Origin of the sequence: Flavobacterium gelidilacus DSM 15343 (assembly GCF_000422685.1) — a bacterium.
GTDB lineage: Bacteria > Bacteroidota > Bacteroidia > Flavobacteriales > Flavobacteriaceae > Flavobacterium > Flavobacterium gelidilacus.
Genome location: NZ_AUGN01000001.1, coordinates 115,343 through 173,013 on the forward strand (window position 1 = coordinate 115,343; position 57,671 = coordinate 173,013).

The 57,671-nt window shown below is 31.9% G+C and carries 52 protein-coding genes (2 of these 52 running past the window's edge); 24 read left to right on the plus strand and 28 right to left on the minus strand.

Features of this window, described 5'->3' with window-relative positions; genetic code table 11:
- Positions 1–404 carry the beginning of an efflux RND transporter periplasmic adaptor subunit gene (locus tag G507_RS0100495; RefSeq protein WP_035665316.1) on the minus strand. 679 nt of this gene lie to the left of the window's left edge, so 404 of the gene's 1,083 nt are visible here — the first part of the coding sequence; the start codon lies at positions 402–404; its stop codon lies off the left edge, out of view.
- A gap of 277 nt (positions 405–681) precedes the next feature.
- Between G507_RS0100495 and G507_RS16155 the strand changes: the two genes are divergently transcribed.
- Entirely contained in the window at positions 682–1,251 is a 570-nt protein-coding gene (locus G507_RS16155) for a phosphatase PAP2 family protein (RefSeq protein WP_157496448.1), read from the plus strand.
- A gap of 572 nt (positions 1,252–1,823) precedes the next feature.
- Here G507_RS16155 and G507_RS0100505 read toward each other — a convergent pair.
- Positions 1,824–3,095 carry a DUF445 domain-containing protein gene (locus G507_RS0100505; protein ID WP_084518908.1) on the minus strand — a complete coding sequence of 424 codons (1,272 nt, stop codon included), beginning with the start codon at positions 3,093–3,095 and terminating at the stop codon, positions 1,824–1,826.
- Positions 3,096–3,377: 282 nt separating this feature from the next.
- Positions 3,378–4,721, minus strand: coding sequence for a DEAD/DEAH box helicase (locus G507_RS0100510; protein ID WP_026715643.1), 1,344 nt, complete (start codon positions 4,719–4,721; stop codon positions 3,378–3,380).
- Positions 4,722–5,077: 356 nt separating this feature from the next.
- Here G507_RS0100510 and G507_RS16160 point away from each other — a divergent pair, with 356 nt between their 5' ends.
- Positions 5,078–5,575, plus strand: a complete 498-nt coding sequence (locus G507_RS16160) for a hypothetical protein (RefSeq protein WP_035665320.1) — start codon at positions 5,078–5,080, stop codon at positions 5,573–5,575.
- Between the two features lie 294 nt (positions 5,576–5,869).
- Here G507_RS16160 and G507_RS0100525 read toward each other — a convergent pair whose 3' ends face one another.
- The 14 genes from G507_RS0100525 to G507_RS0100595 all read right to left on the minus strand — a co-directional run bounded on the left by G507_RS0100525 (position 5,870) and on the right by G507_RS0100595 (position 20,316).
- Complete coding sequence (locus G507_RS0100525) at positions 5,870–6,736, minus strand: DUF808 domain-containing protein (RefSeq protein WP_026715644.1); 867 nt, start codon at positions 6,734–6,736, stop codon at positions 5,870–5,872.
- A 38-nt stretch (positions 6,737–6,774) separates the two neighbouring features.
- Complete coding sequence (locus G507_RS0100530) at positions 6,775–7,080, minus strand: GIY-YIG nuclease family protein (protein WP_026715645.1); 306 nt, start codon at positions 7,078–7,080, stop codon at positions 6,775–6,777.
- Between the two features lie 942 nt (positions 7,081–8,022).
- Positions 8,023–8,739, minus strand: a complete 717-nt coding sequence (locus tag G507_RS0100540; RefSeq protein WP_026715647.1) for a DUF4339 domain-containing protein — start codon at positions 8,737–8,739, stop codon at positions 8,023–8,025.
- Between the two features lie 87 nt (positions 8,740–8,826).
- Positions 8,827–9,507, minus strand: coding sequence for a DUF4339 domain-containing protein (locus tag G507_RS0100545; protein WP_026715648.1), 681 nt, complete (start codon positions 9,505–9,507; stop codon positions 8,827–8,829).
- A gap of 134 nt (positions 9,508–9,641) precedes the next feature.
- The gene (locus G507_RS0100550; RefSeq protein ID WP_026715649.1) at positions 9,642–10,130 is read right to left on the minus strand and encodes a hypothetical protein; all 489 of its coding nucleotides are present in this window, start codon (positions 10,128–10,130) and stop codon (positions 9,642–9,644) included.
- Between the two features lie 13 nt (positions 10,131–10,143).
- Positions 10,144–11,262, minus strand: coding sequence for a PD-(D/E)XK nuclease family protein (locus G507_RS0100555; RefSeq protein ID WP_026715650.1), 1,119 nt, complete (start codon positions 11,260–11,262; stop codon positions 10,144–10,146).
- A gap of 8 nt (positions 11,263–11,270) precedes the next feature.
- Positions 11,271–12,536: a DUF6161 domain-containing protein gene (locus G507_RS17155; RefSeq protein ID WP_051191437.1), complete on the minus strand. Its 1,266-nt coding sequence runs from the start codon at positions 12,534–12,536 to the stop codon at positions 11,271–11,273.
- 29 nt (positions 12,537–12,565) lie between these two features.
- A complete protein-coding gene (locus G507_RS17160; RefSeq protein ID WP_026715651.1) occupies positions 12,566–13,048 on the minus strand; it encodes a hypothetical protein in 483 nt (160 codons plus the stop codon).
- 53 nt (positions 13,049–13,101) lie between these two features.
- Positions 13,102–13,359 carry a hypothetical protein gene (locus tag G507_RS0100570; protein ID WP_026715652.1) on the minus strand — a complete coding sequence of 86 codons (258 nt, stop codon included), beginning with the start codon at positions 13,357–13,359 and terminating at the stop codon, positions 13,102–13,104.
- Between the two features lie 11 nt (positions 13,360–13,370).
- Entirely contained in the window at positions 13,371–15,830 is a 2,460-nt protein-coding gene (gene hsdR / locus G507_RS0100575) for an EcoAI/FtnUII family type I restriction enzme subunit R (protein ID WP_026715653.1), read from the minus strand.
- 99 nt (positions 15,831–15,929) lie between these two features.
- The gene (gene tnpA / locus G507_RS0100580) at positions 15,930–16,382 is read right to left on the minus strand and encodes an IS200/IS605 family transposase (RefSeq protein ID WP_026715654.1); all 453 of its coding nucleotides are present in this window, start codon (positions 16,380–16,382) and stop codon (positions 15,930–15,932) included.
- Positions 16,383–16,384: 2 nt separating this feature from the next.
- Positions 16,385–17,668: a restriction endonuclease subunit S gene (locus G507_RS17165; RefSeq protein WP_026715655.1), complete on the minus strand. Its 1,284-nt coding sequence runs from the start codon at positions 17,666–17,668 to the stop codon at positions 16,385–16,387.
- On the minus strand, positions 17,665–19,119 hold the full coding sequence (locus G507_RS0100590; protein ID WP_026715656.1) for a class I SAM-dependent DNA methyltransferase: 1,455 nt from the start codon (positions 19,117–19,119) through the stop codon (positions 17,665–17,667). The genes G507_RS17165 and G507_RS0100590 overlap by 4 nt, the downstream gene beginning before the upstream one ends.
- A 447-nt stretch (positions 19,120–19,566) precedes the next feature.
- Positions 19,567–20,316 (minus strand): hypothetical protein, encoded by a 750-nt coding sequence (locus G507_RS0100595; RefSeq protein ID WP_026715657.1) that lies wholly within the window; start codon positions 20,314–20,316, stop codon positions 19,567–19,569.
- A gap of 302 nt (positions 20,317–20,618) precedes the next feature.
- On the opposite strand from G507_RS0100595, the gene G507_RS17455 reads away from it, so the two are divergent.
- On the plus strand, positions 20,619–20,807 hold the full coding sequence (locus G507_RS17455) for a hypothetical protein (RefSeq protein ID WP_342662420.1): 189 nt from the start codon (positions 20,619–20,621) through the stop codon (positions 20,805–20,807).
- 200 nt (positions 20,808–21,007) lie between these two features.
- Positions 21,008–22,258 carry an NAD(P)/FAD-dependent oxidoreductase gene (locus G507_RS0100600; RefSeq protein ID WP_026715658.1) on the plus strand — a complete coding sequence of 417 codons (1,251 nt, stop codon included), beginning with the start codon at positions 21,008–21,010 and terminating at the stop codon, positions 22,256–22,258.
- Between the two features lie 611 nt (positions 22,259–22,869).
- Here G507_RS0100600 and mnmE read toward each other — a convergent pair.
- On the minus strand, positions 22,870–24,288 hold the full coding sequence (mnmE, locus tag G507_RS0100605; RefSeq protein WP_026715659.1) for a tRNA uridine-5-carboxymethylaminomethyl(34) synthesis GTPase MnmE: 1,419 nt from the start codon (positions 24,286–24,288) through the stop codon (positions 22,870–22,872).
- A gap of 441 nt (positions 24,289–24,729) precedes the next feature.
- Here mnmE and G507_RS0100610 point away from each other — a divergent pair, with 441 nt between their 5' ends.
- A complete protein-coding gene (locus G507_RS0100610) occupies positions 24,730–25,566 on the plus strand; it encodes a universal stress protein (RefSeq protein ID WP_026715660.1) in 837 nt (278 codons plus the stop codon).
- Positions 25,567–25,630: 64 nt separating this feature from the next.
- Here the strand turns inward: G507_RS0100610 and dnaN are convergent, their stop codons facing one another.
- The 5 genes from dnaN to G507_RS0100635 all read right to left on the minus strand — a co-directional run bounded on the left by dnaN (position 25,631) and on the right by G507_RS0100635 (position 30,552).
- Entirely contained in the window at positions 25,631–26,749 is a 1,119-nt protein-coding gene (gene dnaN, locus G507_RS0100615) for a DNA polymerase III subunit beta (protein WP_026715661.1), read from the minus strand.
- 128 nt (positions 26,750–26,877) lie between these two features.
- Positions 26,878–28,560 (minus strand): gliding motility-associated ABC transporter substrate-binding protein GldG, encoded by a 1,683-nt coding sequence (gene gldG / locus G507_RS0100620; RefSeq protein ID WP_026715662.1) that lies wholly within the window; start codon positions 28,558–28,560, stop codon positions 26,878–26,880.
- Positions 28,560–29,285 (minus strand): gliding motility-associated ABC transporter permease subunit GldF, encoded by a 726-nt coding sequence (gene gldF / locus G507_RS0100625; protein WP_026715663.1) that lies wholly within the window; start codon positions 29,283–29,285, stop codon positions 28,560–28,562. The genes gldG and gldF overlap by 1 nt, the downstream gene beginning before the upstream one ends.
- Before the next feature lie 108 nt (positions 29,286–29,393).
- The gene (locus G507_RS0100630; protein WP_026715664.1) at positions 29,394–29,690 is read right to left on the minus strand and encodes a putative quinol monooxygenase; all 297 of its coding nucleotides are present in this window, start codon (positions 29,688–29,690) and stop codon (positions 29,394–29,396) included.
- Between the two features lie 37 nt (positions 29,691–29,727).
- A complete protein-coding gene (locus G507_RS0100635) occupies positions 29,728–30,552 on the minus strand; it encodes an SAM hydrolase/SAM-dependent halogenase family protein (protein ID WP_026715665.1) in 825 nt (274 codons plus the stop codon).
- A gap of 106 nt (positions 30,553–30,658) precedes the next feature.
- On the opposite strand from G507_RS0100635, the gene G507_RS0100640 reads away from it, so the two are divergent.
- The 5 genes from G507_RS0100640 to G507_RS0100660 all read left to right on the plus strand — a co-directional run bounded on the left by G507_RS0100640 (position 30,659) and on the right by G507_RS0100660 (position 35,907).
- Positions 30,659–31,609, plus strand: a complete 951-nt coding sequence (locus G507_RS0100640) for a PhoH family protein (RefSeq protein WP_026715666.1) — start codon at positions 30,659–30,661, stop codon at positions 31,607–31,609.
- A gap of 200 nt (positions 31,610–31,809) precedes the next feature.
- Positions 31,810–33,243 carry an alpha-amylase gene (locus G507_RS0100645; protein ID WP_051191438.1) on the plus strand — a complete coding sequence of 478 codons (1,434 nt, stop codon included), beginning with the start codon at positions 31,810–31,812 and terminating at the stop codon, positions 33,241–33,243.
- A gap of 91 nt (positions 33,244–33,334) precedes the next feature.
- Complete coding sequence (locus tag G507_RS0100650) at positions 33,335–34,147, plus strand: SDR family NAD(P)-dependent oxidoreductase (RefSeq protein ID WP_026715668.1); 813 nt, start codon at positions 33,335–33,337, stop codon at positions 34,145–34,147.
- Positions 34,148–34,329: 182 nt separating this feature from the next.
- Positions 34,330–34,842: a hypothetical protein gene (locus G507_RS16180; RefSeq protein WP_035665328.1), complete on the plus strand. Its 513-nt coding sequence runs from the start codon at positions 34,330–34,332 to the stop codon at positions 34,840–34,842.
- Between the two features lie 117 nt (positions 34,843–34,959).
- The gene (locus tag G507_RS0100660) at positions 34,960–35,907 is read left to right on the plus strand and encodes a phosphoribosylaminoimidazolesuccinocarboxamide synthase (RefSeq protein WP_026715669.1); all 948 of its coding nucleotides are present in this window, start codon (positions 34,960–34,962) and stop codon (positions 35,905–35,907) included.
- A gap of 67 nt (positions 35,908–35,974) precedes the next feature.
- On the opposite strand, the gene G507_RS0100665 is transcribed toward G507_RS0100660, so the two are convergent.
- Both G507_RS0100665 and G507_RS0100670 read right to left on the minus strand, forming a co-directional pair.
- Positions 35,975–36,577, minus strand: a complete 603-nt coding sequence (locus G507_RS0100665) for a DUF2238 domain-containing protein (protein WP_026715670.1) — start codon at positions 36,575–36,577, stop codon at positions 35,975–35,977.
- Between the two features lie 118 nt (positions 36,578–36,695).
- Complete coding sequence (locus G507_RS0100670; RefSeq protein ID WP_026715671.1) at positions 36,696–37,784, minus strand: M42 family metallopeptidase; 1,089 nt, start codon at positions 37,782–37,784, stop codon at positions 36,696–36,698.
- 105 nt (positions 37,785–37,889) lie between these two features.
- Here G507_RS0100670 and G507_RS16185 point away from each other — a divergent pair, with 105 nt between their 5' ends.
- Positions 37,890–38,561 carry a DUF4294 domain-containing protein gene (locus tag G507_RS16185; protein ID WP_035665332.1) on the plus strand — a complete coding sequence of 224 codons (672 nt, stop codon included), beginning with the start codon at positions 37,890–37,892 and terminating at the stop codon, positions 38,559–38,561.
- Here G507_RS16185 and G507_RS0100680 read toward each other — a convergent pair.
- Positions 38,551–39,411, minus strand: a complete 861-nt coding sequence (locus G507_RS0100680; RefSeq protein WP_026715672.1) for an alpha/beta fold hydrolase — start codon at positions 39,409–39,411, stop codon at positions 38,551–38,553. The genes G507_RS16185 and G507_RS0100680 overlap by 11 nt on opposite strands.
- A 158-nt stretch (positions 39,412–39,569) precedes the next feature.
- Between G507_RS0100680 and G507_RS0100685 the strand changes: the two genes are divergently transcribed.
- From G507_RS0100685 to lon, 5 genes are all read left to right on the plus strand, one after another.
- Positions 39,570–40,388 (plus strand): M48 family metallopeptidase, encoded by an 819-nt coding sequence (locus tag G507_RS0100685; protein ID WP_026715673.1) that lies wholly within the window; start codon positions 39,570–39,572, stop codon positions 40,386–40,388.
- Between the two features lie 60 nt (positions 40,389–40,448).
- Positions 40,449–41,834 (plus strand): MFS transporter, encoded by a 1,386-nt coding sequence (locus G507_RS0100690; RefSeq protein WP_026715674.1) that lies wholly within the window; start codon positions 40,449–40,451, stop codon positions 41,832–41,834.
- A 32-nt stretch (positions 41,835–41,866) separates the two neighbouring features.
- Entirely contained in the window at positions 41,867–42,622 is a 756-nt protein-coding gene (locus tag G507_RS0100695) for a hypothetical protein (protein ID WP_026715675.1), read from the plus strand.
- 10 nt (positions 42,623–42,632) lie between these two features.
- On the plus strand, positions 42,633–43,541 hold the full coding sequence (locus G507_RS0100700) for a DUF6252 domain-containing protein (protein WP_026715676.1): 909 nt from the start codon (positions 42,633–42,635) through the stop codon (positions 43,539–43,541).
- A gap of 196 nt (positions 43,542–43,737) precedes the next feature.
- Positions 43,738–46,191, plus strand: a complete 2,454-nt coding sequence (lon, locus tag G507_RS0100705) for an endopeptidase La (protein WP_026715677.1) — start codon at positions 43,738–43,740, stop codon at positions 46,189–46,191.
- A 61-nt stretch (positions 46,192–46,252) separates the two neighbouring features.
- Here lon and G507_RS0100710 read toward each other — a convergent pair whose 3' ends face one another.
- Positions 46,253–46,633, minus strand: coding sequence for a RidA family protein (locus G507_RS0100710; protein WP_026715678.1), 381 nt, complete (start codon positions 46,631–46,633; stop codon positions 46,253–46,255).
- A 53-nt stretch (positions 46,634–46,686) separates the two neighbouring features.
- Complete coding sequence (locus G507_RS16190) at positions 46,687–49,335, minus strand: putative LPS assembly protein LptD (protein ID WP_157496449.1); 2,649 nt, start codon at positions 49,333–49,335, stop codon at positions 46,687–46,689.
- Between the two features lie 116 nt (positions 49,336–49,451).
- On the opposite strand from G507_RS16190, the gene G507_RS0100720 reads away from it, so the two are divergent.
- From G507_RS0100720 to G507_RS0100755, 8 genes are all read left to right on the plus strand, one after another.
- Complete coding sequence (locus G507_RS0100720; RefSeq protein ID WP_026715679.1) at positions 49,452–50,588, plus strand: N-acetylmuramoyl-L-alanine amidase family protein; 1,137 nt, start codon at positions 49,452–49,454, stop codon at positions 50,586–50,588.
- A 52-nt stretch (positions 50,589–50,640) separates the two neighbouring features.
- Positions 50,641–51,594 (plus strand): MlaD family protein, encoded by a 954-nt coding sequence (locus G507_RS0100725; RefSeq protein ID WP_026715680.1) that lies wholly within the window; start codon positions 50,641–50,643, stop codon positions 51,592–51,594.
- A 12-nt stretch (positions 51,595–51,606) separates the two neighbouring features.
- On the plus strand, positions 51,607–52,911 hold the full coding sequence (locus tag G507_RS0100730) for a 4Fe-4S dicluster domain-containing protein (protein ID WP_026715681.1): 1,305 nt from the start codon (positions 51,607–51,609) through the stop codon (positions 52,909–52,911).
- 73 nt (positions 52,912–52,984) lie between these two features.
- Complete coding sequence (locus G507_RS0100735; RefSeq protein WP_026715682.1) at positions 52,985–53,431, plus strand: LNS2 domain-containing protein; 447 nt, start codon at positions 52,985–52,987, stop codon at positions 53,429–53,431.
- 77 nt (positions 53,432–53,508) lie between these two features.
- Positions 53,509–54,300, plus strand: a complete 792-nt coding sequence (locus G507_RS0100740) for a (Fe-S)-binding protein (RefSeq protein WP_026715683.1) — start codon at positions 53,509–53,511, stop codon at positions 54,298–54,300.
- A 2-nt stretch (positions 54,301–54,302) separates the two neighbouring features.
- Positions 54,303–54,923, plus strand: coding sequence for a hypothetical protein (locus tag G507_RS0100745; protein WP_026715684.1), 621 nt, complete (start codon positions 54,303–54,305; stop codon positions 54,921–54,923).
- A 1-nt stretch (position 54,924) separates the two neighbouring features.
- The gene (locus G507_RS0100750; protein ID WP_026715685.1) at positions 54,925–55,407 is read left to right on the plus strand and encodes a hypothetical protein; all 483 of its coding nucleotides are present in this window, start codon (positions 54,925–54,927) and stop codon (positions 55,405–55,407) included.
- Between the two features lie 62 nt (positions 55,408–55,469).
- Positions 55,470–57,671, plus strand: the 5' portion of a protein-coding gene (locus G507_RS0100755; protein WP_026715686.1) for a serine hydrolase domain-containing protein. Its footprint extends 726 nt past the window's final position; the window shows 2,202 of its 2,928 coding nt (coding positions 1–2,202); the start codon lies at positions 55,470–55,472; its stop codon lies beyond the right edge, outside the window.

The window sequence follows — 57,671 nt, forward strand, 5'->3', positions numbered from 1 at the left end:
TCCCAAAGATTCTTTTGTCTAAAATAGTTGATGGAATCATTCTTATATTTCAATTGAGCGGCATTAATTTCATCTTTAATGCTTTGAAGTACCGTAATTCCACCACTGTAATTATCATTCGCTAAATCTAAGGCAAGCTTAGCATTTTTAGCATTCAATTCGGGAGCTGTATTAATCACCTGAAACAAGGCCTGATTTTTTGTCACAGTATCACCTTCTTCTACAAAACTATGCTCAAGTATACCCGAAATAACGGCATATACTTCATACAAACTATCGGGTTGAATTATAACAGAGCTATAAATAGATTCCGTCATGTTGAGGCGTTGAGGTGTAATGGGTTTTTCTTTTTGACAAGCCATTATAAACAGACTCAATATAAGAAATAGAAATAACTTTCGCATTATGGTGTACTTTAAATAATAGTATAAAGATAATAGTTTTAAATATCTCTTTAGCTGATAATTATCATGTCATTTTTTAGCAAAATGTGATTAATCTAGTATAGAAAAAACTAAAGGAATATGTTTCCAAACTGTAGGATCATAATTCTGACTTCTCATCTTTAGCACAATAAATTTGATAATATTATATTTTTTATAAAGAATTCATTAAGATTGAATGGACTTTATTAAAAAAGCTCCTTAATAAAACAATATTTTTTAGAGAAATAAGTTATTAATGGATAAAATCTATAAAAAAATTTCTAATTTAACAATGATTAAACCCTTACTAGCCGTTTTACTATTCCTTTTTTATGGACTTAATACGCAAGCACAAAATAATACTATAGAAACTAGTGGTGATGTATTATTATACGCTCTTCCTTTAACCACTTTAGCTACCACAATAGTTCTAAAAGACGGAAAAGGAGCAGGGCAGTTCTCAAAAGGCTTTCTTTTAAATATTATAACAACCGAAGCTTTAAAATTAGTAATTAGTAAAGAAAGACCCAATGGTTTTGATAACAAATCATTTCCTTCCGGTCATACATCAGTTACTTTCCAAAGTGCCGCTTTTATTCAAAAACGATATGGATGGAAATTTGGAGCTCCCGCTTATCTATTAGCAGCTTACACTGGCTATTCAAGAGTTCAATCTGACAATCATTATTTTATTGATGTCCTTGCTGGTGCAGCTCTTGGTATAGGAAGTTCTTATATCTTCACAACAAAATATACTCAAGGCATTCAAGTAAGCGTAGTAAAAGATAATTTTGGTACTTCATTAGTTCTTAAATTAGATTTTTAAAGGAATGAGACTTAGGGAAAGGGAGAAAAGGGGACTAGGGGAAAGGAGGTTTGGAGATTAGAGTATAGTACATAACGCAAAATGTCTATGTAAATCTATCTCAAGCAAAGCGCCTCAAATCCAACAAAGAAAAAACCTATGTGACCTATGTGGTTAAAAAACTACCCACAAACTTGTCAGAGCCACAGATTTTATTTAGAAGTGACTAAGGAGTGAAGTCGAGATGTTTATAACCGCAAAGAGCGCAAAGTTTTACGCAAAGCTTGCAATGAAAAAAACTTATATGCCTTATATGGTTTAAAAAAAAACTAACCACAAACTTGTCATTCTGTAAGAATCCCACACAAGCAACTCCACAAACAACTAAAATTATAAAGATTTCTAAAATTTCTCTAATCTGTGTTCCTAAAAAAATAGATATTCTTTAACCGCAAAGAGCGCAAAGAAACTAATCTATGTAAGCCTATCCTAAAAGCAAAGCGTCTAAACACAAAGAAAGAAAAAAACTATGTGCACTATGTGGTTAAAAAACTACCCACAATCAAAATCAAACCAACAACCGACAACAAAAACTACAATAACTTAAGCAAAGCAATAACGATCCCCACCAAACCACCAACAACAGCACCATTCAAACGAATGTATTGCAAATCACCACCTACTTTTTCTTCAATTTGCTCCACCAGTTCCTTGTTATTTAATTTCATCATACTGCTTCGGACCATATTGCCAATTTCACTGTGAAACTTCACCAGTAAATCTGAAACCGTTTCTCTAATCCAAACGTTGATTTTATCTTGTGTTGTTTTATCCTCTTTTAAATCATACAATATGTGATTTAATTTAGTAATCAGAAACTGCATCATTGGTGTTTCCGTATTTTGTAGTTGAGCTGTAAGCGTTTCTTTGCTTTTAAGTAAAAGTGCATGCACCACTTTTTCCTCTTCCACATGCTGCATCAAGCGTTCTTTTAGATTTTTAATTATAGCGACAGACTTTTCATCCCCAACTGACAACTCATGGGCAAATTCAAGCAACCAATCGTCAAACTTCGCACGGATGGGGTGAGAAGCATCTGACTTAGCTTCAGCCATAAGTTCTTGCGCTTTTTCAAGTAAATCATCAGCAATGAGATCCAAATCAATACCACCCGTTTTCTCAGCTAAAAATAAGACCGTTTTCTTTAACAAACCTTTTTTAGCATATTCTTCAGCAGCCACTTCAAGTTTAGAAAGCAACAGTTCTTTAGTGTCCGGATTAGTCAGTGCCGAAGCACTTTCCTCAAGTATAAGTTCCCATAATTTATGATGATCCCCATCCTTAATGGCCTTTTCTAACCAAGTACCCAGTGGAGTTGCCAAATCTATAGTAGCGATTTGTTCTCGTAGTATTTTTTGTAAAGCTTCCGCAAACTTCGGATTATCCAAATCATTGGCAAATTGCAAGCCTATTTTCTGAATCAAACCAATAGCGTTCTGTTGGTTTTTAGGTTCCTGTAAGAAATCGAGAATAGTTTTCGCTAAGTCAACCTCATTTAATTTTTCAGCAATAATTTCAGGGGAAAGCCATTTATTAGTAACTAAATCAACAATCCCTTCCGTTAGTTTAGCTCTGTTTTTAGCAATAATATTAGTATGCTTACGAATAAAAGGAATAGGAATTTCATGAAACAAAGCACTAACCGCAAACCAATCCGCGAAACCACCAATGGTAGCTGCCTCAAAACCTGCCACAACAATCCTCCAACCCGTATGCGTAAGAACATCCATACGCAACAGTCCTTCACAAAGGACCAAGCCTAAAAAAGCAATTAATAAAGATATGGAGCCGAGGTTGTTTTTCATGTTTTAGTATTCAGTGTTCAGTGTTCAGTATTCAGTGTTCAGAACGTAGTAAAATAGTATCAAAGAATTTAAACTATGCAATCTATCTAAAGCAAAACAAACTTATATGCCTTATATGGTTTAAAAAGTAGCCACAACATTTCCACAACAACAGTTCTCGATACAATCCCGATTGGCATCGGGACCACTCGAACTGACGGTTGAGATTAAGTATCGTTCCTATAAAACCAAATCATTATTCCACAAACTCAGCACTGAACACTGAACACTGAGCACTGATTACTACTTTTTCTTCATCTTCTGTCTCTTAACAGGCTTTTCAACAGGTTCGTTCTTATGTTGTAGTATATAATTAGCCAACAACTTATCAATCAACTCATCCTTTGTTAAATGATGAAAAACAGTTTTGACTTTAGTTTTCAATTCCTCATCCACCTCATGGTTGGGTTTCGTTTTAAAGATTTGTTTCGCCCATAAAAGCGTATTGTTTTCTTCGATACTAGTCGTACTCGGTTTTTTGAACTCCTTGAACTTAAGACCCAATTCTTTTTCAAAATTCGCAATTTCCTTAACCTCTTCTTCTTGAAGTACTGTTAAAGACAATCCTTTTGCACCAGCTCTTGCCGTTCTACCACTACGGTGAACGTAAGCTTCATAAGCATCAGGTAAATGATAATTCACCACATATGAAATTTCCTTTACGTCAATTCCTCTAGCCGCTAAATCGGTTGCTACTAAAATATTGATATGACCTTCACGAAATTGACCCATAATTCTATCTCGAATTCCTTGCGTTAAACTTCCGTGTAAAGCACCAGAAGAGAAACGATTAATCGCTAAGTTCTTAGCCAATTTATTAACCGCTGCTTTAGTCTTGCAAAAGATAATTCCACGTTCGCCTTCTTTGGTATTTAAGAAATGCATTAATACATCCAGTTTTTCAATCGGGTCTACCACAATATATTCGTGATCGATACCTTGATTTCCAACCGTTTGCATATTAGCACTTACCTGAACTACGTTTTTATGCAAGTAATTCTGAATCAACTGCTTTATCGTTCCCGGCATAGTCGCGGAGAACAAAAGTGTTTTATGTTCTTTGGGTAATTCAGCCACAATTTCATCCAGACTTTCTTTTAGAATAGAAACCATTTCATCGGCTTCATCTAATACTAAAAATCTAGTATCCTTAAGCGAAATGGCTTTTTTCTGAATCAAATCAATCAAACGCCCTGGAGTAGCTACTACAATATGAGTAGGAGCAGACAAGCGTTCTATTTGAGGCTTAATCGGAATTCCACCACAAGTAGCTGCTATAGAAACTTCAGGAAGATATTTGGCAAAACTCTCTAAGTTCGTAAAAATCTGATGTCCCAATTCCCTTGTCGGAACTAAAATAACTGCTTGAACTAAAGGTGAAGATGTATCGATTAATTGCAAAAGCGGCAATCCAAAAGCAGCTGTTTTACCAGTACCTGTTTTGGCAAGTCCCACTAAATCGGTTTTATTAGCTAATAATAACGGAATTACTTTTTCCTGAATTTCTGTAGGGTCAATAATTTTTAGTTCCGTAATTGCTTTTAGTATTGGGGCTGCTATTCCTAAATCAGAGAATTTATTTGACATTTTATTTTTTTAAGTATTTTTACACTAATCAGCCTGACGGCTTTAGCTTTTGCAAAGGTACACCGATTTTTTTTACCTCAATTGCTTTTTTTGGAACACTGATTGCAGCAATTAGAGAAATCTGTATGTTCTTTGAATAGAGAATTAGAACGAGGATGACAAGGATTTAGCAGATTTTCACGGATTTTTATGAGCGATCGAGTTATTTAGAAACAAAGGCCGTAAACAAAGCACATCGCCAAATTTTTCCACCTGACTCAGGAAGGAAGTCACAAGAAACTTCACAATCTATTTCTTAAATAGTAATAAAAACTTTTCATTTAAATTCATAAATTAGCCTTACCAAAATCACTAAAATGAGTCGAAAAGAGAAATTAGAAAACTTACCCATTTATATAAAAGCGGAATTAATATTTCAATTGGTTAATAGCTTAATGGATTTAATTCCAGAAGACGATGCCTATTTAAATGAAACTAAATACAAGATGCGAGATGATGCAGCTATTATTTGTACCAAAATTGCTGGGGCAGAAGGTGGAAATATGTATTGTATTCGAATGCAAAACGCATCTATAATTCGCGATTATGCTATGCATTTACAAACTCAAGTTGGGAGTTTACAATTTCATGATTCTTTTAAGGAAACTGAATATGTTACTTTAATTAGAAAAGAAATAGACATTTTTAGAGCACTTTTTATTGAATGGGTTGCCAGTTTTGATAAGAGTAATTACCATTGGGATGAATGGGAATTATTTAATCCACCTGGAGCTATTCCCCCAGATCCAAATGATTATCAAGACCCCATTAATTGGGATGATTTTATGGAAGGTTTTAATCCTGATGATGATTAAAATGTATTTTAACTTTAGAGATTTTTAACCGCAAAGAGCGCAAAGACTTACGCAAAGTTCGCAAAGAAGTTAATCTATGTAACCCTATGCAAAGCAAAGCGCCCTAACCCAATCAAAGAAAAAACCTATGTACCTATGTGTTTTAAAAAAACTACCCACAAACTTGTCATACTATAAGGATCCAAAACAAGCAAATAAAATTATAAAGATTTCTTTAATTCCTCAAATCCGTGACCATCTGTTAAATCCGTTTCATCCGCGTTCAAACCCACAAACAAAACAACCAACAACTCCCTACTTCTTAACCTTCCTCCAAACCAGTGCAAACCCTTTCACAACCAAAAAAACGAGAATTCCCCCTACAGCACCAGCCAAAAATTCCCCTACAATAGCAGGCAATCCTTCCAAAGCATGATGTACAAATTCAATGTTATGCACAAAGATACCACCAGATACCAAGACTAGGGCAACAGTACCTACAAAAGCAAGTCCTTTTATGATTAACGGAAGTGTTTGTATCAACAGTTTTCCTATTGATTGAGAAGCCTTACTTTTTCTTTTGGTCATCACAAGACCTAAATCATCCATACGCACTATAGCGGCAACCACTCCATAAACTCCTACAGTAGCAAGAAAGGCAATTATAGAAACCACAATTATTTGTGTCGTGATTGTTTTTTCCAAAACCGTACCTAAAGCGATAATAACAATCTCTACCGACAAGATAAAATCGGTAACTATAGCGGCTTTTATTTTGGCTTTTTCTTGCACGACTAATTCCTCTGGGGTTAAATTAGTGCCTTCAATGACACTAATTGCTTTCGGATGAGGTACAACATATTCGTATATTTTTTCAGCAGCTTCATAAGCCAAATAAACAGCCCCTAAAATAAGTACTACCGTAATCAACCAAGGCACAAAATAACTCAAGACAAAAGCAAGTGGCAAAATAATAAGTTTATTAAGAAAAGAACCCTTAGTAATTGCCCACAAAACCGGAATCTCCCGAGAAGAAACAAAACCCGATGCCTTTTCAGCATTAACCGCTAAATCATCACCCAATATTCCAGCCGTTTTTTTAGTAGCTATTTTACTCATCACAACCACATCATCCATCAATGCTGCAATATCATCTAACAATGCAAATATTCCTGAAGCCATTTTATATATAATTTTTTATTGAATTTAATACTTTTTTTTTATGGTATATAGTTATTCTTAATATCCTCATACAAATCCCTCCAATCAGGATTCATACTATTAATTAATTTTTCTTTCGCAGCTCTATTACCTGCTTTCAATTGTTTTTCCCTAGCAATGGCATCACCAATCATAGGAAATTGTTCAAAGTAAACCAACTTATCTAAATTATACCGAGCCGAAAACGAACCTTTATACTTTTTCTCTTTGTGTTGCATAATCCGTTGTGGCAAATTAGAAGTAACACCAATGTATAACACGGTGTTATTCTTATTCGTAATTATATAAACAAATCCTGTTTTCATACCACCTAATCATTACGTCTTTTTTACCCCGTCATAGCGAGGAACGAAGCTATCTTTTCACGTAACCGTAAACATCATAAATTATCTTTCCAACCCACCGTTCACTTCATCAATACCCCGTCATAGCGAGGAACGAAGCTACCTTTTCAACTAACCGTAAACCATCATAAGAACTCCTTACACGTTTACGTAAAACTTCATAAGAACTTCTTTTCACGTAACCGTAAACCATCATAAAACCTCCTTTCACATTTACGTAGAGCTTCAAAAGAACTTCTTTCGCATTTTTCTTAACCGTCAACGGCTTGCTTCGTTCCTCGCAAAGACTGTTTTTTTATGATGTATAGTTTTTTTTATACTTCTTACGTAAACGTAAACATCATAAATTATCTTCCCAACTAACCGTTCACACCATCAACACCAGTCATAGCGAGGTACGAAGCTATCTTTTCAACTAACCGTAAAGTTGATAATCATGCTTTTCAACCCGCCGTTCACACCATCAACACCCCGTCATAGCGAGGTACGAAGCTATCTTTTCAACTAACCGTAAAGTTGATAATCATGCTTTTCAACCCACCGTTCACACCATCAACCCCAGTCATAGCGAGGCACGAAGCTATCTTTTCAACTAACCGTAAAGTTGATAATCATGCTTCCCAACCCACCGGTCACACCATCAACACCGGTCATAGCGAGGTACGAAGCTACCTTTTCACGTAACCGTAAACCATCAAAAAAACTCCTTTCACGTTTACGTAAAGCTTCAAAAGAACTTCTTTCACATCTTTCTTAACCGTCAACAGCTTGCTTCGTTCCTCGCAAAGACTAGATTCCCAAGATATATAATTACCCTTTATTCTTCTTAAAATTCTCAGCCTGTTCAAAAACCTCTATAAAAAAAGTAAAACAGCCAACAGAAAAATCAGTTTGAACTATTTTCTAACTACCTACTCCCCAATGAGGATTGATTCTTGCCATTTCTTTCTCTAGCTTTTCTATTTCATTTTCCCAAATTGAAATATTTTGTTTAGCATCTTGAATTTGACCTGCGCGTTCGCCTGAAGTTCTAAGAAATTTAAATTCTGTAACATTAACCAATTGTTGGTTAGCCTTGTCGAGTTCTTCATTAGCAATATTTAATTCGGTTACAATTTCTTGAATTCTTTTATCTATAGCAACTTGTTTTTCTCTTGCAATTCTTTCTTCTTCTAAGCGTTCCTTTTCAGCTAATAATTCTTTTTGCTTGGCAATTTCTTCATTCTGAATATTTAGCTGTTTATTGTAAATGCCAGTTTCAATATTATCTTTTTTAGTCTTTTCAATATTATAATTATGTATAAGTTTTATTATCAAAGAAATCAATAATACAAGTGAAACAATTATGATAATAAACGTTTTTTTAGGCAATCCAAATATCTTGTTTTCTTTCTCCTCTAAAATATTTAAATTAATTGGTGGAGGAGTTAATTTACTTTTAATTGGCGGTGGAGTAGATGTGAATATTATTTTTAATTCTTCTATTTCTTCCGCATTTTGCCACTCTTCTAATCCTTCAAACCATACTTTTGTGGTTCTTGTAATTTTATGTAATTTTAATTCTTCAATATCAAATGGACCTTTATTTTCTGTGCCATCATTTAAAAAATACTTTTTCATTTTAATTGTTTTAACCTATTTTTATTCATTTAGTAATTAATTCAATATGGTTTATCTACAAGTTAGCAAAGAACTATAAATAGTGTTCTATTTTACGCTAGCATTAACAACTTCCCAACCTAAACTAGCTACATTATTATAATTTTCTACTTTTAATTTAAATTCCGAAGTTGTATTAGGTGGATAAAACTCATAGAGCATATATTCTGCGGTATTTAACAATGTTTTGGTTTTACTATAATAAAAAACTTTCACAGTTACATCTTTATAAGTTGTCATAGTTGCACTATTAGAAATAGTACCATTAATTTTAATATTATCTCCATAGAAATTTTCTTTATAAGTACCCGAAGCATTAAGATAATTTAAAGGAGATTGAGCTTCAATTTCTTCTATAGTCATTACACTTTCTTCATAGCTATATTCAGAGGATGAATTACTAGAATTTAAAGCTTTAAAGATCAAACCACCTCCAAGGTAAATAACTAAAACAATAGCTATTATTTTCAAAGCCTTCATAAAATAATTTTTCTTTTTTGGTTCACTTACTTTAGTTTCAGAAAAACTTTGAGGTGCTTCTTTCTTGGTTAGTGGAGGAGGAGTAACCAATAATATTGATTTTAATTCTTCAATTTCTGAAGCATCTTTCCAATCCTCTAATCCTTCATACCAAACAGGAGTGTCTTTTGTGATTTTTTTTTCTTTTAATTCTTCAATGTCAAAAGGCCCTATGTTTTCTGAACCATTGTGTAAAAAATACTTTTTCATTATTTATTTATAATTCTATTGATTAAACTTTATTTTTTATTCTTCTTAAAATTCACAGCCTGTTAAAAAATCTCAACACAAACCGAATCCACAATCTTGTCATCCCAACGTAGGACAGAACCCACAACAAAACCTCACCTCTTTTCTAAAACCCCAATCAACTCTATCAACTCTGCATTTGGCATATTAACAGCTGAATGTATAAACTCCTTCACATTAGCAACAATAATTAAATTACCTTTTTGTTCCTCTTCAAAACCTATTGAAGTGAATTCATAAGTAAGTTCTTCATATTTCATTTGTTTTTGATTGCCTTTAAAATAATGATAATCTACATAATAACTCACAGATGATTCTCCAATTTCAATAACCTCTTTGCCATAGGTATTCCAAAGGAATAAACGAATGAAATAAAAACCAACCAAAGAAAAAAGACCCAAACCAATAATAAACCCAAAATGAAAAGCATTCCCATCCATAAAATTCAAAACTATTCCCATAATAGGTAAAGCCACACAAATAAAAGCCAAAAACAAGATAAAGCCACGACCAATAAGCGGTGACTTCTTGACATACAATTCAAGTATGTTGTTTTTTATAGTATATCTTTTTGTTGCTTTCAAATCGAGTTAATAATTAAAGTATTTTCAAATAATCAGGAATATTCTTGTTTTCATATCCTAATCCAATAAGCTTTGATAAAATCTTTTTTCTTTTAGGTTCTAATTCTTCAATTTTTAGGGTAATGTAACTTTCTAAATTTTCAAAATCTTCATCTGACATAACTTCATATTGAATATAACCAATATGAGCAGAATAAGTATTGCCTTGTCCGCTTATTATAAATCTTTCACTATAAACATCTGTTTCATTTATTAAAACTCTTTTTAATTCTTCATAAAAAACTCTAGCATTGCCATCTATCTCAATTACAATTTTAAGTCTTTTTTCTTTTAATAAAACATCTGGAAATAAAGTATAAAAAACGCGAATGTCATTTTGTTCATCCCAAATTTGTTTATAGTTTAACGTATTACCATAAGTTACCCAATTATATTTTGTAGCAATGTTATAAATTGCAGCTAATACAAAACGAGCAGCTTCTTCTTTATACTTTATAGCTTTTTCTATTTTTTCATTATGGTCTAAATAAAACTTAATATTTTCATTCATTACATTCAAATTTGTTATATATTTTATGTTTATAATAAAGTCTTCAAGATGTATTTTTTCTCTGATGCTTAATAAATCTTCACTTATTAGAGATTCAATCTTTATAATCCACTCCAAGTGTGTAATTACTATAAAATTGTTATTATTGTGTGGAATGTTGGATAGAGCTAAAACAATTCCGACTTTATTTTCAGTTTCATGTGAATTAAAAGTATGCCAATAATTATTTAAATCGTTATGTAACCAATGATGAATTTTATTTTCTATAATTATTACAGATTTATTTTCTACCGATTCAATTACTATATCAATTCTACCTTTTTTATCTAATGTTGCATATTCAGTATAAACGGAATAATCTGCTATATTAATTTTTTTTGAAGATTTATCTTCAATCAATTCTAATAATGCAGTAATAAACCAATCAGAAGCAATTGGATGATTTAAATAGTATTCATATATTTTACTATTTATATTTTCTTTAGTTTGAATATTAACTATATCTAGATAGGTAGTTTCAGATTCAATATTCTTTGGGAAAGGTGAGTTGAAAAAATCAAATAGTTCTTGTGTTTCAGCCATATTTATAATTATTTACCACCAGCAAATTTTTCAATAATACTTGTTGGCATTGTTGGGGATGAATCCTCTTTTAAAAGTCCTGTATCGGCTCTACTGAATAAAGATTGTAATATTAATTGACGTTCTTCTGGCTCTATGGTTGTGTCTTTTTTTAATGCTAAATAGAAGTGTGTTAACTGCTCTCGTTCTTCTGCATCTCTAGATAAGTGAAATGAACTAAATGTCATTTTAGATAATATTTTGATAGTAAAAGCCAATAATGAAACAATTGTAATTAATATTATTGACCATTTAATTCCTTTTATATTATCATTAAAAGTTGTTTCGAAATAAGTTGTTCCTAACAACATTAATAAGGTAAATAATAAAACGGCAGCTATTACAGATGTTCTAATTAGCCAATTCAAGTATTTATTTCCTTCTTTTTTAAGTTCAATGGCTCTATCTTTCCAATATTTTGCTGGAGCTTCTAATCTTAATTTTTCTCTGTATAAATCTTCGTTCTCCTTAATTGAATCTGAAGAACTTGTAAAAAAAGTATCGAAACCACTTTGAACACCACTAAACCAATCTTCAAAATTTTTGTCTTTTTCTGCTTTTAACTTGTCTACAGTTTCAAAATGATTGGTTAAATTATCTTTAGCATCAGAAAGATTGCTATTTAATTGTTGTTCTGCTTCTACAATATATTCGTTATACTTTGTTTTTAGTTGTGATAAACTTAATTTTTCGCTATTTCTTCTTTTAGGTATTTCTGATTCCGCTTGGTTTTTAAATTCATAAGCCAATAATAAACCCGTAAAATAGTCGTGATCATTTCTATAATTTAAGTTGGCATCTGTTATATAATCTAAAGCCCCATTAAAATAAGTACTTTTTTTATTATAAACTGAAATTAAAAAGTCTGTTTCTGGAGAATCATAAATGAATATAAAATCATTTCTATTTCCTTTTTCATTATTTAAATCTCTTTGCAATTGTCTGAATTTATTTTCAAATCTATTTTGCAAATTTAACTCTGTATAACTAGCTAAGGAAACCAAAGAAGATTTTAAAACTTCAAAGTGCATTTTTGAAGCAAGAAAATAAGGAGGTATTTTCTCTATCTTATTCCAACCAATTACTTGGTCATATATAAATTTATAAATAGATTGAATTCCTTTTAATTCTATTTTTGAGTTTGAATATTCAAATCTAATAGTAACTGCTATACTATTTAATTGTTCTTTAAAATGTGACGACTCAACTAATTTTCTAAAAGCTTTTATATCCATATTGTTTTATCTTTTAAACCAACACCCTACTAAAAAACATTTTCTAAAACCTCCAAAGCAACCTCCAAAGCCCCATCACAATTACTAAAATGAATCTCATTTTGAAATAATGGCCATTTTCCCGATTTCTCTCTAATTAAGTAGACTAATTCTCCTTCAACTGCTTCTACAAATTTTCTATTTTCGTTTTTTTCTTCATCAAAAACTAATGCAAAAACGGTTAAAGTTCTAAATAAATTTTCTTTATTATTCAACCATTTATAACCTTTATAACCATTTCTAGCGTTGCCATTTCTAACAAAGTGATTGTAAGCAACTGTTCCTCTTTGAAATCGTTTTAAAATTGATGTACTGGCTTCTCCAACATATAGAAACTCTTTCTTTTCATTTGTAATGACATAGAGTTTTCTTCTTTCCTTCTGTAGTGCTAATCCTTCTTTAGGCATAATGCTAACAGAAGTAGTAGAATCATCTTTGTCAGTTATTGTTAAGCTATATTTTTCAATTTCCATATTTATTATATTTTATCAAGTATTTTTTCATTTTAGGTTTAATCACCCATTTATTATTTATAAGGCTGAGCACTGCTCCACAATAATTTAATCTCTGGTTCTTCTTCAATTACTTTGAAGCTAATATTGTTTTTATGAGCGATATCTTTTTCATGAAAATAGTATGTTCTTAAAAAAGAATTACTTTCATGAGATACTTTAACTTCTAAAGTATCATCTTTTCCAACCTTAGCAATATCTACCCTGTAATTAACAGAGGTTGATTTTCTAGTTGATGGTCTAATTTTTCTTGTTCTTACGATTATTCCCATAGTTTTGATAATTAACTTGCCGATGTTTTATATAAATATTGTTGAAACCCAATAAAAGCATCCCTAATACTCTTTATCTCACCAAGTTCTTTCTTAGCGTCCGCAATCGCTTTGTATTTTAAAACCAATAAAGGGGTAAGTTTTACATCATCCAATTCATCAACACCCTCTTTCACGTATTGTTCCAATACAAAGTTTAAAAACTCTTGTTGTTTCGGATTGTAATCTCCTAACTGAACTTTTGCTCTAGTAGCTCGCTCTAATCTTGGTAGTAAATCCTTGCTGTAAGCTATGTAGTTTAGCACATCAAACAAGTCACTATCTTCTCCATGAACTAGAAGTCGTAATTCTTCCAATTGTTCATTGGTATAGCCTTTTTCGTTTAACTCTACGAGTAATTTTTTTCGAGTGCTTGGCAAACTCCACAGTTTACGTAACTCTTCTTCATCAGTAAAGAAACTCGGTAAATCACCAAACAATTGTTGTACAAATTCTTCTGATGAAATAGGTGTGCCACTCGGACTCCAAAACGAAGTTTTAACCGTTGAATCTATTTCTCTTTCTTTATTGTCGGATAGCTTAACGCGTATTATTTTGCTTTCAGGAATATCACAAACACATGGATAATTATTGCAAACCTCGCAATCTTCCACTTCCTCTTTTTCGCAAACGCATGGTTTTACTTGACACACTTTACAAACTCTAGATTTCCCTCCTTCAGGTGGTGTTTCTGGCTCTAAAGGTTCTCCATCCCAAGCTGGGTCTTTAAAATGCTGATGGGCTTGCACAAAATCAAATAGGGTAAAGTAATCTTTACCATCAAAAAGCCTTGTACCTCGACCTACAATCTGTTTAAATTCAACCATAGAATCCACAGGTCGCAATAAAACGATGTTTCTAATTTCGGGTGCATCTACTCCTGTGCTTAATTTTTGGGAAGTCGTTAATACGGTCGGAATACTCTTTTCATTATCCTGAAAATCGCGTAAATGTTGTTCGCCCATTTTTCCATCATCAGCGGTTACACGATGACAGTAATTAACACTCTTGCTGGTCGAAAACTGATTAATTAAATCTCGAATCAAGGCAGCATGTTTTTGAGTAGAACAGAAAACCAAAGTCTTTTGATTTTGATTAATCAGTTCTAAGAATTTCTTAACTCTGTATTCTTCAACTTGTTGAATGATAATTTTTCTACCATAATCACGATAAGTAAACGTATCACCAACTTCGGCTTCACCATCTATAATAACATCATCAGCCGTTACAGTATATTCATCATAATTGGTTTGGATTTCTTTTACTTTAAAAGGAGTAAGGAATCCATCATTAATACCATCTTTTAAAGCATAAGTATATATTGGGTCACCAAAATATTTATAAGTATCTCCATTAACATCCCGTTTTGGAGTTGCCGTTAAACCCAATTGAACAGCAGGAGCAAAGTAGTCCATAATGGCTCTCCAGGAACCTTCGTCATTGGCACCACCTCGGTGACATTCATCAATAATAATCAAATCAAAGAAATCAGGTGGATATTGTCCAAAGTTAAAATCAGAACTACCATAAACTTCCTTAGGTTCAGCCGCTTCTAAATAATCCATTTCTTCTTCCACTTCTTCTTCCTTTTGTTTGCTGGTCATAAAGGTTTGAAATATGGTAAAGAAGATACCTCCATTAGTAGGCACATGCCCTTTCTTTTTAATCTCTTTCGGACTAATGCGAACTTTTATATTTTCATCAATAACATCAAAAGCACCAAACGAATTAAAAGCTTGGTCGGCAAGTATATTTCTATCGGCTAAAAATAATATTCTTGGACTTCTAGTAGCATCACGCTTTAAATTCCATTTGGCATGAAATAGTTTCCAAGCAATCTGAAAAGCGATGGCTGTTTTTCCTGTTCCTGTAGCTAAGGTTAGCAACATACGGTCTTTCTTTTCAGCTATCCCTTCTAATACTTTGGCAATGGCATTTTGCTGATAATATCGCGGTTGCCATGTTCCACCACGGTCTTCAAAAGGAATTTCGAACAAGCGTTCTTTCCAATTGGCGATTTCTAATTTGTAAGTTTCTTTTGGAGTAGGATAGGTCATTTCCCAAAGCTCGTCTGGAGTTGGATATTTTGGGACTTCACCTTCTGCAACTTCGTCCATGTCTATCTCATAGATTTGCAAACCATTGGTTGCATAACTATAGCGAATGTTCAATCGCTCAGCATAATCTTTGGCTTGACCAACACCATCAGTATAATATAAATCTCTTTTCTTAGCTTCTACAATACCAATTCTTCTGTTTTTATATTCTAAAACATAGTCTGCAAAAAGTGGTGTGGCTCTTCTGCCTTGCCCAATTAAGCGACCTTTGGTTATGGGAAACTCCAAACGCAAACGACTGCCTTCAACAATACCCCAACCTGCGGCTTGCAAAGCAGGTGTAATTAAATCGTGTTTGGTTTGTGCTTCGTTCATAATTAGTGGTTTAATCCCGAAGGGATGTTATTTGATAAGGTAGGACGTAGTCCTGCCGAATGTGAGATAAGTGTGTTAAGCCCTGAAAGGGCGAAATAATTAATCCCAAACATACTGTTCGTCATATTCAACTTCATATTTTTTTAAAAATGCTCTATACTCTTTCTTAAAGTCCTTTTTACTGTGATGCTCCTGTTGGTTCTTAATATAATTTACCACAACATCTACTTCACTTGGATTTACAGAAAATGCTCCATAACCATCTTGCCAAAAGAAATTTTCCAATCTCTTATCTTTCGTTTTCATCCATTTACTAGAATGAGCTTTTACTTTTTGTACCAAGGTCATCAAAGCCATTTTTTTAGACAACATACATAGTATATGAACATGGTCTGTATAGCCACCAACTATCAATACTGCACAATCTAACTCTTTACAGACACCTCCCAAATAGGCATGCAACTCCTGTTCGTAGGGCGGATAAATTAATTCTTCCCTATGTTTGGTGCTAAAGACTATGTGTACGTAGTTTTTTACTAATGACTGCCCCATAGTTATGTCACCCTTTCAGGGTTTTTATTCGTTTGTGTTTCATCGGAAGGACTACGTCCATCCTTACTATACTGCGTCCATTCAGGACTTGTCAACGCTCCTGCAAATGCTTTTTGGAGTATCGATTTTTTTAGGTCTTCTAAATTGTTTAGTTTTTGTTTGTAATGTGATTCAATCTGTTTTGTTTGAATAGATATCTCCTCTATTTTATCGACGATAATTTGTTGTTCTTGTTCTGACTCTGGGAAAGGTATCATTAATGAAGATAACGAGACTTGATTTAAACTTTTAATACCTACACCATTTCCACTGTCAACGAGTTCTTTTATTGTTTTGGCAGTTTTAAGAAAGTGACATAAAAATGTGGGAAGTATAGTGTTTGAATTCAATCGAATTCTGATTGTAAAACCTGAGTGAGATACAATACTACTTACTTCATCTGCTAAAAGTGTTCTTCCAATTAATTTAGGATTTCCATTTGACCGAACAGTTAATATATCGCCTTTCTTTAATTGATACAATTCACTCATTTCTCCATCAAGAATGACATTTTCTAATTCATGAATAGGAACCCAAAAGTTGTTCTTAAAATTCTTTACTCCGACAATTTCTATGGATTGACCTTTGCTGCTATTAGTAAAGTTCATACCATTCTTAAATGTAGCGATTTCTCCAAGTCTTTTTAAATCCCAGTCCTTTTTGTCGAATAATTTTTGCAGGGTGTTTTCAAACAACTCTTTAGCGTTAGCTATGTTTTTTTCAATATTGGCTTTGGCTTGGTCAATGGCTTCAAAGCCTTGGTCTAAAATAGCTACTATTTGTTGTTGTTCTTGTAGTGGTGGGATAGGGATTTGAAAACTTTTGATTTGCTCAGTACTTAAATTTGGTTGTGCAGCACCAGCTGAAATTGCTAGATTTTCTTCAACTTTAGTAGAAAGAAAATAAAATAAATATGTTTTATTTAAATTTTTATATGGTTCAAATTTACCTACTCGCTGATTTAGAAGCAAAACTTCATCTGATTTGTGAAACCCAATTTTTCCTGTAGTTGCTCCAGACATTGCAATAAGTAAATCACCCTTTTTAATTTCATATTTAGTTAAATCTCTATCATAATCGTTTCTATCGATATAAACAATCTTTCTTAAATCAATAGTTTCATTTTGAATATTTGTAATCCTAACAACTGGTGTTCCTGTGTATTTAAAACTATTACTTTTGAATGCAAATCCGTTTTGAAATCCACACACATTTTCCAAATCTTTAATTTCCCAACCTTCTCTCATATCAGCTCTTTAATAGAATTCAAAATAGATTTGGTTTCTTTGTCTAAATACACCATTTCGTCTAGTATTTCTTCTGGGCTTCTTAGGGCAGCTTCTTCGGGTGTGTTTGGGTTTTTTACGCTTAGGTCAAAAGTAGATTCGTCAATATCGGCTACTTTTAAATTCCAAGATTGTTCGGTTTCGGGCTTTGTTTTTTGTTGGCTTACAAAAGCTTCCATATCCTTATCGTTTAAAGGATTGGTTTTTCCCATGTTGCGTCCTGGATTCAATTGGTAGTACCAAATGTTTTTAGTAGGTTCACCTTTTTGAAAAAACAAGACTACCGTTTTAACTCCTGCACCTGTAAATGTTCCTCCTGGCAAATCTAAAATAGTGTGCAAATTAGAACCTTCTAGCAATAACTTACGCAAAGCTACCGAAGCATTGTCGGTATTGCTTAAAACGGTGTTTTTAATAACAATAGCGGCACGACCACCTGTTTTTAAACTCTTTATAAAATGTTGCATAAACAAGAAAGCCGTTTCTCCTGTTTTAATGTCAAAGTTTTGTTGCACTTCTGGTCGTTCTTTTCCTCCAAACGGTGGATTAGCCAAAATTACATGATAACGGTTTTTTTCTTGTATATCGCGTATGTTTTCGCCTAGTGTATTGGTGTGTATAATGTTGGGTGCTTCAATACCATGCAAAATCATGTTCATAATCCCAATCACATAAGCCAAGTTTTTTTTCTCTTTTCCGTAAAGGGTTTCTTCTTGTAGTGTTTTTAGGTTATCGGTGGTTTTTTCCATGCGTTGGTACAAATAATCGTAGGCTTCCACCAAGAAACCACACGAACCTGCTGCACCATCGTATATTTTTTCACCTATTTGTGGGTCAACCACATTAATCATAGCACGAATTAATGGGCGAGGAGTATAGTATTGTCCACCATTACGACCTGCATTACCCATGTTTTTAATCTTGGTTTCATACAAGTGGCTCAATTCATGTTTATCCGTAGAAGCACGAAAAGGAAGACTGTCGGCATATTCCAAAATCTCACGTAGGTTGTAGCCCGATTGAATTTTGTTTTTCAACTCCGAGAAGATTTCCCCAATTTTATATTCAATCGTATTGGCAGAATCTGCTTCTTGCTTAAACTTAGCCAAATAAGGAAACAGTTTTCCATCTACAAACTGCACCAAATCAGGTCCAGTCATAGCACTATGATGGTCTAGTTTTCCTTCGGCATCTTTAGGCATAGCCCAATTAGGCCAACGGTATTCTTCTTCTAATATAAAAGTGTATTCCTCTCCTTTTAATTCGGCTTGGTCTGCTTTGTCCTGTTCCAACTCGTCTAAGTAACGCAAGAACATCACCCAAGAGGTTTGCCCTATATAATCTAATTCACTATCTGCACCCGAATCTTTGTAAAGCAGGTCATCTATATTTTTGAATGTTTGTTCGAACATGTATGCTGTTATATTATTTTAATTTTCTTTCTTCAAACGTACCATAATTTATTCAATTAGGCAATAGGTGTTTTCACTGTTTTTATAGTATTTCCTACAAATATAAAAACCGTAAAACAATTAATTTTACGGTTTCCCACAATTCCACAAAAAAAACCGTCATTGCGAACGAAGTGAAGCAACCTCCCCAACTCACCGTAACCCCAAAAAAAACTTTGTGCAACTCCGAGAACCCTTTGCGAAACTCTGTGTAATAACCCCAGAGCAAAGCGACCTAAAAAATCCGTCCCAATCCGCGTAGGACGAAGTCAATCCGTGTCATCCGCGTTCCAAAAAAAACCGTTATTGCGAACAAAGCAAAGCAACCTCTCCAACCCACCGTAAACCCCCAAAAAAAAAGCCCCCCTCACAAAAAGCAAAAGGAGCCAAAAATAAAGATTAAACAACCTAAACCACCTCAATAATCTGCAACACATTAAATTCCTCATTCTTCAAAGAATACTGCAAACCATTAATTTCCTGAAAAAAACTAATCAACACCAAAAAAAACTGCACCCCCAAACCAGAAGGAACACTCGATGGGGATAAAGTCAAAGTAACAGGTGTAAAAGAAAGTGGCAAATTCTCAATAGTACTATAAGCAATCACAGAATCACCACTAGCAAAATCTATATCCACAATAGCACTCTGAAAACTCACATGTGTAGCACCTTGCGGATACATTAACTGCTCTTCCGTACTAAAATCTACAATCTTAAAACTACCACTTCCAAGATCTAAATCATAGGGTGCAAAAAGCACACTATCCAAAGAAGCATTAATATTAAAATCAAAACCCTTCAACAACTGCTTGCCCTCTGGTGTAGTAATACCAACACTCACCAAACGCTTACCACGATTAGAAGTAGAGTCTAAATTCTTAATGCGACTCATTACTTGCAACAAGCGACTGTTTAGCTTACTGTCCTTTGCCTTAAAAGCCATAGAGCCAACAGCCAATTTCAATATCTTTCCAGCACTTCCAGAGTGGCTAAACTCACTCATGTTCTCACGCGTACGAACATAATTTGGGTCGTTCAAAATACGTTCACGAGAAACACCACCTTTTTTACGTACAAAACTTTTACCGTTTTTTTGATAAAACGTTAAGTCCTCAACAGTACCCTCAATCTTAATAAGACCATTACTTCTAGCCATAATAAATTAATTTAAATGAAACATTTGGTTTGAAACTCAAAACAAATTAAAGCTATAAAATAATACGTTGCACAAAGGCACTTCCAAAAACGACCACTTTTGCCGATTATGCCAAAAAAGACGCTTTTTGCCGATTAACTATGTAAAATCTTACACATCCATATACTAATTAACAGATGTTCAACGTTATGCGAAAATACAACCCCTTTACTTAACGTTTACTATGCCTTTACTACGCCTTTACTTAATCTTTACTATAACCCTACAGAAAGCAATAAATACTAACCTCTAATTTTATGAATATGACACGCATTTGCATCTACCCAAAAGACATACAACAAATAACAGGTAAATCAGAAAGACATGCCCGTTATATCATAAATGCAATTAAAAAGGAAAACAACAAACAAAAACACCAAGCAGTTACCATCCAAGAATTCTGCCTCTACATGGGCTTACAAGTAGAACAAATAAACGCACTAATAAGATAAAAACCAGTCATTGCGAACGAAGTGAAGCAACCTTTTCAACAAACCGCAAACGTCATAAGAACTTCTTCTAAATCTTTCTTAACCGTCAACAGCTTACTTTTCCAACCCACCGCAAACCCTAAAAACAAACCCCAACAACTTGCGAAACACCTAACAGACCCTTATATTTGCATTAGTATAAAACAGCAAGTGCAATACCTATGAAAAAAGAAGACTATAAAATACATATCATTGGAGCAGGTGTTAGTGGATTAGTAGCGGCAAAAGTCCTAGAAGACAACGGGTACGCTCCTGTTATCATAGAAGCAACCGAAAGAGTAGGTGGTCGAGTAAAAACCGATACTGTAGAAGGCTACCAATTGGATCATGGATTTCAAGTACTGTTAACAGCTTATCCTGCAGCCCAAAAGTATTTAGATTTAGAAGCTTTGGAACTGCAGTCTTTTTTACCTGGAGCTGCTATCTTTACGAAAGGCCAACAAAAAATACTTGGCGATCCCCTTCGTGCTATATCTTTATTACTTCCCACCTTGTTTTCGGGCATAGGTACCCTTTCAGATAAGGTTAAAATACTGCGATTAAATGCCTTGTTAAAGAAAACCACCTTGACAGAGATTTTTGCTAAGCCCGAAACAACAACCTATAACTACCTGTTGGACTTCGGTTTTTCAAAAGAGATGATTGCTACATTTTTTAAACCCTTTTTTAGTGGTATTTTTTTAGAACCAGCCTTAGAAACGTCTAGTCGAATGTTTGAGTTTGTCTATAAAATGTTTGGGGAAGGTTCAGCAGCTCTACCAAAGGGAGGGATAGAAGCCATTCCAGTTCAGTTAAAAGACACACTAAAACAAACTACCTTCCTCTTTAATACTAAAGTAAAAACTGTTGAAGAAAACAAAATAATACTTACCGATGGCACAGTACTAGAAAGCCATTACACCATAATTGCAACAGAGGCAAGTGGTTTAATAAGCAGGTTAAACAACCAACAAACCCAATGGAAATCTTGTGAAACCCTTTACTTTGAAACCAACACTAAAGCCATTAGTAAACCACTTATAGGTTTAATTGCCGATAAAGATGCCCTTGTGAATAATATCTTTTATCACACCAGTCTTAAAACCAAAACTTCTGGAAGTAAAGAATTACTATCTGTCACTGTAGTCAAAGACCATGAATTAAGTCCAGAAGCGTTACAAACTCAAGTTACAAAAGAACTCAAGCAATTGTGTGGTATAGATGCCTTGCGATTTATAAAGCACTACAGCATTCCACAAGCTTTACCAAAGATGGACAACTTGCGTTATGAAATGAGTCCCTCTGCCACTAAATTAACAGCAGGTATTTTCTTAGCAGGAGATACCCAATTAAACGGGTCGCTAAATGCGGCTATGATTTCGGGAGAACGAGCAGGTTTGGGAGTGGTGGAAGCTATTGTTGGTGTGGTTTAAAACTTTGCGAATTTGCGGTTAAAGAACATATATTTTTTTAGGAACACAGATTACTTCGTCAGTTCGCACTTTCAGGCTCGGGTGGAGTAATTTGAGAAATCTTTATAATTTAATTTGTGGTTAATTTTTAAACCATATATGGCATATAAGTTTTTTTTGTTTGGGTTGAGGTGCTTTGGATAGGTTACAAAGATTAGTTTCTTTGCGAACTTTGCGTAAATCTTTCTGCTCTTTGCGGTTAAAGTACAGCTAGTTTTTTTAGGAACACAGATTTGAGTAATTGGAGAAATCTTTATAATTTAATTTGTGGTTAATTTTTAAACTATATAAGGCATATAAGTTTTTTTCATTGCGAACTTTGCGTAAAACTTTGCGCTCTTTGCGGTTATAAACATCTCGACTTCACTCTTCTTAGTTACTTTGCTTCTTAATTACTTCTAAATAAAATCTGTGAATCTGTGGCTATAAAAATTTGGGAGTAGTTTTTAAAACCACATAAGTTACATAGTTTTTTCCTTTACTGTGAAGAGGCGCTTTGCTTAACACAGAATACATAGTTTGACTTCTTCAAATCTATTTTAGACTACTCACTTCTCACTTCTCACTACTCACTATTTCCCAATACAGAAATTAGCAAAAATATTGCCAAGTAGTTCATCATTAGATACTTGTCCTGTTATTTCTCCAAAATGGAACAAGGCTTGACGGATATCAATTGCCATTAAATCAGATGACAAGTTTTGGTCTAAGCCGAATCGAACTTTAGTAATTTCTTCTAGTGCTTTTAATAGCGAATCATAATGACGTGTGTTCGTGACAATCGTTTCATTATTTCTTAAAGCACCAGTGTTTACAAAAGAGAGTAGGGTAGACTTTAGTTCTTCGATGCCTGTTTTTTGTTTTGCGGAAAGGGTTATCAGTTTTCGGTTTTCTGATGTCTGTTGGTTATCGGTCAATTGTGAAATATAGTGGTTTGTTTTTTCTGTATCTAAAACATCAACTTTATTTAAAACAATAACCAATGGTTTTATAGGGAACTTGTTCTTAATCTTTTCAATTTCAATCTTAACTTTAGGTAAACTGTCAGCCGACAACTGAGAACTGTCCACCAAAAGTAAAACTACTTGTGCTTGTTCAATCTTCTCAAAGGTCTTCTGAATTCCGATGCTTTCTATTACATCTTTGGTTTCTCTAATTCCGGCAGTGTCTATAAATCGGAAGCCAATTCCCTCTATAACTAATTCGTCTTCAATGGTATCACGTGTTGTTCCAGCAATGTCAGAAACTATCGCACGTTCTTCGTTTAGTAAGGCATTTAATAAGGTTGACTTTCCTACGTTTGGTTCCCCAACAATCGCCACTGGAATTCCGTTTTTGATAACGTTTCCAACAGCAAAGGAATCTATTAATCTTTTTAGAACGAATTCAATTCGGTTTAGTAATTCGGCAAATTGCGTTCTATCGGCAAATTCGACATCTTCTTCCGCAAAATCCAATTCTAATTCGATTAAAGAAGCGAAGTTTAGTAATTCCTCACGCAGTTTGGCTATTTCGTTAGAAAATCCACCACGCATTTGTTGCATAGCAATTTGGTGCGAAGCTTCATTGTCAGAAGAAATTAAATCAGCGACTGCTTCTGCTTGTGATAAATCGAGTTTACCGTTTAAAAAAGCCCTTAAGGTGAATTCACCTGCTTGAGCCATTTTAGCTCCTTTACGAAGCAATAATTGTATGATTTGTTGTTGTATGAAAGTAGAACCATGGCAAGACAGTTCCACAACATCTTCACCCGTATAAGAATGAGGGTTTTTGAAGATGGAAAGTAAGACTTGGTCATAGATTTTTCCGTTATCTATTATATGGCCAAGGTGTATGGTATGTGTTTTTTGTTTTGCAATATCTTTTCCAGAAACCGATTCAAATACACTTGATGCAATTGAGATAGCTTCATTTCCAGAAAGACGAATTATGGCAATAGCTCCAGCTCCTGAGGGTGTAGCTAGGGCTACTATAGTTTCTTGGTTTATCATTTATTGGGGTTTACCTTTTGATTTGTGCAAAGATACTAAGTTTAAGTGAGTTCGTAAATTATTTTCTATTGATTAGTCGCTTTACTTCGGATAGATTAAAGAGTTTAGTTCACTTGTAGCTCCTTTTTATCTTATCCCTTAACGAACTTTGCGTAAAATTTGCGAATTTGCGGTTAAAGTACATCTATTTTTTTAGGAACACAGATTACTTCGTCTGTTCGCATTTTCAGGCTCGGGTGAATAAATTGTAGAAATTTTTAATATCTATCTGCCTATGTGGTTAAAGAAAGGAACGCTGATGGTCACTGATTTTTTGTTTGTGGGTATAGTTTTGATGTACTATTTATTAATTTACTGAAAACATGATAGTTATCATGTGGCGTAAAAGAATTATTTTGTAATTTTATGGTGGATAATCTTCTAACATTTAACATTACTATTATGAAACGAATTCTTTTCCCAACTGATTTTTCTGATGTGGCTACAAATGCATTTGTTTATGCTTTAGAATTGGCAAAAATTATAGATGCTGAAATTATAGTTTTACACACTTTTCAAATGCCAATAATAGATTATCAATATTTTCCCCAAAATTATAGTCAATTATTTGATTCTTTTGAATTGGCAACCTTTGAAATGTTCAAAGATGAAATTCCAAAATTAAGAACCCTAGCAGAAAAACGTAATTTAGAGCACATTAATCTATACCATAAATTAATGGATGGTGCTTTAACAAGCAACATAAAAGATTGTATTGTGGAAGAAAAAATAGATTTTGTTGTTATGGGTACTGCTGGAGCAAGCGGATGGAAAGAATTTTTTATTGGAACCAACACTGGTGATGCTTTAACCTCTGTCAGTGTTCCTTTGTTGAGTGTTCCTTTAGAGGCTAAATATAAAAACATAAATAATATATGTTTTACTACTCGCTACAGAGATAAAGATATCAAAGCACTACAAAGTGTGTTGCAAATTGCAAAATTAATGAAAGCAGAAGTAAAATGTTTATATGTTCAGTCTTTAACTTCAGATGTTAACGAGGAAAAAATTGAAACTTGGAAGAAACTATTTGCTGATGAACAAGTTACTTTTTTTGTAGAATCAAGTGAATATATTGAAGAGACTATTATTGAATTTTTAGATTTTCATGAGATTGATATTTTAGCCATGGCTAATTACAAGCGCTCTTTCTTTGTGGAATTATTTACAACTCATTTAACCGAAAAATTATCCTATAAAACCGAGATTCCGATTTTAGTAATTCAAGAACAAGCCTAAAAAGAAAAAACCGTCTTGTTTCTACAAACAAGACGGTTTACTATATACTAGTGTTAAGGGAATTCTAGCTATTTAACATAACAGGCATTACTAACATAGTAACTGTTTCTCCTTCATCTAATCCATCAATTGGTGTCAAGATTCCAGCTCTGTTTGGCATAGACATTTCTAATTGAATTTCGTCTGATGTCAAGTTAGTCAACATTTCGGTTAAGAAACGTGAGTTAAATCCAATTTGAATATCATCACCTTGGTAATCACAAGTTAAACGTTCGTCGGCTTTGTTTGAGTAATCTATATCTTCAGCAGAAATGTTTAATTCTGTTCCTGCAATCTTTAGACGAATTTGGTGTGTTGTCTTGTTTGCGAAAATTGCCACACGACGAACAGAATTTAAAAACTGAACTCTGTTTATAATAAGTTTATTTGGATTTTCCTTTGGAATTACGGCATCGTAATTAGGATATTTACCGTCAATTAAACGACAAGTCAATATGTAATTTTCTAAGGTAAATGTTGCGTTAGAATCGTTGTATTCAATTTTAACTTCAACATCTGTTGCTCCTAAAATTCCTTTTAAAATGTTTAAAGGTTTTTTGGGCATGATAAAATCGGCTACTTCAGTTGCTACAACATCTGTACGAGCATATTTTACTAATTTGTGAGCATCTGTTGCTACAAATATTAAGCTTTGCGGTGAAAACTGAAAAAAGACTCCACTCATTACGGGTCTTAAATCATCATTTCCAGCAGCAAAAATAGTTTTGTTGATAGCTGTTGATAAAACATCTGCAGGTACTAAAGTAGAAGAAGGATCTTCTAATGCTACTGATTTAGGAAATTCATCTCCTGGAGCAAATGCTAAAGCATATTTTCCTGAATTTGAACTAATTTCAACGGTATTGTTATCTTCAACGGTAAAAGTCAAAGGTTGTTCAGGGAACGTTTTTAAGGTTTCTAAAAGTAATTTTGCGGGTAAAGCTACACTTCCAGTACTCGAAGAATCAATTTCTAAAGAGGCTGTCATGGTAGTTTCTAAATCGGATGCAGAAACTTTAAGAGAATTATTGTCTAATTCAAATAAAAAATTATCTAAAATAGGTAAGGTGTTACTGTTGTTAATAACACTACCTAATACTTGTAGTTGCTTTAATAAATAAGAGCTCGATACGATAAACTTCATCTTCTGGGTTTTAAAAATCCTTATTAATTTTAAGGATTACAAATATAATTTTAAATTTTGAAAATACAATCATTATTTCTTGTAGATTTTCGTATAGTCAGATTTTAGATTTTCGGAGAAATACAATTCTATTTCACGTATTTTCTTTTCCTTAAATAAGTAAACAAAAAGCCAAACAATCCAAGAAGAGCTAATGGTAATCCTATTGTAATGATTTGGGCAAAAGTGTAATTCTCATATACTTTTTCTTTGTCTAACAAAGGTAAATCTACATCTTTACTTCTTATGTTAATTAAGCCGTTATCGTCTAATAAATAGTTGACACAATTCATTAAAAATTCTTTGTTTCCATAAAGTTGGTTGGTAAATTTATCAAAACCAAGTTCCATTGGATAACCGTCTTTATCTATCTGATTCTTAATAACATCGCCATCTGAAATAAATATCATTTTTGATTCTTTATCAATGTCTTTAAATTTTGAATCTTTAATTGGAAGCACTCTGTTTTTATAAACGGATTTGAATTTTCCTTCTAATAAAATAGCCATTGGCAGTAATCCACCATTTGGATAATCTGTAGGTTTTGTTTCTTCTGTGACTAAATCTAACGCAATTGGCAAAGGTGTTCCAACTGGTTTAGAATACGCTGAGCTGGTCAAAAGGACGGTTTTCTTAATGTCATTTTTAAGAATTTCAATCGGATTGGCAAATTCAAACTTAATACCTTCCATATTCTTTACAATGGGATGGTTTGAAGCTGGATAAACAAACGGAGAAAAACGCCAAGAAAACTCCTGGTATTGGGTTTGACTTCCTTCTTGCCCAGTAGCCAATTTTATTGGTGTAGCTTGTTCGTCTTTGACTAATTGACCATTAACGCGAAGTCCATATTGAAACAATTGGTCGGTTAAATTCAAATCTAATGGATATGCTAATATTTGGGGTTGTGTAAATAAACTATCCATGTCAGCCTTGACAGCATCAACTAACCAAAGCGTTTTTCCACCATTTACAATAAATTGATCAATAACTTGTTTTTCTTCATCAGAGAAAGCTATTGTTGGCTTTGCTATGATTGCCATGTCGTATTTTTGCAAAGCTTCAATAGTCTCAATAGGCTTGTTTGCAAGAGAATCTAAGGTAAAAGTCCCAATATAATAACTTTCACGAACAGTTTTTAAGAAATCGGCTATATAAAGATCATCTAATTCACCATTTCCTTTTAAAACGGCAATTTTCTTTTGTTTTTGTTTGGTGATTTTATTCAGTGCATCTGCAAAAGCAAATTCCATATGTTGTACAGAACTGATTACTTTTTCTTCTGTAGTGGCACCCATTAAGTTCTTAAGCAAACCTACTTTTGTACTTTTATCACCATAAGTGGCTACTGCCCAAGGAAAAACTACTTCTTGTGATTGTTTTCCTTTATCTTCAACAGTAATACTCAAGGGCATTAAACCTCTTTCGTAAAAGTTTTTCATTACTTCCACACGTTCTTCTTCTTTTTCGATTGGATTAACGAATTGAAAAATAATGTTTGAATTGTAAGCCGTAAATTCTTCTAAAAGTTGTCTGGTTTCGTTTTGTAAGCGTTTGAATTCAGGAGGAAACTTTCCTTCTAAAAACACATCAATATATAAAGGGGAATCTACTGATTCTATAATACCTAAAGTCGTTTCTGATAAAGTGTATCGTTTGTCTTTGGTTAAATCAAATCGTTTGAAAAAGTAATTTCCAAAAATATTGATTGCCAACAAAATGGCAGCTGTGATTCCTAATTGTTTAAGGCTATTTTTTTTATTTGCTTCCATTACCCTTTTAAAGATTTAAGTTGATAAACAGTTGCTGCTAAAAATAAGATAGTGACACTTATAAAATACAAAACATCTCTAGTATCAATAACACCACGACTCATACTTTTAAAATGATAATCCATTCCAAATGAAGCAAAAAGACCACTAAATTCTCCCATAAAACTTGCAATTCCATCAAATCCAAAATAGAAAAAGAAACATAAGAAAACCGAAATGATAAAAGCTACAATTTGATTTTCCGAAAGAGTAGAAGTAAAAACTCCAATAGCAGTATATCCAGCAATTAGAAATAAAAGGCCAAAATAAGAACCCATTGTGCTTCCCATATCAATATTCCCTTCTGGATTTCCAAAATAGGAAATCATGACTACGTAAATTAAGGTTGGAATGATAGCAATGATGATTAGTACTAAAGCACCAAAGAATTTTCCGTTTACAATTTCCCATATAGAAAGAGGTTTTGTAAATAACAATTCAATAGTTCCTTGTTTTTTTTCATCTGAAAAACTTCGCATGGTTACAGCTGGAATCAAGAAAATTAAAATCCAAGGAGCTAATTTAAAAAACGGACTCATATCAGCAAATCCCGAATTCGGAATATTAAAATCTCCTTCAAAAACCCATAAAAATAATCCGTTGAGTACTAAAAAAATGGCAATTACCAAATAGCCAATCGGTGAACCAAAAAAGGATTTTATTTCTCTTAAAAGTAATGCTTTCATATTTTATTATTAATTCTTTTTAGTTTCAAACTGTTTCTTATGGTTTCAGATTGTTTTGCAAAAGTATTATTTAACTTGAAACTCTTAAACAAAATGAAACAAAAAAAACTAATTTAATGAAACTAATTTGTCTACACTCCAAGCTTCAGGTTTATCACTAAACAAAGCTTTAGTAAATTTCCAAACACCACCAAAGAGTTCAGACTTTCTATAGTTTTCTAGATCTGATTCGTTTTCCCAATAACTATAGGTAAAGAAAATGCGTGGATCATTTTTATCTTGATATAATTCTAATAAACGGTTTCCTTCGAAATTTCGTATATGGTTTTTAACTTCTTCAAAATTTTCTAGGAAAGTTTCGATTTTATCTTCTTGAAAACGCATTTTTACAATTCTTACAAACATAATTTATGGTTATAGGTTTTGGGTAATAGGTTATTGGTTAATTAAATTTCACAGTTACTGAATCTCTGAACCTTAGTCCAATTAAAGAGGTAGCTGTTCCTAACGAATCTGGAGTTCCATTGTAAATGGCGATTTCTAAATAACCAGCTTCGTTAAATATGGCCAAATAATCACCTTCATACTTTTTTAAGGATTTATTTGGGCTAACTATAAAATCGGAATAATTTTTATGAACCCGATTAAGGGTTTTATTTTTGAATTTAATTTCAAAACTTCTGTTTTTAGCGACTTCATCAAATGCTTTTTTAGTAATGTTTGTCACGCAATTCCCAAAATGATCAATATATATAATAGTCCCTTTTATTTCTTCAAAGGTATCAGAAATAGTCAGTTTTTGGGTATAAAATTCGCTTAAAGCTTCAATCTCTTTTCCAATAACGCTAATATTTCCTCCTTTTGCTAAATGACAGGCAACCGTTGCAAAAACATTCATATCAGAAGTATCTTCTAATCTGTCATGTATAGTAATTACGGCTATTTTTTGGGCTTTTTTCTTTTGGATTAAAGCATTTAATATACCATTATCTGCTGCAATAAAAAATTGATCTTCCCACTGCAATACTATATGTTTTACGTTTTCAATTCGTTCGGCATTTACGCAAACGATATGCACTGTGTTTTTTGGGAAGTTTTTATAGGAAGCTTCAATTATGTAGCTGGTTTCAAATATATTAAAGTAATTTATTTGATGGGATAAGTCAACTATTTTAGCTTCTAAAAATTGAGATAATATTTTCCCTTTCAGAGCACCAACATAATGGTCTTTGTATCCAAAATCAGATGTAAGGGTAATTATTGACATAAATTTGTTTATAACTTAAAATAAAAGAGGCATTATTTTTCTTAAATTTGAATGCAAAGCTAATGTATTTTTTAGCGTACCAAAAATAATTTAAAAAAGAAAGCCCTTGAACGAACGAATCATTGAATTAATCGACATTGCTCCAAAAGAATTTTGGGGAACACAAGATGCCAATCTTGAAGCTATCAAAAAATATTATCCAAAACTTAAAATAGTTGCTAGAGGAACTATTTTAAAAGCCTACGGTGAAGAAGAGGTTTTAAACGAGTTTGAGGTGCGTTTTAGGCGATTAATGCAACATTTCACCCGATACAACAGAATAGATGATAACGTTATTTTGCGTGTCTTAGAGAGTGACGCACAGGAAACTCAAGTCATGGATAACAAAGATAAAATTCTGGTGCATGGAATTGGTGGAAAATTGATAAAAGCCATGACACCAAATCAGCAAAAATTAGTTGATTTAGTGTATAAAAACGATATGGTTTTTGCCATTGGTCCAGCTGGAACAGGTAAAACCTACACTGGTGTTGCTATGGCAGTAAAAGCGTTGAAGGAAAAACAAGTCAAACGTATTATCTTAACCAGACCAGCTGTGGAAGCCGGAGAGAACTTAGGTTTCTTGCCTGGTGATATGAAAGAAAAATTAGATCCATACATGCAACCTTTGTATGATGCATTGCGCGACATGTTGCCTCCACAAACTTTAGAAGATTATATTTTAAAAGGAATCATTCAAATTGCCCCTTTGGCTTTTATGCGTGGACGTACATTAGATCATGCTTTTGTAATCTTAGATGAAGCACAAAACACAACCCATAACCAAATGAAGATGTTTTTAACCCGTATGGGTAAAAATGCAAAATTCATGATAACAGGTGATCCAGGTCAGGTCGATTTACCTAGAAGAACAACTTCTGGATTAAAAGAAGCTATACTTGTCTTAAAAGATGTTGAAGGTATTGGAATTATTTATTTAGATGATAAAGATATTGTTAGGCATAGATTAGTTGGAAAAGTTATTGAAGCTTATAAAAGTATTGAGAATCGTGATTAGATGAGAGATGCAAGATGAGAGATATTTAGACTTAACTTTAAAACCATTTATGAAAATAGATGGTTTTTTTTACGGCTTAACCGTATATATGACAAACTTATGAACACGAAAACGTTTTCGTTATTGTTTTCATAATTAATCGATTATTTTTTTGATGATTTTGTATTAATTTAGGATAATTAATAATAAAATAATAAATCATGAAACAAAAAATTCAATTAGGCTTTTTGACATTAGGTATTGTTTTCTCTTTAACTTCTTGTGAAAAAAATGATGAAACTTTAAATACACCTAGTTCATCTTCTAAAGATTTTAAGGTTATAAATGTTACTAAACATGACGGAAAACCATTTAGCACAGGAACATCGAGTAATGTTGAAAAATTTGTAGCTGGCCCAGGTGGTGGAGTTATGATGCAAGCGTTCTATTGGGATGTACCAGCAGGTGGAACTTGGTGGAATGTAGTAAAAGGTAAAGTTACGGCTTGGGGAAATGCTGGAATTGAATCTATTTGGTTGCCTCCTGCTTCAAAAGCTCAAAATGGTCCTTTTTCAATGGGGTACGATCCAACGGATTATTATGATTTTGGAAATTTTAACCAAAACGGAACTACTGAAACTAGATTTGGTTCAAAAACGGAGTTGACAAGTTTAATTACGGCTGCTCATGGACAATCCATGAAAGTCTATGCTGATATTGTTCTTAATCATAATAGTGGTGGTCAGTCTGAAGCTAATCCATTTACAGGAACCAATACTTACACAAAATTTAATGTTGCTTCTGGGAAGTTTAATCGGACTTATAATGATTTTTATAAAAATGGCTATGGTAATAATGATGAAGGGGCATTTGGAGGTTTCCCAGATTTATGTCACGCAAATCCTTATGTCCAAGATTGGTTGTGGGGTAGGTCAGATGCTGTTGGGAAATATTATAAAAATACCATGAAATTTGATGGTTGGCGTTTTGACTATGTAAAAGGATTTGGTCCATGGGTTGTGAATCAATGGAATGCTAATGTAGGAGGATTTTCTGTTGGTGAATATTGGGATTCAAATGTAAATACCTTAGAATGGTGGGCAAATAATGCGAATAGTTCTGTTTTTGATTTTGCTTGTTATTATAAAATGAATGATGCTTTTGACGGCAATAATTTAGCTTTACTTAATGATGATATGATGTGGAAAAGAAATCCATACAAAGCAGTAACCTTCGTCACTAATCATGATACGGATGAAATTTATAATAAAAACTTGGCTTATGCTTACATTTTAACTCATGAGGGTTATCCAACTCTTTTCTATAAGGATTATGAAGAATGGTTGGATAAAAACAAATTGAATAACCTAATTTGGATTCATAACAACAAAGCTACGGGAACAACATCTATTCTATATTCAGATAATGATGAATACATAGCAAGAAGAAATGGGTATAATGGAAATCCAGGATTAGTAGTTTATTTAAATAATTCTGACACCTGGCAAGAACGATGGATTCAAACCAATTGGAGTAATGCTCAAATTAAAGATTTTACTGGAAGTTCAACTTGGCTTCCTACAACTCAAGGGGATAAATGGGTAAAAATCCAATGTGCACCCAAAAGCTATTCAGTTTGGTCCATAAATATGTAAAATTCAAAGAGTCATTACTACATTGAAATGGCTCTTCTGTTTTTAAACCATAATTTATTGTATTTTGCGGCTCATTTAAAATCATAAAATATTGAAAACTGTTCTTATAACAGGAGCTTGTGGTGGTTTAGGTAATAAAATGTCAATGTATTTTGCGGAAAAAGGGTGGCAAGTAATTGCAACTGTGCATCATTTTGACTTGGTTGAAGGCTTAACTATTCATCCAAATATAAAGTTTTATGCTTTAGACGTTACATCAACTGAAAGCATTGAAACAGCCAAAAAAGAAATCCTTAAAGATTATAAAACTATTGATGTTATTATTAACAACGCAGGAAAAGGATACAGGAGTTTTGTAGAGCTTTCAACGGATTCTGAAATAGATTCTATTGTAAATGTTAATTGGTTAGGAGTTGTAAAAACTTGTAGGGCTTTTATTCCAGTATTTAGAGCACAAAATTTTGGACAATTTATTAATATTACCTCTGTAGCAGGTTTAGTAAATTTACCTTTAGGAAATTTTTATCATTCTACAAAACAAGCCATTGAAAGCTTTTCTGAATGTATGTCTTATGAATTAATTGATTTTAACATTAGTGTTTGTACGGTTCAATTTGGAAATGCGCCTACTAATTTCCAAAAAAATGTCATAAAATCTAAACCAACCAATAATGTACATTATAATGCTATGATGCTTAAAATCGATACTATATTGGCTAAAAAAACATGCAAGAATAATGATTTGATTGACACAATTGTAGAGAAAATATATAGAATATCCGAAAACCCGAAAAAAAGTTTTAGAAGATATGCCATTGGTTTTGATGCTAATTTTATGAAATATTTCAGAAGAATTTTATGTTATAGAGCTTTTAACTTCGTAATTAAGAAAAAGATTTTATAACAACAGAATAAATTTAAACAGCTCTATAGTCTAAAGCCAATTAGTAATTTGATTGGCTTTTTGTTTGGTATTCAGTTATATAAACCATTTTATCCTTTAATTCTATAAATCTTACCGAAAATCTTGTAAATCATTCTTGCTTGACCGGACTACATTTGTCTCATTAACTAAAAGAAGAAAGTATGAAAAATTTATTTATGATTATCGGTTTATTAGGGTTCAGTGCAATGTTTGCACAACAAAGTGAAATTGACATTACACCAGATAATTCTTGGCTTAAAGCAGGATTAACTGCAGGAATTCCAGTGGGAGATGCAAGCGATGTATCGTCATTTAATTTAGGATTAGATGTTAGAGGTCAATATTTATTCAATCCTAATTTTGCTATTGGTGTAGCTTCTGGTTACAGTCATTTCTTTGCAAAAGATAATTTAGAAGATTTTGGAATTGTGCCAGTTGCAGGATACTTACGTTATTATTTTACACCAAGTGGAATTTTTATTGGTTCTGATTTAGGGTATGGATTTTTAACTAATGTAGAAAATAATGAAGGTGGTTTATATGTAAACCCACAATTAGGGTACCACAACAGAGATTGGAACATTTACGCTTTTTACCAAAATACATTTGCAGAAAACGATGTTGATTTGCAAACTGTTGGTTTAGGTGTTACGTACAATATTCGTTTTAAATAAGCGATTTTTGTTTAATTAAGTTTGAAAGGAGAAAGTAATTTCTCCTTTTTTTATTTTGATATTGTTTGGCATTGGTAAACAAATTACATTTGCATAACAAACAACATACTACTTTAAATGAATACAATTACTACTACCAATTTCAATTTTCCAAATCAAAAATCGGTTTATCACGGAAAAGTTAGAGAAGTTTATAACATCAATGATGACTTATTGGTTATGGTTGCTACAGATAGACTTTCAGCTTTTGATGTCGTTATGCCCAAAGGAATTCCATATAAAGGTCAAATTTTAAACCAAATTGCTACACGATTTATGGAGTTAACTTCAGATATTGTCCCGAATTGGTTAATTGCAACTCCTGACCCTAGCGTTGCAGTTGGACATTTATGTGAACCTTTTAAAGTTGAAATGGTTATTCGTGGCTATTTAGCCGGACATTCAGCAAGAGAATATGCTTTAGGAAAAAGAATGCTTTGTGGAGTAGCTTTAACGGAAGGATTAAAAGAAAATGATAAATTTCCGATACCAATAATTACACCTTCAACAAAAGCAGCTAATGGAGAACACGATGAAGATATTTCGCGTGAAGATATTTTAGCCAATGGAATTGTTAACGAAGAGGATTATCTAGTTTTAGAAGAATACACAAGAGCTTTATACCAAAGAGGTACTGAAATTGCTGCTTCTCGCGGATTAATTTTAGTGGATACCAAATACGAATTCGGAAAAACAAAAGACGGTCAAATCGTATTAATTGACGAAATTCACACTCCAGATTCATCGCGTTATTTTTATGCTGAAGGCTATCAAGACAGACAAGATAGAGGTGAAGCTCAAAAGCAATTATCTAAAGAATTTGTACGTCAATGGTTAATTGCAAATGGTTTTCAAGGAAAAGACGGACAACAAATTCCGGATATGTCTGATGAATACATTGCAACCGTTTCAGATAGATACATTGAATTATATGAAAATATTCTTGGAGAAAAATTCGTAAAAGCTGATATTTCTAATATTAATGATAGAATAGAAGAAAATGTATTAGCTTATTTGAAGAAATAGTAACTATTATATTTGAACCATTAAGAAATTAAGTTTCATTTAGTTTTTCTAAATTTTTCTAAATTTCTTAATGGTTTAACTTTTTCAAAAACTTATCTTGAGATTTACTCATAAACACCAAAGCACAAATAGCACCAATCGTAGCATAAAGCATATCAGATTGTGTGTCCCAAATGTAACCTTGTGTTCCTAAAAAAGCATCACCACCTTCACCAGTCATAAGAGAAACAGCCCATTCAATCCATTCATAAGCAGCGCTAATTGCTAGACAAATGCTGACAATTATAAAATTGAAAAAGCTTTTGTTGGCAATCACATTTTTTCTGATAAACAATTCACGAATAATTAAAGCTGGAACAAAACCTTGAGCAAAGTGTCCTACTTTATCATAATTGTTTCTACTTTGTTCAAATACTTCTTTAATCCAATCAAATAAAGGAACTTCAGCATAAGTATAATGTCCTCCAATAAAGAGAATGATACAATGAATTAGGATAAAAAAGTAAGTGAAATCAGTAAATCGAAACTTCTTAAAAGTAAAAGCTAAAATCAATAATCCTATAATTGCAGGAATTATTTCCAAAAAGCAAGTAAATCCTTCATTTGGGTTTATGATGGTCCAAATTAGTGTTCCAAAAAACACAGTCAACATTATGTAGATGTTTTTCATAAAGTGTTAAAAAAGTAAAGTAGTTAAAAGGTTAAAAGGGATTGTCGAAAAACTAGTTTCAAAAATCCCTTTAATCTTTTGTCTGAAAATCCATTATCTGAATATCCGTAAATCTTAATTATTTAAAATAAGAAAACGTTTCATTATTTTCGATTTTCAATAATGATTCATAAATCAATTTAATTACGTTTTCAACATCATCTCTGTGAACCATTTCCACAGTTGTATGCATATAACGTAAAGGTAAAGATATTAATGCAGAAGCCACACCACCATTGCTATAAGCAAAAGCATCCGTATCTGTTCCAGTTGCTCTAGAAGAAGCATTTCTTTGGAAAGGAATTTTATTTTCTGTAGCAGTATCAACAATCATTTCACGTAAAACGTTTTGAGTGGCTGGTGCATAAGCAATAACCGGACCTTTACCCATTTTTAAATCACCTTCGATTTTTTTGTCAATCATTGGAGTAGAAGTATCGTGACAAACATCTGTAACAATAGCAACATTTGGTTTGATGCTTTGTGTTATCATTTCAGCACCACGAAGACCGATTTCTTCTTGTACTGAGTTTACAATATACAATCCAAAAGGTAATGTTTTTTTGTTTTCTTTCAATAAACGAGCTACTTCAGCAATCATAAATCCACCCATTCTATTATCAATAGCACGACAAATGAATTTGTTTTCGTTCAAAATTTCAAATACATCAGGATAAGTTATCACACAACCTACATGAACGCCCATTTTTTCAACTTCTTCCTTAGTTTCACAACCACAATCGATAAAAATATTATCAATTCTTGCTGGTTCTTCTTTCGATTTATTTCTTGTGTGAATTGCTGGCCAACCAAAAACACCTTTTACGATTCCTTTTTTAGTATGAATATGAACTCGTTTTGAAGGAGCAATCATGTGATCACTTCCACCATTTCTAATTACATAAATAAATCCGTCATCAGTAATATAGTTTACGTACCAAGCAATTTCGTCAGAATGTCCTTCAATTACTACTTTATATTTTGCATCTGGATTAATAATTCCAACAGCTGTACCATAAGTATCTGTAGTAAAAGTATCCACATATGGTTTTAAATAATCCATCCAAATTTTCTGTCCTTCCGATTCATAACCAGTTGGAGATGCATTGTTTAAATATTTTTCTAAAAAGGTAAGCGAAGCTTTGTTTAATATTGATTTTGTACTCATAAAGTTTTAATTTTTTGCTAAATTAAGAATTAGTAAGTAGACTTACACATTAATTCTATATTTTTGGTCTATTATTTGATTCATAAAAAACAAATAATTATTTGCATGAAAAAATTAACCTACTTATTATACCTTTTCATTCCTTTTTTGTCTTTTGCGCAAGATAAAGATTCGATAGTGACTACAACAGATACAATTCGGTATACCATAGAATTAGAAGAAGTTATTTTAACGAATAATGGAGCTTACACTTTGAGTGAAGAACAGAAGCGAATGGCAATTTTAAAACGTAGGGTTTATAAAACATATCCTTATGCTAAGGTGGCTTCTGAAAAATTAGTGGCTATGAATAGTGTCATGGAAAAATTAAAAACCGAAAAAGAAAAAAAGAAATATTTTAAAATTGTTGAAAAATTCTTGACAGAAGAATTTGAAGCCAAACTAAAAAAACTTTCTAGAAAAGACGGACAAATTTTAGTAAAACTAATTAATAGACAAACAGGAAGTACAACCTTTGATTTGATTAAAGATTTAAAAAGTGGCTGGAAGGCTTTTTGGTCTAACAGTACCGCAAGATTGTTTGATATAAATCTAAAAACAGCATATCAACCTTACACCGTATTGGAAGATTTTAATATTGAAAGTATTTTATTGACTGCTTTTGAAAACCATCTTTTACCAAGACAAGAAGCAAAAGAGCCAATAGATTTAGCTAAACTTATTAGTGTTTGGAAAGAAAAAACAGCTGAAATGAAAGCAGAGCAAACTAATCAATAAACTGATTGATTTGATTAATTACTTCATCACTTCCTAAAATTTTTCTGTGTCCCAGTTCTTTGGTTAAAAATAAAATACTGTTTTTAGAATGTTTATGAATATTTTCTGCACAATAAGCACCAACTTCTACATCATCTTTGTCGTGAATTATTAAATGAGGAATATCAAAATTTTGAATTACAGTATTAGAATCATAATCTGACATTTTATCATTTAATTTCTTTTCAAAATAAGCCGTTAATTTTGGAGCTAAAGTAGATTTTAATTGTAATTGTTTAACAAAATCCTCTACAATATCAGAAATTTTATCACCACTACCAATAGTCACAATTTTTTTGGTTTTAAATCCTTTTTTCAACGCATTTATTATAGCCATTCCACCTAGCGAGTGTCCAATGGCATAATCAAAAGGGCCTAACTTTTTTTCTAGAGTCAAAATGCATTCAATAAACTCGAGCATCATGGATTTGTTGCCATTAGATTTACCATGACCAGGAGCATCAAAACTAATTACTTCATATCCCTTTGCAACCATAGCATCAGCAATCTTGTATAATTGAGTTCCTCTTCCAGACCAACCGTGAACTAATAATATTTTTTTCTCTCCTTTTCCATAATGATAAACGACAACTGTTTTATTTAGGCTTTCAATAAATATATTTTGTTGAGTACTTTCATCAAGCATTGGTTTTTCTCTTTTCGGAACTTTATATTTTATTGGAGTTGTGAATAATTTGGCTGCAAATCTTAAAGTTAATGCAGTTGAAATGCTTTGAAGTAGTTTACCCGTTTTAATTATAAAGGAAGGAATCTCAATTCCTTGTTTATTTTTAGAAGGCTTTTTTGACATTTATTGTAGGTTTTAAATGCAAATTTACTATTAATTTATCAGATAAAAGTTAGATTAACGTTGTTTTAAAACTCTTTATCTATTTTTTTTTAAATTTACTTTAAGCATTATTTTTGTTAGTATTTATTTGTATTTTTATACCATTAAATTAAAACATTATGAATAATAGAATTAAGATTAGTTTGGGATTATTATTATTAGTAGTAATTTCATGTGCTAAAAATCCATTTACAAATAAGAGCACAATGGCATTTGTACCTAACAGTCAGATTTTTCCAATGGCTTTTCAACAATATGATCAGTTTTTGACTGAAAATAAAGTAGTAAAAGGAACAACTGATGCTAAGCGTATTGAAACAATTGGTATGAAAATTAAAACGGCTGCTGAACGTTATTTAACAGCAAATGGAAATGCAGGATATTTAAAAGATTACCAATGGGAATATAATTTAGTTGATGATCCAACTGTAAATGCTTGGTGTATGCCAGGAGGAAAAATAGTTTTTTACACAGGAATTTTACCAATTTGTAAAGATGATGCTGGAATTGCAGCTGTAATGGGGCATGAAGTTGCTCACGCTTTAGCAAATCATGGTCAACAAAGAATGAGTGCTGGTTTACTGCAACAAGTAGGTCAAGTTGGAGCAGCAATTGCAGTTGGAAATAAAAGTGCTGAAACTCAAGCATTAGTAATGCAAGCCTATGGAGTTGGTACACAAGTAGGAGGGATGCTACCTTTTAGTCGTTCTCATGAAAGTGAAGCAGATATGATTGGTTTAACTTTAATGGCAATTGCAGGTTATGAACCGATGAATGCTGTCTATGTTTGGGAAAGAATGTCAGCAATGTCAAACGGTCAAGCTCCGCCAGAATTTATGAGTACTCACCCAAGTAATGAAACAAGAATTAGAGATTTAACGGCTCTAGTACCTGATGCAAAAAAAGAAGCTGCTAAATTTGGCGTTACTTTTAAATAGTTTAAAATAAAAATGTATATTCGAAGTCCCATTTATATGGGACTTTTTTAATTGATAAATATGGCAAACTTAGAGAAAGGAAATAAAAAATTAGGAACCGCATGGGCTTTTTATGATTGGGCAAATTCAGTTTATAATTTAGTAATTTCATCAGCTATTTTTCCTATATATTATGGTGCTTTATTTAAAATTAAAGGAATTTCTTCAGTAGATTTTCTTGGATTTGAAGTAAAAAATACAGCTTTAATTAGTTTTGTAACAGCCTTTGCTTTTTTAATAGTTGCCATAATGTCACCTTTACTTTCTGGAATAGCTGATTTTGCAGGAAATAAGAAACGCTTCATGCAATTCTTTTGTTATTTAGGTGCTTTGTCTTGTATTGGACTATCCTTTTTTACTTTAGATAATTTGTATTTTGGAATTCTATGTTTCTTTTTTGGACTTATAGGTTTTTGGGGAAGTTTAGTTTTTTATAATTCCTATTTACCAGATATTGCATATCCAGAGCAACAAGATAAGCTAAGTGCAAAAGGATATTCGTTAGGTTATATAGGTAGTGTTGTTTTACTGCTGTTAAATTTAGCCATGGTTATGAAACCTGAATGGTTTGGTTTTGATTTATCAATATCCAAAAAAATAATGAAATCGGGTACACCATTAGAAATTGAGTCTGCTTTAGAAACAGTCAGAAATGCTGCTTCATTTAAAGCCATGCAATATTCGTTTATTTCTGTTGGAATTTGGTGGATAGTATTTAGCCAATACACATTCTATTATTTACCTAAAAACACAGTGAATAATAAGGTTACAAAAAATGTTATTTTCAATGGTTATAAAGAATTGAAAAAAGTTTGGCATCAACTAGAAGAAAATATAATTTTAAAGAAATATTTACGCAGTTTCTTCGTTTATAGTATGGCTGTTCAGACCGTTATGTTAGTTGCAACTTACTTTGGAGAGCAAGAAATTACATGGGAATCTGATAGTCAAAGAACAACAGGATTGATAATTAGTATTCTTGTGATACAAATTGTAGCTGTTTTTGGAGCCATTATTACATCTAGAATTTCAGAAAATATTGGAAACATAAAAACGCTAATAATAATAAATTCTATTTGGATAGTAATTTGTATTTATGCTTACTTTGTGGTTAGTCCAGTACAGTTCTATATTACAGCAGGTTTCGTTGGTTTAGTTATGGGTGGAATTCAATCCTTATCGCGTTCCACTTATTCTAAATTATTGCCAGACACAAAAGATACTACCTCCTTTTTTAGTTTTTATGACGTAGCAGAAAAAATAGGAATTGTTATTGGAATGGGAATATTTGCAACTATAGATCAAATTTCAGGTTCTATGCGAAATGCCATAGTATTTTTAGCCTTATTTTTCATTATCGGAGTTTTTCTATTAACTAAGGTCCAAAAAATTGTGGCAAAAAAATAAAAAGTATATATTTGAAAAAAATAGTTTTAAAAATGAAAAAAACAATATCATTTAAAAGTTTAATCGTTTTATTTTCGATTGTTTCTTTTATATCTTGTGAAATTGAACCATTAGATTCAGCAATTGACCTAGATGCTTTAAATCAAAATAACTCAAACAATCCTAATGAAAATGGTAGTACTGGTGGTGTTTCAACAGGAGATTACTGGCCAACAGCATTAAATAATCAGTGGGTTTTAGAAAGAGATGGTGTAACCCAACAACCGTTAAAAATAATTGGAACTGAAACTTTTAATACTAAATTATATTATAAGTTTGAAGAAGTAACTGATGGAACTGGAGGAAATTCAGTTACTGCATATAGTTTCTTAAACAAAAATAATGGAGATTATACCTATAAAGTGGATAATACTACTTTAGATATCGGTGGATTAACAGGAACTCAAACAGGATTTGAATATATAATTTTAAAAGATTATTTAGATGTAAATGGAACATGGTCTGGTTCATACACACAAACAACAACATATACAGGAATTCCACCAATTGTTTTGACGGTTAATTACCAAGGAACAATTTTAGAGAAAAATGCTACTTTAACCGTTCCATCGGGTAATTATTCAAACGTTATTAAATGTAGAATAGTTTTAAATGTTAGTAATCAGGGTACTACAAGTACTACAACAACTGATTATTGGTATGCAAAAGATGTTGGTCCAATAAAAAGTGTTACAACATCAGGAGGTACTACTACAACTTCTGATTTAATAAGTTATATTTTAAATTAATTTAATAAAAATGAAAAAATCAGTATTTTTTAAAAGTTTAATCGTTTTATTTTCGATTGTTTCTCTTGTTTCTTGTGAAACGGAACCTTTAGATCCAGCTATCGATTTAACAGCTTTAAACCCAAATAACCCTAATAATCCAAACAATCCAGTTGGATCATTTACAGCAAAAATTGACGGTCAATTATGGACAGCTCAGTCTACAGCTGCACTTATTGGAGGTAATTTAATGGCTATAAATGCAACTATTGGAGGAGACAATGGTGAAAGCTTTTCTTTCTTAATTGATGGAGTAGCTACAGGAACTTATCCTGCAAATGAAAATATATTAACATACTCTCCTGCTGGAACTGATTTTGGATGGTCTTCATTAAATTTTAATAATCCTACAGAAAATACAGGTTCAATAACTATTACTTCTATAAATACTGTAAATAAAACTATTTCTGGGACATTTTCTTTTAAAGGATATTGGTCAGATGATACTCCTAATATTGCTCCAAAAAACATTACCGAAGGTATTTTTACAAACATTGCATATGAAGATTATTTGGATACAAACAACGATACTTTTTTTGCAAAAATTAACGGAACTGAGTTTGTTGAAACAGATATTTTAGCTGTAACAGTTAATGGAGTTATTGGTATTGGAGCTGCTAACACAAATGATCAAAGCATAACCATTGGAGTAGATGAGAATATAACACCCGGTACATATACTATTACAGGTGATATTGCAACTGATATGGTTCAGGCAACCTATAAGTTAAATAATACAACTTCTTTAATGTCAAATTCTGGAACGGTTACAATTACTAGTATTACCTTGGATAGAGTAATTGGAACTTTTAGTTTTAATGTAGTAAATGGTTCAACACCTTATGTTATTACTGAAGGAGCATTTGATGTAGAATACTAAATAAGTTAATTCAAAAATTAAGTCCGTCTAAGTTTTATTTAGACGGATTTTTTTATGGCATAAAACTTGACTTTATAAAGTGAAGCATTACCATACAACATATGTGTAATCTGATTTTCAGTATTTTATAGTAAATTTACTTTTTAAATAAGCTTCAAGAATATGATGTTTAATGACAAAATGACCTAATATAACTATGTCGAACCAAAAAATATTTTCAATTGACAACTTGTCACTACAAGAAATTCAATCTGATGCAGAATTAATTCCATTAATGACTCCAGAAGACGAGGAGGAAATGAATAATGAATCTTTACCAGAAGATTTAGCGATACTTCCTTTGCGCAATACTGTTTTATTTCCGGGTGTCGTAATTCCGATTACTGCTGGAAGAGATAAATCTATCAAGCTTTTAAATGATGCTAATGCCAAAGGAAAAATAATTGGAGTAGTATCACAAATAGATGAAGATGTTGAGGAACCAACTTCAAAAGATGTCCATAGAGTAGGTACAGTTGCTCAAATAATGCGAGTTCTAAAAATGCCTGATGGAAATACAACTGTAATTCTTCAAGGAAAAAAACGTTTTGAGATAGATAAATTCACTCAAGAAGAACCTTATTTAAGAGCAACGATTAAAGAAGTTGTAGAAAAGCGTCCTGATGCAAATGATGATGAATTCAAAACTATTGTTGATTCAATTAAAGAATTGGCAATTGAAATTATAAATGAAAGTCCAAATATTCCTTCAGAAGCTACTTTTGCTATAAAAAATATTGATAGCAATCCTTTTTTAATCAATTTTGTTTCTTCAAACATGAATTTGAATGTTAAGGAAAAACAAGATTTACTGCAAATTGGAGATTTAAAAGAAAGAGCCCTAGAAACGCTTCGTTACATGAATTTAGAGTTGCAAAAATTAGAACTTAAAAATGATATTCAATCAAAAGTAAGAACTGATTTAGACCAGCAACAACGAGAGTATTTCTTGCAACAACAAATGAAAACCATTCAAGAAGAATTAGGTGGTGTTTCGTATGAGCAAGAAATTGAAGAAATGCGTACCAAAGCGAAAACCAAAAAATGGAATAGCGAAGTTGAGAAACATTTTGAAAAAGAACTTTCAAAATTGCAACGAACTAATCCAAATGCTCCAGATTTTGGCATACAACGTAATTATTTAGAATTATATCTAGAATTGCCTTGGGATGAAGTTACCAAAGATAATTTTGACCTAAAACGTGCTCAAAAAATCATTGATAGAGATCATTTTGGACTAGAAGATGTAAAGAAACGTATCATCGAACATTTAGCGGTTTTAAAGCTTAGAAATGATATGAAATCACCAATTCTATGTCTATATGGACCTCCTGGAGTTGGAAAAACTTCTATTGGAAAATCTGTTGCAGAAGCGCTTGGACGTGAATATGTTCGTATCTCATTAGGTGGTTTGCGTGATGAAGCAGAAATTCGTGGACACAGAAAAACATACATTGGAGCAATGCCTGGTAGGATTATTCAGTCCATCAAGAAAGCAAAAACTTCAAACCCAGTATTTGTATTAGATGAGATAGATAAATTAAGTTCTAGTCACAGTGGTGATCCATCATCAGCCTTGTTAGAAGTATTAGATCCAGAGCAAAACAGTGAATTTCATGATAATTTTCTAGAAATGGGATATGATTTATCTAAAGTCATGTTTATTGCAACCTCAAACAGTTTATCAACCATTCAACCTGCTTTGAAAGATAGAATGGAAATCATAAAAATGTCGGGCTACACGATTGAAGAAAAAATCGAAATAGCTCACAAACATTTATTACCAAAACAATTAAAAGAACACGGTTTAACCAATAAACATTTAACTATTGGTAAAAGAGAACTTGAAAAAATTGTTGTGGGTTACACAAGAGAATCTGGTGTTCGTGGTTTAGAAAAGAAAATTGCTGAAATGGTAAGAAATGCTGCCAAATCTATAGCAATGGAAGAAGAATATAATGTTAAAGTTACGGCTGAAGATATTATAAGAGTCTTAAAATCACCAAGATTAGAAAGAGATAAATATGAAAATAATGATACTGCTGGAGTTGTTACAGGTTTAGCTTGGACATCAGTTGGAGGAGATATTTTATTTATAGAATCACTTATTTCGAAAGGAAAAGGTGCCATGACCATGACAGGAAACCTTGGAACAGTTATGAAAGAGTCGGTAACGATAGCTCTTGAATATATTAAAGCGAATTCAGAATTATTAGGAATAAAAGATGAAGTTTTAGAAAAATACAATATTCATATTCACGTTCCAGAAGGTGCAACTCCAAAAGATGGACCTAGTGCTGGAATTGCGATGTTAACCTCTATGGTGTCTTCTTACACGCAAAAAAGGGTAAAGAAAAACTTAGCCATGACAGGAGAAATTACTTTACGTGGAAAAGTTTTACCTGTTGGTGGAATTAAAGAAAAGATTTTAGCCGCAAAAAGAGCGAATATTAAAGAAATCATTTTGTGTAATGAAAACAAACCCGATATTGAAGAAATCAACCAAGAGTATTTAAAAGGGCTAACATTTCATTATGTAGATAAAATGAGCGAAGTAATTGATATAGCCATTTTAGACCAGAAAGTAAAAAATGCTAAGAAATTAGATTAATACTTTTAAAATAAAATAAAAAAGAAGCGTTACAGTGAGAATATTCAAACTGTAACGTTTTTTATTTAATAGCTAACATTGAAATTTCAATGTTTACATTTTTGGGTAAGCAAGCTACTTGAACAGTTTCTCTAGCTGGAGCGGTTTTTTCATCAAAATAAGTTCCATAGACAGCATTTATTTTAGCAAAATCCCCCATATTCATAATAAAAATACTAGTTTTTATTACATTTTCAAAAGTCATTTCGGCAGCTGCTAAAACCGCTTTCATGTTTTCCATTACTTGCTTTGTTTCTTCCTCTATAGAATCTAAAACCAATTCACCGGTTGATGGATTAATAGCAATTTGTCCAGAAGTATATAACGTATTTCCAACTAAAACGGCTTGATTATAAGGTCCAATAGGAGCAGGAGCTTTGTCTGTAAATATTATTTTTTTCATTTTATGTTGAATTTGGTTCAGCATCTCTATAAGAATACTGAATTTATTTATATTTATCTTAAAATTCTGTCTGGCACTTTATTTTTGTCCCACTTGATGTCACTAAGCATAGAAGAGCTAATACCAATAAAGAATCCCCAATAAGCATTTGTTCCATAAGGAACCCAATTAAAACTCATTCGCCAACTTTCTAAATCTCTTTCAAATCTTAACTGTGTAAAAGTAACTCCGTCTTGCGCAAAATCATATCCTGTAGAAACTCCAACTTTCCATCGCGGAGCTAATTCTATGTTTCCTGAGACCATTAACGAGTTGTTACTGATTTCGCTTTGTCTATTGCTATTATTATAGGTTACAGAATATGCAAACTGCAAATCCCATGGTAATTTAGTATTATAATTTTCTGATGATTTGTTTTCCTCTTTATCATCTTTGTTTTTATCAAAGAGACTTTGTCTGTTGTCATTCAAATCAGTTGCTTTTCCAAATAAATCATCTGGTCTTCCTCCATTTAATTCGTTTTGAGATTTAGATTTATTGTTGCCATCAGAACCACTGCTTGTTAATGAATAATTAATTTGCATATTGGCACTTGTCATTCTAAAAAGACTTCCCCCGTTATCAATATTAAAGGTGTTTATTCTAGTTCCGCTATTATCAATAGCATACGGATCTAAATTAGTTCCGAAGTTAATGTTCATTTTATCTTTCAACAATGTAGTTCCACCACTTATAGATAATGGTTGTAAGGCTAATGAATCTGCGGTTATATTATAAGCTGTAGAAAGGTTTAAATTACTAAGTAGCATTACTTTTTTAATCTCTTCTTTTCCTGTTTTTTCATCAATTTTCTTAACTTTTGCTTCAAATGAATTTCCTACTCCAAAACCAATACTACTTGATTTATTTAAACCTGGAGCGCCATAAATTCCATTTTCAAAACGAGTATATTCAGCCATTGTTGTTCCAGTTGCATCAATAGCATAAGTGTCATAATATTGTTCAAAACTTGGATTATAATTATAAGAAACAGAAGGACGCATTACGTGCCTAATGGCTTGAATCTTTTTATCTTCTCCAAAATCAAAAGTCCCATAAATAGTTGTTCCTAAGCTAGAATTAAAATTATAGGTTCTAAATGCGCCAAATTCATCTACACGTGAAGTTACTACTTCATTTTCTGTAGAACTATATGATTTTCTAATTGTATTAAAAGCCCATGTCTCAATAAAACTTGAACTTGCACTAACACTAAAGTATCTAAATACTTTGAAATTAGTACTCAACGGTATAGAGTGCTGAAATCCTGCTTTACCATCTTTAAACATTTGTGGTTTAAAAAATAAGGAGTCGGAAGTCACAATTTCGTTTTTACCATTAAGGTTATATTGTAAATTAATATTTTGAAATATTCCTTTTTTAGTTCCGCTTTTTGGAGCAAATGGGTAAATTCTATCTACACTACCTTGAAAAGTTGGTAATGTCATATTAATTTGTTCTGTATTTGTATTTTGAGAATGCGTAGCTGTAACCGAAAGATTTACTTGTGGTAAAGTTGGTATTGTTTTAGAATAGGATATAGATGAAGATAAATTGTTGTTTAAAGTAGCTCCAATATTAGACAAGTTTAACGAATTTCTAAAATATTGACTACTAGAAACATTTACAGAAGCTGAAAACCTTGAATTTGCCGCAGCTTTTTGATCTTGACTATGACTCCACTGAATATTATATTGCTTCGACTTTACATAATCCGGAAAACCTCTTTCACTTTGAATCTGGTTTTCATAGCGAAGATTAATTCTTCCACTAAATTTATAGCGTAAAGCATAACTACTTTCTGCCCTTAAACCATAACTTCCATTCGTGTAATAATCTCCTAATACAGCTAAATCGTAGAATTTACTCAAAGCAAAATAATAACCACCATTTTGAAGAAAATAACCCTGTGAATTACTTTGTCCAGGTGCTGGCAATATAAAACCTGAAATACTTTCTTCTGACATTGGAAAATAAGCAAAAGGAACTCCAATTGGTGTTGGAACATCAGCGATTACTAAATTTGTCAAACCCGTAACAACTTTTTTGCCTGGAACAAATTTAATCTTTCTAGCTAAAAAATAATATTCTGGATTATCTACATCTTTAGCTGTAGTAAAACGTACATCTTTCATGAAAATAACAGAATCATTTTCTCGTTTTGAAATGGCTGCTTTAAAATTCAATTCGCCTTGTTTCGATTTTGAATTCCAAATGATAGCTTTTTTAGTTTTTGTATTAAATCGTATTGAATCAGGCTCAATTAAATTTGCACCTTGTTTAAAGGAAGGATATTGAGTATAATTTCCAAGACTATCTTTTAATCGGCCAGCATTTACTTCATTAGTTTCGTAATTAAGTACAATAATTCCTGCTTTTAATTCTATATCTTGATAATAAAGCTCAGCTTCATCGTACAAAGTCATTTCTTTTTTGCGTTGATCAATCTTTTCGTAACCTTTAGCTTTGCGGTTTACAATGCCTTCAAGGATTGCTTTCTTTTTCTTAGTCGAATCTACTTTTGTAGTGTCTTTAATTGTTAATAACTCATTGGCATTAACTTGTAAAGTCTCTTTTGTAGTAATCTCTTGTGAAAATGATGCAGTTGTTCCAATTGTTAGGAAAATGGAAAAAAAAACGATATGGATAGTCTTTAAATACAATGCTTTTGTGCTATTTTTGTATAATTATGGCTTAGTTTTTGAAGGGTCAAACTTACATATATTTTTTTTAAAAATTATAGTGTTAGTAAAATTATAACATTCAATATTTTCAAATTATGAAAATTACATATATTAAATCTTTTTTTTCAGTTGTTTTCCTATTTTTTGTTAGCATAAGTTATGCCCAAAATACAAAATTTAAAGTTGTTTTAGATGCAGGACATGGAGGAAAAGACTATGGGGCAACTTATCATGGTAATGTCGAAAAAAATATTGCTCTTAAAACTGTTTTAAAAGTTGGTGAGATTTTGGAAAAAGATCCAAACATTACTGTTGTTTATACAAGAAACAAAGATGTTTTTGTGGAACTAGACGATAGAGCTTCTATTGCCAACAAATCAAAAGCAAATATTTTTGTTTCAATGCATTGTAATGCTAATGCTAATATTTCTGCTGCTGGAAATGAAACTTATGTAATGGGTATAACTAGAAATGCTTCCAATTTAGAAGTAGCAAAGAAAGAAAACTCAGTTGTAACCTTAGAAGATGATTATGAAATAAAATATGAAGGTTTTGATCCAAATTCACCTGAATCTGTAATCGGAATTTCTATTTTGCAAGAAGAATATCGTGAATTAAGTGTTGAATTAGCTGCAAAAGTGCAACAAGCGTTTACTAAAAAAACTTCTTTTAGAAACAGAGGAGTTAAGGAAGCTGGCTTTCTTGTGTTAAGAAAAATAACAATGCCTAGAGTTTTAATTGAAATGGGTTTCGTTTCCAATAAAGAAGAAGGAGCTTTTTTAAATTCGGATAACGGACAAGATAAATTAGCTGAAGCTATTGCCAATTCAATTTTAGACTATAAAAAAGAATACTTCATTTCATCTTTAACCGCAAATGATAAAAATAAAGGAGAAGAAAAAGACGAAGAAAAACCAAAAGAAATTATCATTAAAAAAGAAGAAACGAAAGTTATAAGTACAAAATCTAATAACGATATAGTTTTTAAAGTTCAAATTTCAGCTAGTAGTAAAAATTTAGAAACAACTCCTTCAAATTTTAAGGGATTAAATAATGTGACTAAAGAAAAGGGTTCTGTTATTTATAAATATTTTTATGAAGAAGCAAATTCATATACCGAAGCCAAAAAGAACTTAGAAGTAGCTAAAGAAAAAGGATTTGATTCTGCTTTTATAGTTGCCTTTAAAAATGGAGAAAAAATAAATATATCAGAAGCAGTAAAAAAGCCTTAAAATAAACTTGGCTTTATAGTTTATAAACAATAAATTTGCTAAAAAAGAAACATTGAAACTATCAAGAGAAATTAAAACAGCCATATTAGTTATTTCCTCTATATTATTATTTATATGGGGTTATAGTTTTTTAAAAGGAAAAGATTTATTTGTCAATTATAAAACGTTATATATTAAATACGATAATGTTGAAGGTTTAGAAACATCTTCTATGGTTTCTATTAACGGAAAAACAGTTGGAAAAGTTATAGCTATTACTTTAGATAAAAACTGGAAATCTATTGTAGAAATTCAGATTGATGGTGATTATAATATCGCAAAATCTAGTATTGCTCAAATTTATGCACCAAGTCCAATTGGAGGCAAACAAATTGCAATTTTACCTGGAGAAGGAACTGCTATAGTAGAAGACGGAGATTTTCTACAATCGGCTACAAAATTAGGTTTAACAGAAGAATTATCCTCACAATTAATTCCGTTAAAAGATAAAATAGATGTTCTTTTAGATAACGCTAATAAGATGTTAGTTAACTTGAATCAAGTATTAGACGTAACAACTCAATCGAATTTAAAAAGTAGTATAGCTGAATTAAATAAGACATTATCAGAATTTAGCCAATTGTCTAAATCGGCTAATCAAATGTTGACAGAAAATAAAAGTAAACTAAGCTCTACGCTTACAAATTTTGATAAAACTTCGGCTAATTTTGCAGCCATGTCAGATTCTTTAGCGAAAGCTAATTTAGGACAAACAGTAAAAAACCTAGAAAAAACACTTTCTTCAGTGGATAAAATAATGTCAGATGTTGAATCAGGTAAAGGAACAATGGGGAAATTAATGAAGGATGACAAAATGTACACCAATTTTACAAATGCTTCAAAAGAATTAGAATTATTGTTAGAAGATTTAAGATTACACCCAACGCGATATATTAATGTTTCTGTGTTTGGAAAGAAAAATAAACCTTACGTAGCACCAATAGAAGAAGAATCAACTAAAGAATAAACATCATTTAAAATGAATTATATAGACAATATTTTATTTGCAATTATTTTATGCATTGGAATTGGTTATTTTGCAATGAATGTAAAAAAACTAGTTCGCAACATAAAACTAGGTAACGATGTAAACCGAAAAGACAATCCGTCAGCTCGTTGGAAAAACATGGCTATGATTGCGCTTGGTCAATCAAAAATGATTAAAAGACCAATTGCAGGTATTCTTCATATTATAGTTTATGCAGGTTTTATAATCATTAACCTAGAAGTTTTAGAAATTGTAATTGATGGTTTATTTGGAACGCATCGAATATTTTCTTTTTTAGGAGGTTTGTATGGTTTCCTAATTGGTTCCTTTGAAATTTTAGCTTTACTTGTTTTAGTAGCAGTCATTATTTTCTGGGCAAGAAGAAATGTGATTAAATTAAAGCGTTTTTGGAATTCAGAAATGAAAGGTTGGCCTAAGAATGACGGAAATATTATTCTTTATTTTGAAATAGTCTTAATGACATTATTTCTTGTGATGAATGCAACAGATACTCATTTTCAAGCGAGTAATTCAGGAAATGTAATTTCTCAATTTATAGCTCCATTATTTTCTAATTATCCAGAATCTACATTACATATAATTGAAAGAACGGCTTGGTGGATACATATTTCAGGAATTTTAGTATTCTTAAATTACTTATATTTCTCTAAACATTTACACATTTTGCTTGCTTTTCCTAATACTTACTTTGCTGATTTAAATCCAAAAGGGGAATTAGATAATTTAGAAAGTGTAACAAATGAAGTCAAATTAATGATGGATCCAACAGCTGATCCTTATGCCGCACCGGCAAATCCGGATGCTGTTCCAGCTAAATTTGGAGCAAGTGATGTAGAGGATTTAAACTGGGTTCAGTTACTTAATGCATACACTTGCACAGAATGTGGTCGTTGTACTTCAGTTTGTCCAGCCAATCAAACTGGAAAAAAATTATCTCCACGTAAGATAATGATGGACACAAGAGATAGATTAGAAGAAGTTGGTAAGAATATTGATGCAAATAAAGGTGTTTTTGTTCCCGATAACAAATCGTTATTAAACGATTATATCACTGCTGAAGAACTTTGGGCTTGTACGTCATGTAATGCTTGTGTAGAAGAATGTCCTGTAAATATTAATCCTTTATCAATTATTATTGATATGAGAAGATACTTGGTAATGGAGCAAAGTGCTGCTCCTATGTCATTAAATGCAATGATGTCAAACATTGAAAATAATGGTGCACCATGGCAATATAACCAACAAGACAGGTTAAACTGGAAAGACGAAAACTAAAAACTAACAATATTTTCATAAACGTGAGCCTTGGAAATGTTAATATAAATTTGAAATAATTAATTAACAAAAAATGAAATCAGAAGAAATCGACAAGAATTTAAAAGAATTAACTATTAACGGTGAAAAATTAAGCCCAGTTTTAGCAGACGGAATTAAAAATTACTTAATTGATATTGACGGAACTATCTGCGATGATATTCCAAATGAAGAGCCAGAAAGAATGGCAACAGCTGCTGTTTATCCTGATGCTTTAAAAACATTGAACAATTGGTATGATGAAGGTCATATTATTTTCTTTTTCACATCACGTACAGAAGCTCACAGAGAAGTTACAGAAGAATGGTTAAAAAAACATGGTTTCAAATATCATGGTATGTTAATGGGCAAACCTCGTGGAGGAAATTACCATTGGATTGACAACCACTTAGTTAAAGCAACAAGATATAGAGGTAAATTTACTGATTTGGTAGATAAAGAAGTTACGATTCAAGTTTTTGATGACGAACATCACGAATAGTTTTAGTCAAAAGTCTTAAAAAATAAAGTTGAAAGTCGTAATATTTAACAGTTAAACGATTAAACATATAAAATAATATGTCAGAAAATATAGTAGTACCAACAATGGCAGAAATGCTAGCTCAAGGCAAACAACCAGAAGTTTTATTTTGGGTGGGTTGTTCTGGTAGTTTTGATGATAGAGCCAAAAAAATTACAAAAGCATTTGTTCGAATTTTAAATCGCGCAAATGTTAATTTCGCTGTTTTAGGAACTGAGGAAAGTTGTACAGGTGATCCAGCAAAAAGAGCAGGAAATGAGTTCTTGTTTCAAATGCAAGCCATGATGAATATTGAAGTTCTAAATGGTTATGAAGTTGGGAAAATAGTAACGGCTTGTCCACATTGTTTTAACACCATTAAAAATGAATATCCAGAATTAGGTGGTAAATATGATGTAATGCATCATACAGAATTTCTAAAATCATTATTAGATGATGGCAGATTAACTATTGAAGGTGGACAATTTAAAGGAAAACGTATAACTTTTCACGATCCATGTTATTTAGGAAGAGCTAACAATGTTTATGAAGCACCGAGAGATTTAATTCAAAAATTAGATGCAGAATTAGTCGAAATGAAACGTTCTCGTGCTAATGGCCTTTGTTGTGGTGCTGGTGGAGCACAAATGTTTAAAGACGCCGAACCGGGAAACAAAGAAATAAACATTGAACGTACAGAAGACGCAATGGAAACAAAACCAGATATTATTGCAGCTGGTTGTCCTTTTTGTAATACTATGATGACTGATGGCGTTAAAATTAAAGAAAAAGAAGGTTCAGTTAAAGTTATGGATATAGCTGAATTAATTGCAAACGCTCAAGATTTATAAAAATGAATACTAAAATAAACCTTTTTTCAATAATTATATTTTTTTTTAGTTTCAATTCTTATTCACAACAATTGTTAATAGATGTTATAGCAGAAGAGACATGTGACTGTATTAACAAAAAAAATCTAAATTTAGAGGAATCAAGTAGTAATGATTTGGCAGCTACTTTAACTACCTGTATGTTCGCTAGTTATCAAACTAACATTGATAAATTTAAAGAGAATGAAAAACTAAATTTTTCTGATTCAAAGCAAATGCGAGGTTTTGGTGAAAAAGTCGGACTTAGTATGGTTAAATATTGTCCCAACTTTATTATTGAGTTAGGAAAAATGAAAGATGATTTTGGATCAGATGAAGAAGAAGTAGAAAGTTATGAAAGTATAACAGGAAAAATAAAACTAATAACTTCTGAAAAATATTTGACCATTAAATTAGTAGAAGATTCAGGAAAAACCACAGATTTTTTTCTTTTAAACGATTTTGATAATTCATACTTAATAACAGACAAGATTTTAAAAAAAGATGATAAAATTGAAGTTTATTTTTATGAAATAGATTTATATGATACCAAACTAAATAAATTTCTACCTCAGAAAATAATTTCTGATATTATAAAAGAATAAAATGTATATACCATTTGAAGATTTACCAGGGCACTCAAAAATATGGATTTATCAAGCCAATAGAAAATTGTCTGATAATGAAGTTACTGAAATAACTGAAGTTACTAAAGAATTTGTAGAAAATTGGGCAGCTCACGGAACATCTCTAGAAGCTTCTTTTATAGTAAAATATAATCGCTTTATTATCTTAGCTGTAAATCAAGATTTTCATGCAGCAACTGGTTGTTCTATTGATAGTTCAGTTCAATTTATTCAAAATTTAGAAGCTAAGTATGAAATTGATTTATTAGATAAAATGAATGTAACCTACAAAACAGGTGAATTCATTGCTTTTAAAACACTTATTGACTTTAAACAATTAGCTAAAAGTAAATCAGTTTCTGAAAACACCATAGTTTTTAATAATTTAGTCAATACAATAGAAGAGTGGCAAGATTTTTGGGAAGTACCTGCTAATGAGAGTTGGCACAGTAGGTTTTTCTAAAAACAAATACTTATACAATCATCATTATCCCTTTTTTTAATGATGATTTTTAATTTACAACTATGCTAAAATATAATTTAGTCCTTTTATTTATTCTTGTTTCACTTTTTAATTATAATAGACCTATTAATTTTTCTGATAAAGATAAAATGGAGGTTAAAGATATTTATGAAGAACAGCGATGGATTGATAGTGTTTACAAAAAAATGTCTTTTGATGAAAGAGTAGGACAATTATTTATGGTGGCTGCCTATTCAAACAAAGATGAAGCTCATTATAGAAGTATAGATAAATTGGTGTCTGATTATAATATTGGAGGCTTAATTTTTTTTCAAGGTGGTCCAGTTCGTCAAGCTACGTTAACTAATAGATACCAAAGCAAATCAAAAGTACCATTGATGGTCGGAATTGATGCAGAATGGGGTTTAAGTATGCGCTTAGACTCTACATATAAATATCCTTGGAATATGACTCTTGGAGCAATTAAGGATAACTCTCTTATTGAAAGAATGGGAGAACAAATGGCTGAACAATCTAAACGTTTAGGCATTAACTTTACTTTTTCTCCAGTTGTTGATATTAATACAAATCCAAATAATCCAATTATCGGAAATCGTTCTTTTGGTGAAACTAGAGAAAACGTTACAGAAAAAGCTTTAGCTTATATGAACGGACTTCAAAATAATGGCGTTTTTGCAACGGCAAAGCATTTTCCAGGTCATGGAGATACTTCTTCTGATTCTCACCATACTTTACCAACTGTATCTTTTTCTAAAGAACGAATTGATAGTGTTGAAGTTTATCCATACAAAAAGCTAATTGAAAAAGGCTTAGCAAGTGTAATGGTTGCACATTTGAACATTCCTAACTTAGAATCTCAACCCAATTTACCGTCATCTCTTTCCAGTAAAGTTGTAACTGATATTTTAAAAAATGATTTAAAATTTGAAGGTTTAATTTTTACAGATGCTTTAAACATGAAAGGGGCAAGTAATTTCAAACAACCAGGAGATATTGATTTAGCAGCTTTTCTAGCAGGAAATGATGTGTTATTATTTTCTGAAGATGTTCCAAAAGCCTTGCAGAAATTTAAAGAAGCTTTTAAAAAGAAGACACTCACAGAAAAGCGTTTGGCTTATTCTGTAAAAAAGATTTTGAAATACAAATTCAAAGCTGGTCTAAAGAATTACAAACCTATTGCGTTAGAAAATTTATACGAAGATTTAAATAAACCTGAATATGATGCTTTAAACGAAAAATTATTCGAAAACGCAATCACGACATTACAAAATATTGATGAGATTATACCAATTACATCATTAAAAACAGAGAAAATTGCTTATATAAAAATTGGTGATGATTCTAATGAAGTATTCATTAAATCTTTAAACGAATACACTAAAGTTGATGCAATTACTGGAAATTCAATTGAGGCTATTCTATCAAAATTGCAAGATTATACCAAAGTGATTATTGGTTTTCATAAAGTAGATAATATTTGGAAAAAAAATAATCCAACAAGTGAAGAGGTTCGTTGGATTAACTCAATTTCAAAGCAAAAGAAAACTATTTTAACTTTTTTCACAAGACCTTATTCTTTGCCTTCAACCATTGACTATACAACGCTTGATGGAGTTATTATGGCGTATCAAAACAATAATTTTACACAGAAAATTGTTTCAGAGATTATTTTTGGTTCAACAAGTTCTAAAGGTAAATTGCCGGTTTCAATCAATGATAGTTTCCCTGTCAATACCGGGTTTGATACCAAAGAAATCAAACGTTTAGGATTTGATAGTCCAGAAAATGTAGGCATGGATGGTTCAAAATTAGCCCAAATTGACTCAATAATTAATGGAGCGATAAAAGATAATATGACACCTGGAGCTCAAATTGTTGTAGCTAGGAGAGGAAAAGTTATTTATCAAAAATCCTTTGGAAATCATACTTATAATGATAATATTCCTGTAAAAGATAATGATTTATATGATGTGGCTTCTTTAACTAAAGTGCTTTCAACTTTACCTAATTTAATGCAATTATATGATAAAGGTCAAGTTGCTTTGAGTGATAAACTTGGTGATATGTTACCTGTTTTTAAAGGCTCGAATAAAGAAGACGTTACCTTAATTGATATGTTGACACATCAAGCTCGTTTTCAACCTTGGGAAGCTTTTTATTTAAAAACATTAGACGCTACCAAGCACCCTGATTCAAAATACTATAGAAAAACACCTTCAAAAGAATTTCCTTTTAAAGTTGCA

Bases quoted from the DNA above. Each gene is read 5' to 3' on its own strand.
- hsdR (WP_026715653.1), bottom strand. From the start codon at position 15,830: ATGAACGAAGCACAAACCAAACACGATTTAATTACACCTGCTTTGCAA.
- tnpA (WP_026715654.1), bottom strand. From the start codon at position 16,382: ATGGGGCAGTCATTAGTAAAAAACTACGTACACATAGTCTTTAGCACC.
- G507_RS0100685 (WP_026715673.1), top strand. From the start codon at position 39,570: ATGAATAATAGAATTAAGATTAGTTTGGGATTATTATTATTAGTAGTA.
- G507_RS0100740 (WP_026715683.1), top strand. From the start codon at position 53,509: ATGTCAGAAAATATAGTAGTACCAACAATGGCAGAAATGCTAGCTCAA.
- G507_RS0100590 (WP_026715656.1), bottom strand. From the start codon at position 19,119: ATGTTCGAACAAACATTCAAAAATATAGATGACCTGCTTTACAAAGAT.
- G507_RS0100680 (WP_026715672.1), bottom strand. From the start codon at position 39,411: ATGTCAAAAAAGCCTTCTAAAAATAAACAAGGAATTGAGATTCCTTCC.
- G507_RS16160 (WP_035665320.1), top strand. From the start codon at position 5,078: ATGAGTCGAAAAGAGAAATTAGAAAACTTACCCATTTATATAAAAGCG.
- G507_RS0100600 (WP_026715658.1), top strand. From the start codon at position 21,008: ATGAAAAAAGAAGACTATAAAATACATATCATTGGAGCAGGTGTTAGT.
- G507_RS0100670 (WP_026715671.1), bottom strand. From the start codon at position 37,784: ATGAGTACAAAATCAATATTAAACAAAGCTTCGCTTACCTTTTTAGAA.
- G507_RS17455 (WP_342662420.1), top strand. From the start codon at position 20,619: ATGACACGCATTTGCATCTACCCAAAAGACATACAACAAATAACAGGT.
- dnaN (WP_026715661.1), bottom strand. From the start codon at position 26,749: ATGAAGTTTATCGTATCGAGCTCTTATTTATTAAAGCAACTACAAGTA.
- G507_RS0100570 (WP_026715652.1), bottom strand. From the start codon at position 13,359: ATGGGAATAATCGTAAGAACAAGAAAAATTAGACCATCAACTAGAAAA.
- G507_RS0100510 (WP_026715643.1), bottom strand. From the start codon at position 4,721: ATGTCAAATAAATTCTCTGATTTAGGAATAGCAGCCCCAATACTAAAA.
- G507_RS0100665 (WP_026715670.1), bottom strand. From the start codon at position 36,577: ATGAAAAACATCTACATAATGTTGACTGTGTTTTTTGGAACACTAATT.
- G507_RS0100545 (WP_026715648.1), bottom strand. From the start codon at position 9,507: ATGAAAAAGTATTTTTTACACAATGGTTCAGAAAACATAGGGCCTTTT.
- G507_RS0100710 (WP_026715678.1), bottom strand. From the start codon at position 46,633: ATGAAAAAAATAATATTTACAGACAAAGCTCCTGCTCCTATTGGACCT.
- G507_RS0100700 (WP_026715676.1), top strand. From the start codon at position 42,633: ATGAAAAAATCAGTATTTTTTAAAAGTTTAATCGTTTTATTTTCGATT.
- G507_RS16155 (WP_157496448.1), top strand. From the start codon at position 682: ATGGATAAAATCTATAAAAAAATTTCTAATTTAACAATGATTAAACCC.
- G507_RS17155 (WP_051191437.1), bottom strand. From the start codon at position 12,536: ATGGATATAAAAGCTTTTAGAAAATTAGTTGAGTCGTCACATTTTAAA.
- gldG (WP_026715662.1), bottom strand. From the start codon at position 28,560: ATGGAAGCAAATAAAAAAAATAGCCTTAAACAATTAGGAATCACAGCT.
- lon (WP_026715677.1), top strand. From the start codon at position 43,738: ATGTCGAACCAAAAAATATTTTCAATTGACAACTTGTCACTACAAGAA.
- gldF (WP_026715663.1), bottom strand. From the start codon at position 29,285: ATGAAAGCATTACTTTTAAGAGAAATAAAATCCTTTTTTGGTTCACCG.
- G507_RS0100505 (WP_084518908.1), bottom strand. From the start codon at position 3,095: ATGAAAAACAACCTCGGCTCCATATCTTTATTAATTGCTTTTTTAGGC.
- G507_RS0100750 (WP_026715685.1), top strand. From the start codon at position 54,925: ATGTATATACCATTTGAAGATTTACCAGGGCACTCAAAAATATGGATT.
- G507_RS0100630 (WP_026715664.1), bottom strand. From the start codon at position 29,690: ATGTTTGTAAGAATTGTAAAAATGCGTTTTCAAGAAGATAAAATCGAA.
- G507_RS0100735 (WP_026715682.1), top strand. From the start codon at position 52,985: ATGAAATCAGAAGAAATCGACAAGAATTTAAAAGAATTAACTATTAAC.
- G507_RS0100635 (WP_026715665.1), bottom strand. From the start codon at position 30,552: ATGTCAATAATTACCCTTACATCTGATTTTGGATACAAAGACCATTAT.
- G507_RS16180 (WP_035665328.1), top strand. From the start codon at position 34,330: ATGAAAAATTTATTTATGATTATCGGTTTATTAGGGTTCAGTGCAATG.
- G507_RS0100530 (WP_026715645.1), bottom strand. From the start codon at position 7,080: ATGAAAACAGGATTTGTTTATATAATTACGAATAAGAATAACACCGTG.
- G507_RS17160 (WP_026715651.1), bottom strand. From the start codon at position 13,048: ATGGAAATTGAAAAATATAGCTTAACAATAACTGACAAAGATGATTCT.
- G507_RS0100660 (WP_026715669.1), top strand. From the start codon at position 34,960: ATGAATACAATTACTACTACCAATTTCAATTTTCCAAATCAAAAATCG.
- G507_RS0100745 (WP_026715684.1), top strand. From the start codon at position 54,303: ATGAATACTAAAATAAACCTTTTTTCAATAATTATATTTTTTTTTAGT.
- G507_RS0100610 (WP_026715660.1), top strand. From the start codon at position 24,730: ATGAAACGAATTCTTTTCCCAACTGATTTTTCTGATGTGGCTACAAAT.
- G507_RS0100730 (WP_026715681.1), top strand. From the start codon at position 51,607: ATGAATTATATAGACAATATTTTATTTGCAATTATTTTATGCATTGGA.
- G507_RS0100525 (WP_026715644.1), bottom strand. From the start codon at position 6,736: ATGGCTTCAGGAATATTTGCATTGTTAGATGATATTGCAGCATTGATG.
- G507_RS0100595 (WP_026715657.1), bottom strand. From the start codon at position 20,316: ATGGCTAGAAGTAATGGTCTTATTAAGATTGAGGGTACTGTTGAGGAC.
- G507_RS0100720 (WP_026715679.1), top strand. From the start codon at position 49,452: ATGAAAATTACATATATTAAATCTTTTTTTTCAGTTGTTTTCCTATTT.
- G507_RS17165 (WP_026715655.1), bottom strand. From the start codon at position 17,668: ATGAGAGAAGGTTGGGAAATTAAAGATTTGGAAAATGTGTGTGGATTT.
- G507_RS0100540 (WP_026715647.1), bottom strand. From the start codon at position 8,739: ATGAAAAAGTATTTTTTAAATGATGGCACAGAAAATAAAGGTCCATTT.
- G507_RS16185 (WP_035665332.1), top strand. From the start codon at position 37,890: ATGAAAAAATTAACCTACTTATTATACCTTTTCATTCCTTTTTTGTCT.
- G507_RS0100645 (WP_051191438.1), top strand. From the start codon at position 31,810: ATGAAACAAAAAATTCAATTAGGCTTTTTGACATTAGGTATTGTTTTC.
- mnmE (WP_026715659.1), bottom strand. From the start codon at position 24,288: ATGATAAACCAAGAAACTATAGTAGCCCTAGCTACACCCTCAGGAGCT.
- G507_RS0100555 (WP_026715650.1), bottom strand. From the start codon at position 11,262: ATGGCTGAAACACAAGAACTATTTGATTTTTTCAACTCACCTTTCCCA.
- G507_RS0100695 (WP_026715675.1), top strand. From the start codon at position 41,867: ATGAAAAAAACAATATCATTTAAAAGTTTAATCGTTTTATTTTCGATT.
- G507_RS0100690 (WP_026715674.1), top strand. From the start codon at position 40,449: ATGGCAAACTTAGAGAAAGGAAATAAAAAATTAGGAACCGCATGGGCT.